The sequence below is a fragment of the Kosakonia sp. S57 genome, assembly GCF_016516575.1.
Lineage (GTDB): Bacteria > Pseudomonadota > Gammaproteobacteria > Enterobacterales > Enterobacteriaceae > Kosakonia > Kosakonia cowanii.
On the sequence record NZ_JACVUL010000019.1, the window covers coordinates 56,348 to 109,635 of the forward strand.

At 56.8% G+C, this 53,288-nt stretch carries 45 protein-coding genes and 7 tRNA genes (1 of these 52 cut by a window edge); 9 read left to right on the top strand and 43 right to left on the bottom strand.

Annotated features, from left to right (window positions below; translation table 11 throughout):
- The 11 genes from dacA to leuS all read right to left on the bottom strand — a co-directional run.
- Positions 1 to 548: the 5' end (the start) of a D-alanyl-D-alanine carboxypeptidase DacA gene (gene dacA, locus IAE48_RS17695; RefSeq protein ID WP_023479926.1), read on the bottom strand. Its footprint begins 664 nt before the window's first position; 548 of the gene's 1,212 nt are visible here — the first part of the coding sequence; its start codon is at positions 546 to 548; the stop codon falls past the left edge of the window.
- Positions 549 to 686: 138 nt separating this feature from the next.
- Positions 687 to 1,913 (bottom strand): endolytic peptidoglycan transglycosylase RlpA, encoded by a 1,227-nt coding sequence (gene rlpA / locus IAE48_RS17700; protein WP_200135149.1) that lies wholly within the window; start codon positions 1,911 to 1,913, stop codon positions 687 to 689.
- A gap of 10 nt (positions 1,914 to 1,923) precedes the next feature.
- The gene (gene mrdB / locus IAE48_RS17705; protein WP_023479966.1) at positions 1,924 to 3,036 is read right to left on the bottom strand and encodes a peptidoglycan glycosyltransferase MrdB; all 1,113 of its coding nucleotides are present in this window, start codon (positions 3,034 to 3,036) and stop codon (positions 1,924 to 1,926) included.
- Positions 3,037 to 3,038: 2 nt separating this feature from the next.
- The gene (mrdA, locus tag IAE48_RS17710; RefSeq protein WP_200135150.1) at positions 3,039 to 4,940 is read right to left on the bottom strand and encodes a peptidoglycan DD-transpeptidase MrdA; all 1,902 of its coding nucleotides are present in this window, start codon (positions 4,938 to 4,940) and stop codon (positions 3,039 to 3,041) included.
- Between the two features lie 26 nt (positions 4,941 to 4,966).
- Entirely contained in the window at positions 4,967 to 5,434 is a 468-nt protein-coding gene (gene rlmH / locus IAE48_RS17715; RefSeq protein WP_200135151.1) for a 23S rRNA (pseudouridine(1915)-N(3))-methyltransferase RlmH, read from the bottom strand.
- Positions 5,435 to 5,437: 3 nt separating this feature from the next.
- Positions 5,438 to 5,755, bottom strand: a complete 318-nt coding sequence (gene rsfS / locus IAE48_RS17720) for a ribosome silencing factor (RefSeq protein ID WP_023479923.1) — start codon at positions 5,753 to 5,755, stop codon at positions 5,438 to 5,440.
- Between the two features lie 244 nt (positions 5,756 to 5,999).
- Positions 6,000 to 6,617 (bottom strand): adenosylcobalamin/alpha-ribazole phosphatase, encoded by a 618-nt coding sequence (locus IAE48_RS17725; RefSeq protein ID WP_200135152.1) that lies wholly within the window; start codon positions 6,615 to 6,617, stop codon positions 6,000 to 6,002.
- Between the two features lie 25 nt (positions 6,618 to 6,642).
- The gene (nadD, locus tag IAE48_RS17730; RefSeq protein ID WP_200135153.1) at positions 6,643 to 7,293 is read right to left on the bottom strand and encodes a nicotinate-nucleotide adenylyltransferase; all 651 of its coding nucleotides are present in this window, start codon (positions 7,291 to 7,293) and stop codon (positions 6,643 to 6,645) included.
- Positions 7,286 to 8,317: a DNA polymerase III subunit delta gene (gene holA, locus IAE48_RS17735; RefSeq protein WP_094420483.1), complete on the bottom strand. Its 1,032-nt coding sequence runs from the start codon at positions 8,315 to 8,317 to the stop codon at positions 7,286 to 7,288. Before holA ends, nadD begins: the two co-directional genes overlap by 8 nt.
- Complete coding sequence (gene lptE / locus IAE48_RS17740) at positions 8,317 to 8,886, bottom strand: LPS assembly lipoprotein LptE (RefSeq protein WP_200135154.1); 570 nt, start codon at positions 8,884 to 8,886, stop codon at positions 8,317 to 8,319. Before lptE ends, holA begins: the two co-directional genes overlap by 1 nt.
- Before the next feature lie 14 nt (positions 8,887 to 8,900).
- On the bottom strand, positions 8,901 to 11,483 hold the full coding sequence (gene leuS / locus IAE48_RS17745; protein WP_200135155.1) for a leucine--tRNA ligase: 2,583 nt from the start codon (positions 11,481 to 11,483) through the stop codon (positions 8,901 to 8,903).
- 233 nt (positions 11,484 to 11,716) lie between these two features.
- Between leuS and IAE48_RS17750 the strand changes: the two genes are divergently transcribed.
- Positions 11,717 to 12,199, top strand: coding sequence for a zinc ribbon-containing protein (locus tag IAE48_RS17750; protein ID WP_054804213.1), 483 nt, complete (start codon positions 11,717 to 11,719; stop codon positions 12,197 to 12,199).
- A gap of 42 nt (positions 12,200 to 12,241) precedes the next feature.
- Here IAE48_RS17750 and IAE48_RS17755 read toward each other — a convergent pair whose 3' ends face one another.
- The 9 genes from IAE48_RS17755 to miaB form a co-directional block, all read right to left on the bottom strand.
- On the bottom strand, positions 12,242 to 12,967 hold the full coding sequence (locus tag IAE48_RS17755; RefSeq protein ID WP_023479949.1) for an amino acid ABC transporter ATP-binding protein: 726 nt from the start codon (positions 12,965 to 12,967) through the stop codon (positions 12,242 to 12,244).
- On the bottom strand, positions 12,967 to 13,641 hold the full coding sequence (gene gltK, locus IAE48_RS17760; protein WP_023479932.1) for a glutamate/aspartate ABC transporter permease GltK: 675 nt from the start codon (positions 13,639 to 13,641) through the stop codon (positions 12,967 to 12,969). The genes IAE48_RS17755 and gltK overlap by 1 nt, the downstream gene beginning before the upstream one ends.
- A 2-nt stretch (positions 13,642 to 13,643) precedes the next feature.
- Positions 13,644 to 14,384 carry a glutamate/aspartate ABC transporter permease GltJ gene (gene gltJ, locus IAE48_RS17765; RefSeq protein WP_023480005.1) on the bottom strand — a complete coding sequence of 247 codons (741 nt, stop codon included), beginning with the start codon at positions 14,382 to 14,384 and terminating at the stop codon, positions 13,644 to 13,646.
- Between the two features lie 158 nt (positions 14,385 to 14,542).
- Entirely contained in the window at positions 14,543 to 15,463 is a 921-nt protein-coding gene (locus IAE48_RS17770; protein WP_124969149.1) for an amino acid ABC transporter substrate-binding protein, read from the bottom strand.
- A gap of 588 nt (positions 15,464 to 16,051) precedes the next feature.
- Positions 16,052 to 17,590, bottom strand: coding sequence for an apolipoprotein N-acyltransferase (gene lnt / locus IAE48_RS17775; protein ID WP_200135156.1), 1,539 nt, complete (start codon positions 17,588 to 17,590; stop codon positions 16,052 to 16,054).
- A 5-nt stretch (positions 17,591 to 17,595) separates the two neighbouring features.
- On the bottom strand, positions 17,596 to 18,474 hold the full coding sequence (gene corC / locus IAE48_RS17780) for a CNNM family magnesium/cobalt transport protein CorC (protein WP_124971495.1): 879 nt from the start codon (positions 18,472 to 18,474) through the stop codon (positions 17,596 to 17,598).
- Positions 18,475 to 18,577: 103 nt separating this feature from the next.
- Positions 18,578 to 19,045 carry an rRNA maturation RNase YbeY gene (gene ybeY, locus IAE48_RS17785; protein WP_094420479.1) on the bottom strand — a complete coding sequence of 156 codons (468 nt, stop codon included), beginning with the start codon at positions 19,043 to 19,045 and terminating at the stop codon, positions 18,578 to 18,580.
- Positions 19,042 to 20,088, bottom strand: a complete 1,047-nt coding sequence (locus IAE48_RS17790) for a PhoH family protein (protein WP_023479981.1) — start codon at positions 20,086 to 20,088, stop codon at positions 19,042 to 19,044. The genes ybeY and IAE48_RS17790 overlap by 4 nt, the downstream gene beginning before the upstream one ends.
- A 141-nt stretch (positions 20,089 to 20,229) precedes the next feature.
- Entirely contained in the window at positions 20,230 to 21,654 is a 1,425-nt protein-coding gene (miaB, locus tag IAE48_RS17795; RefSeq protein ID WP_023480007.1) for a tRNA (N6-isopentenyl adenosine(37)-C2)-methylthiotransferase MiaB, read from the bottom strand.
- 173 nt (positions 21,655 to 21,827) lie between these two features.
- Between miaB and ubiF the strand changes: the two genes are divergently transcribed.
- Complete coding sequence (gene ubiF / locus IAE48_RS17800; protein ID WP_200135157.1) at positions 21,828 to 23,000, top strand: 3-demethoxyubiquinol 3-hydroxylase; 1,173 nt, start codon at positions 21,828 to 21,830, stop codon at positions 22,998 to 23,000.
- 34 nt (positions 23,001 to 23,034) lie between these two features.
- Here the strand turns inward: ubiF and IAE48_RS17805 are convergent, their stop codons facing one another.
- From IAE48_RS17805 to nagB, 13 genes are all read right to left on the bottom strand, one after another.
- Positions 23,035 to 23,619, bottom strand: coding sequence for a hypothetical protein (locus IAE48_RS17805; protein ID WP_200135158.1), 585 nt, complete (start codon positions 23,617 to 23,619; stop codon positions 23,035 to 23,037).
- Positions 23,620 to 23,740: 121 nt separating this feature from the next.
- Positions 23,741 to 23,815: transfer RNA gene (locus tag IAE48_RS17810), tRNA-Gln, on the bottom strand.
- A 34-nt stretch (positions 23,816 to 23,849) separates the two neighbouring features.
- Positions 23,850 to 23,924 (bottom strand) — tRNA-Gln (locus IAE48_RS17815).
- A gap of 44 nt (positions 23,925 to 23,968) precedes the next feature.
- Positions 23,969 to 24,045: transfer RNA gene (locus tag IAE48_RS17820), tRNA-Met, on the bottom strand.
- 28 nt (positions 24,046 to 24,073) lie between these two features.
- Positions 24,074 to 24,148 (bottom strand) — tRNA-Gln (locus tag IAE48_RS17825).
- A 38-nt stretch (positions 24,149 to 24,186) separates the two neighbouring features.
- Positions 24,187 to 24,261 (bottom strand) — tRNA-Gln (locus tag IAE48_RS17830).
- A 23-nt stretch (positions 24,262 to 24,284) separates the two neighbouring features.
- Positions 24,285 to 24,369, bottom strand: a tRNA-Leu gene (locus IAE48_RS17835).
- A 9-nt stretch (positions 24,370 to 24,378) separates the two neighbouring features.
- Positions 24,379 to 24,455, bottom strand: a tRNA-Met gene (locus IAE48_RS17840).
- Positions 24,456 to 24,674: 219 nt separating this feature from the next.
- Complete coding sequence (gene asnB / locus IAE48_RS17845) at positions 24,675 to 26,339, bottom strand: asparagine synthase B (protein WP_200135159.1); 1,665 nt, start codon at positions 26,337 to 26,339, stop codon at positions 24,675 to 24,677.
- 257 nt (positions 26,340 to 26,596) lie between these two features.
- Complete coding sequence (locus IAE48_RS17850) at positions 26,597 to 27,349, bottom strand: HAD-IIA family hydrolase (RefSeq protein WP_023479994.1); 753 nt, start codon at positions 27,347 to 27,349, stop codon at positions 26,597 to 26,599.
- A 42-nt stretch (positions 27,350 to 27,391) separates the two neighbouring features.
- Complete coding sequence (locus IAE48_RS17855; protein ID WP_042713659.1) at positions 27,392 to 28,612, bottom strand: N-acetylglucosamine repressor; 1,221 nt, start codon at positions 28,610 to 28,612, stop codon at positions 27,392 to 27,394.
- A gap of 9 nt (positions 28,613 to 28,621) precedes the next feature.
- The gene (gene nagA, locus IAE48_RS17860; RefSeq protein WP_094420475.1) at positions 28,622 to 29,770 is read right to left on the bottom strand and encodes an N-acetylglucosamine-6-phosphate deacetylase; all 1,149 of its coding nucleotides are present in this window, start codon (positions 29,768 to 29,770) and stop codon (positions 28,622 to 28,624) included.
- Positions 29,771 to 29,829: 59 nt separating this feature from the next.
- Positions 29,830 to 30,630 (bottom strand): glucosamine-6-phosphate deaminase, encoded by an 801-nt coding sequence (gene nagB / locus IAE48_RS17865; protein WP_042713656.1) that lies wholly within the window; start codon positions 30,628 to 30,630, stop codon positions 29,830 to 29,832.
- Positions 30,631 to 30,957: 327 nt separating this feature from the next.
- On the opposite strand from nagB, the gene nagE reads away from it, so the two are divergent.
- The 5 genes from nagE (at position 30,958) to IAE48_RS17890 (ending at position 39,822) form a co-directional block, all read left to right on the top strand.
- Positions 30,958 to 32,985: an N-acetylglucosamine-specific PTS transporter subunit IIBC gene (gene nagE / locus IAE48_RS17870; protein ID WP_094420474.1), complete on the top strand. Its 2,028-nt coding sequence runs from the start codon at positions 30,958 to 30,960 to the stop codon at positions 32,983 to 32,985.
- A gap of 115 nt (positions 32,986 to 33,100) precedes the next feature.
- Positions 33,101 to 33,532, top strand: coding sequence for a membrane lipoprotein lipid attachment site-containing protein (locus IAE48_RS17875; RefSeq protein ID WP_200135160.1), 432 nt, complete (start codon positions 33,101 to 33,103; stop codon positions 33,530 to 33,532).
- A gap of 83 nt (positions 33,533 to 33,615) precedes the next feature.
- On the top strand, positions 33,616 to 35,283 hold the full coding sequence (gene glnS, locus IAE48_RS17880; protein ID WP_076769555.1) for a glutamine--tRNA ligase: 1,668 nt from the start codon (positions 33,616 to 33,618) through the stop codon (positions 35,281 to 35,283).
- Between the two features lie 442 nt (positions 35,284 to 35,725).
- Positions 35,726 to 37,123, top strand: a complete 1,398-nt coding sequence (locus IAE48_RS17885) for an OprD family outer membrane porin (RefSeq protein ID WP_200135161.1) — start codon at positions 35,726 to 35,728, stop codon at positions 37,121 to 37,123.
- Positions 37,124 to 37,164: 41 nt separating this feature from the next.
- Positions 37,165 to 39,822, top strand: a complete 2,658-nt coding sequence (locus IAE48_RS17890) for a beta-N-acetylhexosaminidase (protein ID WP_200135162.1) — start codon at positions 37,165 to 37,167, stop codon at positions 39,820 to 39,822.
- Positions 39,823 to 39,922: 100 nt separating this feature from the next.
- Here IAE48_RS17890 and fur read toward each other — a convergent pair whose 3' ends face one another.
- The 4 genes from fur to ybfF all read right to left on the bottom strand — a co-directional run bounded on the left by fur (position 39,923) and on the right by ybfF (position 42,537).
- A complete protein-coding gene (fur, locus tag IAE48_RS17895) occupies positions 39,923 to 40,369 on the bottom strand; it encodes a ferric iron uptake transcriptional regulator (RefSeq protein WP_023479956.1) in 447 nt (148 codons plus the stop codon).
- Between the two features lie 289 nt (positions 40,370 to 40,658).
- Positions 40,659 to 41,189, bottom strand: coding sequence for a flavodoxin FldA (gene fldA / locus IAE48_RS17900; RefSeq protein WP_023480004.1), 531 nt, complete (start codon positions 41,187 to 41,189; stop codon positions 40,659 to 40,661).
- Between the two features lie 163 nt (positions 41,190 to 41,352).
- A complete protein-coding gene (gene ybfE, locus IAE48_RS17905) occupies positions 41,353 to 41,634 on the bottom strand; it encodes a LexA regulated protein (protein ID WP_023479957.1) in 282 nt (93 codons plus the stop codon).
- Positions 41,635 to 41,772: 138 nt separating this feature from the next.
- Entirely contained in the window at positions 41,773 to 42,537 is a 765-nt protein-coding gene (ybfF, locus tag IAE48_RS17910) for an esterase (RefSeq protein WP_200135163.1), read from the bottom strand.
- 182 nt (positions 42,538 to 42,719) lie between these two features.
- Between ybfF and seqA the strand changes: the two genes are divergently transcribed.
- Both seqA and pgm read left to right on the top strand, forming a co-directional pair.
- Complete coding sequence (gene seqA / locus IAE48_RS17915; RefSeq protein WP_076769558.1) at positions 42,720 to 43,274, top strand: replication initiation negative regulator SeqA; 555 nt, start codon at positions 42,720 to 42,722, stop codon at positions 43,272 to 43,274.
- 24 nt (positions 43,275 to 43,298) lie between these two features.
- The gene (pgm, locus tag IAE48_RS17920) at positions 43,299 to 44,939 is read left to right on the top strand and encodes a phosphoglucomutase (alpha-D-glucose-1,6-bisphosphate-dependent) (protein ID WP_023479953.1); all 1,641 of its coding nucleotides are present in this window, start codon (positions 43,299 to 43,301) and stop codon (positions 44,937 to 44,939) included.
- Positions 44,940 to 45,081: 142 nt separating this feature from the next.
- On the opposite strand, the gene kdpE is transcribed toward pgm, so the two are convergent.
- The 6 genes from kdpE to kdpF are packed head-to-tail and all read right to left on the bottom strand — an operon-like array spanning position 45,082 to position 52,869.
- Entirely contained in the window at positions 45,082 to 45,759 is a 678-nt protein-coding gene (gene kdpE / locus IAE48_RS17925) for a two-component system response regulator KdpE (RefSeq protein ID WP_094420469.1), read from the bottom strand.
- Positions 45,756 to 48,443, bottom strand: a complete 2,688-nt coding sequence (gene kdpD, locus IAE48_RS17930; protein ID WP_200135164.1) for a two-component system sensor histidine kinase KdpD — start codon at positions 48,441 to 48,443, stop codon at positions 45,756 to 45,758. Before kdpD ends, kdpE begins: the two co-directional genes overlap by 4 nt.
- Before the next feature lie 3 nt (positions 48,444 to 48,446).
- On the bottom strand, positions 48,447 to 49,022 hold the full coding sequence (gene kdpC, locus IAE48_RS17935; protein WP_200135165.1) for a potassium-transporting ATPase subunit KdpC: 576 nt from the start codon (positions 49,020 to 49,022) through the stop codon (positions 48,447 to 48,449).
- Positions 49,023 to 49,034: 12 nt separating this feature from the next.
- Positions 49,035 to 51,083 (bottom strand): potassium-transporting ATPase subunit KdpB, encoded by a 2,049-nt coding sequence (kdpB, locus tag IAE48_RS17940; RefSeq protein WP_200135166.1) that lies wholly within the window; start codon positions 51,081 to 51,083, stop codon positions 49,035 to 49,037.
- Between the two features lie 20 nt (positions 51,084 to 51,103).
- The gene (kdpA, locus tag IAE48_RS17945) at positions 51,104 to 52,780 is read right to left on the bottom strand and encodes a potassium-transporting ATPase subunit KdpA (protein WP_200135167.1); all 1,677 of its coding nucleotides are present in this window, start codon (positions 52,778 to 52,780) and stop codon (positions 51,104 to 51,106) included.
- Entirely contained in the window at positions 52,780 to 52,869 is a 90-nt protein-coding gene (gene kdpF, locus IAE48_RS17950; RefSeq protein ID WP_042713160.1) for a K(+)-transporting ATPase subunit F, read from the bottom strand. Before kdpF ends, kdpA begins: the two co-directional genes overlap by 1 nt.
- Between the last annotated feature and the right edge of the window lie 419 nt (positions 52,870 to 53,288).

A 53,288-nucleotide genomic window follows, 5' to 3' on the forward strand; every position in this document is an offset into this window, starting at 1 on the left:
TCCAGGCCGTGCACGGTCTGGAAGTGGCTGTTTTTCAGGCCCAGCGCGTTAACGTAGCTGTTCATCAGGCCAACGAATGCGTCCTGGCTGCCGGCGACGTAGTCGGCCATTGCCACGCAGGCGTCATTACCCGATTGCAGGTTGATACCACGGATAAGCTGGGAAACCGGCACCTGCATGCCAGGTTTCAGGAACATCAGCGAGGAGCCGCGGAACACCGGGTTGCCGGTTGCCCAGGCGTCATTACCGATGGTCACCACATCGCTCTCTTTGAACTTACCCGCTTTCATTGCCTGACCGATAACGTAGCTGGTCATCATTTTGGTCAGGCTTGCCGGATCGCGACGCGCATCGGCGTTCTGTTCCGCCAGCACTTTGCCGGAGTTGTAATCGATCAGGATATAGGACTCCGCATCGATCTGCGGAACGCCTGGGATCATGGTTTTAATGTTCAGGTCATCGGCATGCGCAGCGGAGAGGGCAGCTGCGGTCAGCGCCGTGGTGAGCGCCAGGCGCTGCACGAAACGAGCGGAAAAAGTGGTCTTCATGGTCGAACAACGACATCCGTGATGGAGTTAAAAAAAGTGCCTTACTATAGCAAAAGCTATACCGGCAGGCATCTGACTTTGCGCGTGAGAGTGTGAATCATACTTACACAAATTGACAAACTCAGACACCTTTCCTGACTACTGGGCGCGGGTTACAAAAGATTGTAACTGCGCTTCGCTCTGCAGACGCTGCTGCAGTGCGCTGGCCTCAGACTTATTGCTGAACGGCCCTAACTGGATACGCCACACCGCACCATTCTGCGTCACGCGGCCCGGCACGGAGAACTGCTGCGCCAGGCGCTGCTGATACTGCTGCGCGCGGGTCTGATCGCTTACTGCGCCAACCTGCACCACATAGCTTCCGCTGGCCGCTGCGGCGGCGGCAGGCGCACTGGCAGCCGGTGCCGCGCTGTGAACGGTGCCCTGCACCGAACCAGGTGCCGTCACCGGGGAGTTACGCGTTGCAGGCGCAGCCGTCTGTGTAACCGGCTCTGTCTGGTTCACCGGCGTAGCGGCAGCAGGCTGGGTGGTGGTGTTCATTGCGGGCTGCGCGGCCTCGCTGCTCTCCAGCACGCCAGAGGCGAGCGGCGTTTGCGCGCCGAGGAAACCGCCGCTGCGCACCGGGGCACCGGTCGCATCATCGCTTTTCAGCGTATCGTTACTGATCGGCTGCACGTTAGCCTGCGTTTCCGCTGGCTGTGCGGCAATCGGCTGCATCGGCTGGGCTTCGTTCGGCTGCGGCGCAGCGCTCATGCCGCCCCCGCTCAAATCCGGGCGCGCGGGCAGGGCGTAGGTCTGCTGCGCCACTTTGGTACAGGCCATCCCCGGGCCAGAGAGCGAGCCATCCTGCGCGACAATAATCGGATCGATGCGCACTTTGGTGTTATTCGAGGTGTTCAGGCGATCGGCAGAGGCGCGCGACAGCGAGATAACGCGATCGCTGCCGTAAGGACCACGGTCGTTGATGCGCACCACAATCATGCGGCCGTTCGCCAGGTTGGTGATACGCGCATAGCTCGGAATTGGCAGCGTCGGGTGCGCGGCAGTAAGCTGCATCGGATCGAACGCTTCACCGGAGGCGGTCAGGTTGCTGCCCGGCTCGGCGTCATAGATGGCGGCAAAGCCCGCCTGGCTGAAGCGGGAGGGATCCTGCACGATGGTGTAGCGTTTACCGTCGCGCTCATAATCCTGATTCGCCGTGGCGTTAGGTGTTTCATAGCGCGGCTCAGCGCCGCTGATCTCCACCACCGGGCCGTTGCAGACCGCAGGCTGTGGCGCAACCATCGTCTGCTGCTGATTATCATTACTCGTACAGGCCGCCAGTAATCCTGCTGCTATACAGATCCCAGGCCAAAGCTTATGCATTGCGCACCTCTTAAACGTTCTTGGACAACATTTTTCTGTGGGTATGGATCGACATCACGATACCAAACCCGGCCATGAGTACGATGAGGGCGGAACCCCCGTAACTGATCAGCGGCAGCGGAACGCCTACCACCGGCAAGATACCGCTTACCATACCAATATTTACGAACACATATACGAACAGAATCAGCATCAAACCGCCAGCCATCACCCGGCCGAAGGTGGTTTGCGCCCGCGCGGCGATCCACAGCCCGCGCATAATCAACAGCAGGTAGAGCGCCAGCAGGATCAATATTCCTACCAGGCCCAGCTCCTCCGCCAGTACGGCGAAGATAAAGTCCGTGTGGCGCTCCGGCAGAAACTCCAGCTGTGACTGGGTGCCGTGCAGCCAACCTTTGCCGCTGAGGCCGCCGGAACCAATGGCGATTTTCGACTGAATAATATGGTAGCCCGCGCCGAGCGGATCGGTTTCCGGATCGAGCAGCATCATCACGCGCTGGCGCTGATAATCATGCATCAGGAAGAACCACATTATCGGAATAAAGGCGGCGACAAGCAGCGCGGCAATGCCGATTAGCCGCCAGCTCAGGCCGGAGAGGAACAGCACAAACAGCCCGGAGAGCACCACCAGAATCGAGGTGCCGAGATCCGGCTGCGCCGCCACCAGCAGGGTAGGGACGAAGATCAGCACCAGCGCAATGCCGGTATTTTTCAGCGATGGCGGGCAGACATCGCGGTTGATAAAGCGCGCCACCATCAGCGGTACGGCGATTTTGGCAATCTCCGAGGGCTGAAAACGCACCACGCCGAGATCGAGCCAGCGCTGCGCGCCTTTGGAGATAGCGCCGAAGGCGTCAACCGCAATCAGCAGGATAACGCAGAAGACATAGAGATATGGTGCCCAGCCTTCATAGACGCGCGGCGGCACCTGCGCCAGCACGACCATGACCACCAGCCCCATAGCGATTTGGCCGATTTTACGTTCGGTCATGCCGATATCCTGGCCGCTGGCGCTCCAGATAACGATCGCGCTGTAAAACAGCAGCGCGAGAATGATCAGCAGCAGCGCTGGGTCGAGATGGATCTTATCCCAGAACGATTTTTTGTTCGGATTATCCGTCATGATTATTGGTCCTCTGCCGCGGCCGTGGAGGGGTTTTCCGCCGGCAATTCGGTGTTGTTGTCGCCAAGCATAATGTGGTCGAGGATCTGCCGCATGATGGTACCCACGGCCGGACCTGCGCCGCCGTTTTCCAGAATCATGGCGACGGCGACCTGCGGATTGTCGTACGGGGCGAAAGCGGTCATCAATTTATGGTCACGCAGACGCTCGGCAATACGGTGGGCGTTATAGGTTTCGTTCGCCTTCAGGCCGAAGACCTGCGCGGTACCCGATTTCGCCGCCGCTTTGTAAGGCGCGTTGGCAAAATATTTGTGACCGGTGCCGTTAGGGCGGTTCGCGACGCCATACATGCCATCTTTGGCAATCTCCCAGTAGCCGGAGTGAATATCACCCACCGGTGGCTGTGTGGGCTGCTTCCACGGCACTTTTTTGCCATCCTCGACGGTGCTCATTAGCAGGTGCGGCACTTTTACGATGCCGTCATTAATCAGCGTCATCATCGCTTTGTTCATCTGGATCGGCGTCGCGGTCCAGTACCCCTGGCCGATGCCGACCGGGATGGTATCGCCCTGATACCAGGGTTTCTTGAAGCGCTTCAGTTTCCATTCGCGGGTTGGCATGTTGCCGGAGCGCTCTTCCGAAAGGTCGATGCCGGTGTAGTGGCCGTAACCGAACTTGCTCATCCACTCGGAGAGCCGATCGATGCCCATGTCGTAAGCAACCTGGTAGAAGAAGGTATCGGCGGACTCTTCCAGGGATTTGGTGACATTCAGATGCCCGTGTCCCCATTTTTTCCAGTCGCGATACCGTTTTTCGGAACCCGGAAGCTGCCACCAGCCGGGATCGAACAGGCTGGTATTGCGGGTGATCACCCCGGCGCTGAGCGCGGAGACCGCGACATAAGGCTTAACCGTTGACGCTGGCGGGTAGACGCCCTGGGTGGCGCGGTTAATCAGCGGCGTGTTCGGGTCATTGAGCAGCCCGGAGTAATCCTTGCTGGAGATACCATCCACAAACAGGTTCGGGTCGTAACTCGGCGTTGAGACCAGCGCCAGGATACTGCCGGTGCGCGGATCGGTCACCACGACCGCCGCACGGCTGCCGGCGAGCAGGGTTTCAATATACTGCTGCAGCTTAAGATCGAGCGTCAGGTAGATATCGTGTCCCGCCTGTGGCGGCACCTCTTTCAGCTGGCGGATCACGCGGCCCCGGTTGTTCACTTCCACTTCTTCATAACCGGTCTGGCCGTGCAGCACATCTTCGTAGTAGCGCTCGATGCCAAGCTTGCCGATATCGTGGGTTGCGGCATAGTTGGCAAGCTTGCCATCTTTATCCAGCCGCTCGACGTCTTTATCGTTGATTTTCGACACGTAGCCGATAACGTGGGTTAACGCAGAACCATAGGGGTAGTAGCGGCGTTTATAGCCTTTTACTTCCACGCCGGGAAAACGGTACTGGTTGACGGCGAAGCGCGCCACCTGCACTTCCGTGAGGTTGGTTTTCACCGGAATCGAGGTAAAGCGGTGCGAGCGCGCGCGCTCCTTTTTGAAGTTGGCGATATCGTCATCGTTCAGATCGACCACATCGCGCAGCGCGTCGAGGGTTTGCTGCACGTTATCGACCTTCTCCGGCATCATCTCCACCTGGTAGATGGTGCGGTTCAGCGCCAGCGGCGTGCCGTTGCGATCGTAAATAATGCCGCGACTGGGCGCGATGGGCACCAGTTTGATGCGGTTTTCGTTGGAGCGGGTTTGATAGTCCGCAAAGCGGACGATTTGCAGGTTATAAAGGTTGGCGATCAGCACGCCGGAAAGCAGCAATATCCCCGTAAAAGCGACTACTGCCCGGCGCACAAACAGCGCGGACTCAGCCGTATAGTCGCGAAAAGAGTTCTGTAATTTCATCCGCTGCTAAATCCGCCTAAGACTCGTTACTCACGGTGATAAGGATGGTTGGTCGTGATACTCCATGCGCGATACAGGCTTTCGGCAACCAGCACACGCACCAGCGGGTGAGGAAGTGTCAACGCAGAGAGCGACCAACTTTGTTCAGCTGCCGCTTTGCAGGCGGGAGACAACCCTTCCGGGCCGCCGATCAGCAGGCTGACATCGCGTCCGTCCTGCTTCCAGCGCTCCAGCTCATATGCCAGCTGCGGCGTATCCCACGGTTTGCCGGGGATATCAAGGGTGACGATGCGGTTTTTGCCGGCGGCGGCCAGCATCAGTTCACCCTCTTTATCGAGGATGCGCTTGATATCCGCGTTCTTGCCGCGCTTGCCGGCGGGAATTTCCACCAGCTCAAACGGCATATCTTTCGGAAAACGGCGCAGATACTCGGTAAAACCTGTCTGTACCCAGTCCGGCATTTTTGTGCCGACGGCGACGAGTTGCAGCTTCACGCATTAACCCCAGAGTTTTTCCAGCTCGTACAGACGACGGCTCTCTTCCTGCATGACATGGACCATGACGTCGCCCAGATCAACGACCACCCAATCGGCGGCGCTTTCACCCTCTACGCCCAGTGGCAGCATGCCCGCGGCGCGGGACTCCTGAACCACGTGATCCGCGATAGAAGCAACATGGCGGCTTGAAGTGCCGGTACAGACGATCATGCAATCGGTGATGCTCGATTTGCCCTGAACGTCAATGGCGACGATGTCCTGACCTTTCAGGTCGTCAATTTTGTCGATAACAAAATCCTGGAGTGCTTTACCCTGCAAGTGTTCCCCCTGGGTGAGTAAAAAATGTACTGGTCATAAACAGCCTGACATTATACCTGAAAGACGGCGAATGTCGGGACAAAAGTCCAGGCTTCGCGACATGAAAAGTGGGCTATCATCCCATCCTGGCCGCGCGATTGCATCGCCAATTTTGTAAAACAATTTCTGCGCGCGGAGAATAGCAGCCTGCGGGGTCCTGTCAATCACCGAATCACTACAGCTTAAAAGATGGATGAAAAAGCGGCTACTTATCGTCAGGATGCCAGACCGCACGGCTGTTTAGCACCCGCAGCGTGGCAAAATCGTCGCGCAGATCCACCCGGCTCCAGCAGCCCTGATCGATATGGAAATGCCACAGCGACGAGGCGGGCATACTCAATAAACGGGCAATCAGCAGGCTGATAACCCCCTGATGGCTGGCGATGAGCACATTTTTCTGCGTCTGTTTCAGATCCTGCAACAGCGTCACCACGCGCTCGACCCTGGCCGAAAAATCCTGAAAACCTTCACCATTAGTCGGAACCGCATGCTGCCAGTCGGTACACCATGCGGCGTAGCGCTCGGGATCGTCGTGCGTTAAATCGCGGTGGTGGCGCATCTCCCAGTCGCCAAAAAACATCTCATTGAGCAGGGGCGTGGTGTGAGTTTCGATATCGCGCGATGCCAGCACGCGCGCAGCTGTCTGCCGGGCGCGATCCAGTTCGCTGCAGAGCACATAATCGAAGGGCACGGCGTGGAGCAGGTCGTGAAGGGTTTGCGCCTGGGCTAATCCTTTTGGCGTTAAGGGCGTCGGGGCATGTCCGCTGTAGAGCCCGGCCACGTTCGCTTCAGTCTCGCCGTGGCGTATTAACCAGAGTCGCATACACTTCTCCTGTTGATCGCGCGGTTTAGCGGTAGAGGCCCTGCTGATGGATGTACTCAAGCACGGCAGCAGGCAGCAGATCGTCGCACGGCTCATCGTGCGCCAGCCGCTGGCGAATACGCGTGGCGGAGATATCAAACCACGGCGTTTCGGCAAGATAGATTTTACCGGCGGGCAGAGTGTGCAGATCCTCTACGCGGGTTGTAAGGTGTGCGTCCAGCCAGCGCTGGTGTGCCTCTTCGCGCATCGTGAGGGCATAACCCGGGCGGCGGCAGACAATCAGGTGGCAGTTATCAAGAATGGTGTCGTAGCGATGCCAGCTATGGAAAGTGAGCAGCGAGTCCTGGCCAATAATAAATGCCAGCGGAGCCTGCTCGCCAGACTCCTGCCGCCACGCCTGCAGCGTATCCGCGCTGTAGGAGGGCTCATCGCGCATCAGTTCACGCTCATCAAGGGTGAAGAGCGGTTTATCAGCGATTGCCAGCTCGACCATGGTTTTGCGCTGCTGGCTGTTCGCCTCCGGCTGCGGGCGATGGGGCGGCACATTATTGGGCATGATCGTCACTTTTGACAGGCTAATAAGATTTGCCAGCGCTTCCACCGGTTTCAGGTGACCGTAATGGACAGGATCGAAGGTGCCGCCAAACAGCGCTTGTAACTGTTTCATATCAACCATCAATAAAGATGTCAGCGAGGGCTTTGTGACAGAGTAGCAGAGAGAGCCCCTCCAGCTCCGCCCAGACCGACTGACCGTAATCCTGCTTGACGATCAGCTCAATACGGCTCAGCAGATGCACTGCCTGGCGAAGCTGATCGGCACTCAGCCGGTTCAGCGCCTCCGTGGTGGTGCCGCGGCGGTTTTGCCACACCCGGTGCTTATCAAACAGCGCGCGCAGCGGCATCTGCGTCATCTGGCGTTTCAGCGTGACCAGCAGCAGCAGCTCGCGTTGCACGGTACGCAGCAGGATCACCGGCTCGCACGCCTCCAGCCGCAGCTGGGTCAGAATATGCAACGCGCGCTTGCTCTTACCGGCCAGCAGGGCATCGACCCAGTGAAACGGTGTGAAGTGCGCGGCATCATTAACCGCCTGCTCGACGCGGGGCAGGGTGAGCTTGCCATCGGGCCACAGCAGCGCCAGGCGTTCGAGCGCCTGCGCCAGCGCCAGCAAATTCCCCTCGTAGCAGTAGCAGAGGAGTTGATTGGCGGCGTCGTCCAGTTCCAGTTTGTTCTGTTTTGCCCGTGCTGCCACCCAGCGTGGCAGGTTCGCCTGTTCGGGCGTCTGGCAACTGACCTGCACCACCTGCGTATTAAGCTGGCTAAGCCAGGCAGCGTTCTCCTGCGCTTTGGTAAGCTTATTGCCGCGCACAATCAGGATCAGATCCTCATGCAGCAGGCCAACCAGCTTTGCCAGCTGTTCGTTCATCGCGGCGTTCGGGCCGTTATCCGGCAGCTGTAACAGCAGGGTTTGTCGGCTGGCGAACAGGCTCAGCGCCTGGCAAATAGAGAAGATGGCATCCCAGTCGGTGCTGGCATCAAGCGAAAAGGTGTGGTGTTCCGTGAAGCCTTGCGTAGCGGCAACCTGCCGCACTGCATCCTGGCTCTCTTGCAGCAGTAACGGGTCGTTACCGAGCAGCAGATAGGCCGCGCGCAGCCCTTCATTGAGCTGCGCGCGGAGTTGTTCCGGATAAAGCCTGAGCATTAGCTACCTGGCGTTGCCGGGGCGGGCTTCACGCGTGAGGATGAAGATATCTCATTTTGCGTGTTTTTTTCGTCCGCCGTGCGCACGCTCGGCAACTGGCGAATCAGCTGCTCTGCGGCTTTGTTGTACATCTCCTGAACGATAATTTCCTGCTCGGCCGCTTTTGCCAGCGCCTTCTGCGGGTTATCGAAGAATGACCGGTACACTTTGGTGCTGATCGGATAGATATCGTGACCCGGGATCAGCACCGATGCGGTAACAGTCAGCACCATCTGATACTCTGCAGCCTGACCATTCTGGAACACGGATGCAGTATCATTCCCCATAAACACCGAGCCCAGACGCAGCGACGGCACATCCTGTCGCGTTGTGCTCTCATCCAGCAGCGTGACGCCATTGAGGCGCAGCTGGCTACGGATAGCGCGGCTCAGCGGTCCATTTGGATCGCCGGAGTTAAAGATCATCGTTTTCATTTCCGGCGGCACCTGAGTTGTGTTGCGCAGATGCCAGCCACATCCAGCGGTGACCAGCACCGCCAGGGTTACGAACAGTGTTGCCAGATATCGCACGCTTCCTCCCGCGCTTAACCAACGACCAGATTGAGCAGTTTGCCCGGTACATAAATCACTTTACGTACGGTAACGCCCTCAAGATATTTCGCCACCAGGTGCTCCTGGCCTGCGCGTTCACGAACCTGTTCTTCTGTCGCATCGACGGCGACGGTAATTTTACCGCGCACTTTGCCGTTGACCTGAACTACCACCAGCGTGGTGTTCTCAACCATCGCTTTCTCGTCGGCAACCGGCCACGGCGCGTTATCGATGTCGCCTTCGCCGCCCAGCTCCTGCCACAGCGTGAAGCTGGCGTGCGGGGTGAACGGGTTGAGCATACACACCACGGCCAGCAGCGCTTCCTGCATCAGAGCGCGATCCTGCTCGCTCTCCTGCGGCGCTTTCGCCAGCTTGTTCATCAACTCCATGATCGCCGCGATGGCGGTGTTGAAGGTCTGACGACGGCCGATATCATCGGAGACTTTGGCGATGGTTTTATGCACATCGCGGCGCAGCGCCTGCTGATCGTCATTCAGCGCAGCCAGATCCAGCGGCGCAACGGCACCCAGGGCAGTGTGTTCGTAGACCAGTTTCCAGACGCGTTTCAGGAAGCGGTTTGCCCCTTCCACGCCGGACTCCTGCCACTCCAGCGTCATATCTGCCGGGGAGGCGAACATCATAAACAGGCGCACGGTATCCGCGCCGTAACGCTCTACCATCTCCTGCGGGTCGATGCCGTTGTTTTTCGACTTCGACATCTTGCTCATACCGGTGTAGACCAGCTCATGGCCCGCGGCATCGGTCGCTTTCACGATACGGCCTTTCTCGTCACGCTCGACGATAGCTTCTTTCGGTGACACCCAGTTACGCTCGCCGCTTTCGCCGAGGTAGTAGAAGGCATCTGCCAGCACCATACCCTGACACAGCAGCTGTTTGGCTGGTTCGTCAGAGTTGACCATGCCCGCATCGCGCATCAGCTTGTGGAAGAAGCGGAAGTAGAGCAGGTGCATGATGGCGTGTTCGATACCGCCGATATAGATATCAACCGGCAGCCAGTAGTTCGCCGCGTTCGGATCCAGCATCCCTTCGTTGTACTGCGGGCAGGTGTAGCGCGCGTAGTACCAGGAGGACTCCATAAAGGTGTCGAAAGTATCTGTTTCGCGCAGCGCAGGCTGGCCGTTCACGGTGGTTTTCGCCCACTCCGGATCGGCTTTGATCGGGCTGGTAATGCCGTCCATCACCACATCTTCCGGCAGGATCACTGGCAGTTGGTCTTCTGGCGTCGGCATCACGGTGCCATCTTCAAGGGTCACCATCGGGATGGGGGCGCCCCAATAACGCTGACGGGAAACGCCCCAGTCGCGCAGACGGAAGTTCACCTTACGCTCACCGACGCCTTTCTCTGCCAGCTTGTCAGCAATGGCGTTAAAAGCGGCGTTGAAGTCGAGACCGTCAAACTCGCCGGAGTTAAACAGCACGCCTTTTTCGGTCAGCGCCTGGGCGCTGAGATCCGGCTCGCTGCCGTCGGCGTTCAGGATGACCGGTTTGATATTCAGCTGATATTTGCTGGCAAATTCGTAGTCGCGCTGGTCGTGACCCGGTACGGCCATCACCGCGCCGGTGCCGTACTCCATCAGCACAAAGTTCGCCGTCCAGACCGGAATCGCTTCGCCGGTCAGCGGATGAATCGCTTTCAGGCCGGTATCGACGCCTTTTTTCTCCATCGTCGCCATTTCGGCTTCCGCGACTTTGGTGTTGCGGCATTCATCGATAAAGCTCGCCAGCTCCGGGTTGCTCTGGGCAGCCTGCTGCGCCAGCGGGTGACCAGCGGCAACGGCCAGATAGGTCACACCCATAAAGGTGTCCGGGCGGGTGGTGTAAACGGTCAGCTTCTCATCGCTGTTCTGCACATCAAAGGTGATCTCCACCCCTTCAGAACGGCCGATCCAGTTACGCTGCATCGTTTTCACGGTATCCGGCCAGTGATCCAGTTTATCCAGATCGTTCAGCAGCTCGTCGGCATAGGCGGTGATTTTGATAAACCACTGCGGGATCTCTTTACGCTCAACTTTGGTATCACAGCGCCAGCAGCAGCCGTCGATAACCTGTTCGTTAGCGAGTACGGTCTGGTCATTCGGGCACCAGTTCACCGCAGAGGTTTTTTTGTAGACCAGCCCTTTTTTATAGAGCTCGGTGAAGAATTTTTGTTCCCAGCGGTAATATTCCGGGGTGCAGGTCGCCACTTCACGGCTCCAGTCGTAGCCGAAGCCCAGCATTTTGAGCTGGTTTTTCATGTAGGCGATATTGTCGTAGGTCCACGGTGCAGGGGCGGTTTTGTTTTTCACCGCGGCGCCTTCAGCCGGCAGGCCAAACGCATCCCAGCCAATCGGCTGCAGCACGTTTTTACCCAGCATGCGCTGGTAGCGGGCGATCACATCGCCAATGGTGTAGTTACGGACGTGGCCCATGTGTAGTCGGCCAGAAGGATAGGGAAGCATCGACAGGCAATAGTATTTCTCTTTGCTCTCGTCTTCGGTGACCTCGAATGTGCGCTTTTCTTCCCAGTGACGCTGTACGGTGGATTCTATCTCTTCCGGGCGGTATTGCTCTTGCATGGCAGCCAGTAGTCCTGTTTTTGCTACAGCTACAAATGTAGCGTTAATAGGTGGTTTTTAGTCGGCATAGCATAGCCCAAACGCCAGCCTCAAAACAGCCTTTCCGAAAAGCGCTGGTGAAATAGCCCTTCTCTGCGCCACATCACTTTTTCATCACGCAACAGACGGCTCGGCAGAGGCGGGGGAAATTAACGTCTATCATTAAAATGAATCACTTAACCGGAGGCGAAACGATGAACAAGGTTGCGCAATTTTACCGTGAACTGGTCGCTTCACTGACCGAGCGCCTGCGTAATGGCGATCGCGATATTGACGCATTGGTTGAACAGGCTCGCCTGAGGGTCACACAGACCGGTGAGTTAACGCGAACCGAGACGGATGAGTTAATGCGCGCCATTCGTCGCGATTTGGAAGAGTTCGCCCGCAGCTACAACGAAAGCCAGAGTGAGGTCACCGACGGCGTCTTTATGCGGGTGATTAAAGAGAGCATCTGGCAGGAGCTGGCGGATATTACCGATAAAACCCAGCTGGAGTGGCGCGAGGTATTTCAGGATCTGAACCACCACGGAGTCTATCACAGCGGAGAGGTAGTCGGGCTGGGGAACCTGGTTTGCGAGAAGTGCCATTTCCATCTGGCGGTCTACACGCCGGATGTGCTGCCGTTATGCCCGAAATGCGGCCACGATCAGTTCCAGCGCCGTCCGTTCGAACCTTAACAGCCAGCGCCTGCCCACATCGCGCGGGCAGGCGTAAGGGGATTAATGCAGGATCTTGGCGAGGAAGTCTTTTGCGCGATCCGATTTCGGATCGTTAAAGAAGGCATCCTTCTCCGAGTCTTCGACGATTTTCCCTTCATCCATAAAGATCACGCGGTTCGCCACTTTACGGGCGAAGCCCATTTCGTGGGTTACCACCATCATCGTCATCCCTTCGTTAGCCAGTTCGACCATCACGTCCAGCACTTCGTTGATCATCTCCGGGTCGAGCGCCGATGTCGGTTCATCAAACAGCATCGCTACCGGATCCATGCAGAGCGCACGGGCAATCGCCACGCGCTGCTGCTGACCGCCGGAGAGCTGTGCCGGAAACTTATTGGCGTGTGCCGTCAGCCCAACGCGCTCCAGCAGCTTCAGCCCTTTGTCGCGCGCCGCCGCTTTATCGCGTTTCAGCACTTTCACCTGCGCCAGCGTCAGGTTTTCGATAATCGACAGGTGCGGGAAGAGCTCAAAGTGCTGGAAGACCATCCCGACGTGGGAGCGCAGCTCTGCGAGGTTGGTCTTCTTGTCATTCACTTTGGTGCCATTTACCAGGATCTCGCCTTTCTGTACTGGCTCAAGGCCATTGACGGTTTTGATCAGCGTCGATTTACCGGAACCCGACGGGCCGCAAACTACCACCACCTCGCCCTTTTTCACTTCGGTGGAGCAGTCGGTCAACACCTGAAAGTGGCCATACCATTTCGAAACATTTTTCAGGGAAATCATTAGACGGTCCTTTTCTTCAGCCAGCTGACCAACAGCGAAGCACTCAAACTAATAACAAAATAGACAGCGCCAGCAAACAGGATCATTTCGACCTGCGTACCGTCACGCTCGCCAATCGTGGAGGCCGTGCGGAAGAAATCCGCCAGGCTCAGGACATACACTAACGAGGTGTCCTGGAATAAGACGATGCCCTGGGTAAGCAGCAGCGGTACCATGGCGCGAAACGCCTGCGGCAGAATAATCAGCTTCATCGACTGCCAGTGCGTCATGCCGAGCGCCAGCGCCGCGCTCGACTGCCCGCGGGAGATACTCTGGATCCCGGCGCGGATAATCTCCGAGTAGTACGCCGCCTCAAACATCGAGAAGGCGACCATCGCGGAGATAAGCCGGATATCGGTTTTCGGCGACAGGCCCAGCACGTTTTGCAGGAAACCCGGCACGATCAGATAGAACCACAGCAGCACCATCACCAGTGGAATCGAGCGGAAGACGTTAACGTAGCTTTTCGCGAACCAGCGCAGCGGCGCGAAGGTCGACAGACGCATCACTGCCAGCAGCGTGCCCCAGACGATACCGAACACAATGGCGATGGCGGTGATTTTCAGCGTCACCAGCAATCCCGCCCACAGATAGGGGAGGGAAGGGACGATTGAACTCCAGTCAAACTCATACATCGTTATTTGCCTCCCATATTGCCCGGCAGGCGGATTTTGCGTTCAACCAGGTTCATCACCAGCATAATCACGGCGTTAATCACCACGTAAGCGAGGGTAATGGCGGTAAAAGATTCCCATGCGTGGGCGGAGTAATCGAGCAGCTTGCCCGCCTGCGCCGCCATATCCACCAGACCAATGGTCGAAGCGATGGCCGAGTTTTTCACCAGATTCATCATCTCGGAGGTCATCGGCGGAACGATCACGCGGTAGGCATTCGGCAGCAGCACGTAGCGGTAGGTTTGCGGCAGCGTCAGGCCCATCGCCAGCCCGGCGTTCTTCTGCCCGCGCGGCAGCGACTGGATCGCGGCGCGCACCTGCTCGCAGACGCGAGCGGCAGTAAACAGCCCAAGGCAGACCATTGACGAGAGGAAGAACTGGATGTTGGGATCCAGCTCCGCTTTAAACCACATGCCGATATCTTCCGGCAGCAGCTCCGGCACCACGAGATACCAGGTAAAGAACTGCACAATCAGCGGCACGTTACGGAACAGTTCCACATATAAGGTGCCGATCCCGGAGAGGAAGCGGTTGGGAACGGTGCGCAGGATGCCAAACAGAGAGCCGACCAGGAAGGCGATAATCCAGGCCGTCACCGACAGGGCGATGGTGACCTGAAAACCGCTCCATAACCAGCCAAGATAGGTGGTGTTGCCGAACGGGGCCTGTTGCAGGAATATTCCCCAGTTCCAGTCTATGGACATAAATCTACTCCAGAAAAAAAAGGGTAGCAGCGCTACCCTCGAAGATTGTGTGAAGTGCGAATGTTCACGCTGAGTGGGGAACGGCCACTCAACGCATAGTCTGTCCGTGCAGCTTCGACAATCGAGAGGGCAGGTAAACCCGCCCCTAATGGTTGTAATTAGTTCAGAGCTTTGTCATTCGGTTCTTTGAACAGCGCTTTCATGTCGTCAGAAAGATCGAAGTTCAGGTTCATGTTTTTCGGTGGAATCGGGTTTTTAAACCACTTGGTGAACGATTTTTCCGCCGCACCGGAGGTCTGGTACTGCGCGATGGTCTCATCCATCAGCTTTTTAAATTCCGGATCGTTTTTACGCAGCATACAGCCATAAGCCTCTTTCGACTGCGGCGTGCCGACGATCTCCCAGTTATCCGGTTTCTTCGCCTTCGCTCGCTCGCCGGCCAGCAGGGCATCATCCATCATAAAGGCCACCGCGCGACCGCTCTCCAGCGTACGGAAGGAGTCGCCGTGATCTTTCGCGCTGATGATGCGCATATCCATCTTCTTCTCGTCGTTCAGCTTGTTAAGCAGGATCTCGGAGGTGGTGCCGGAGGTAACAACCACGGCTTTACCTTTCAGGTCGGCGAAATCTTTGATCGGGCCGCCTTTTTTGGTCAGCAGTCGGGTGCCAACCACGAAAATGGTGTCAGAGAAGGCTGCCTGTTTCTGGCGCTCGACGTTGTTAGTGGTGGAGCCGCACTCAAAGTCGAAGGTGCCATTTTGCAGCAGCGGAATGCGGTTCTGCGAGGTGACCGGGATCAGCTTAACGGCCAGATCCGGCTTGTTGAGCTTCTTCTTCACCGCTTCAACGATAGCGTTGGAGTAGTCTTGTGAATAACCGACAACTTTCTGTGTGTTGTCGTAATAGGAGAACGGTACGGAAGATTCACGGTGACCGACGACGATAACGCCGTTTTTGGCAATTTTATCCAGCGTCGATTGCTGAGCCGCTGCGTCGGCAGGCTTCGCCTCTTCGGCGTGTGCCAGACCGGCGGACAGTCCCATCACCAGCATGGCGGCGGCCAGTTTACGTAATTGCATATCCAGACTCCTTTATCGTCAGTGCGTAAAGCACAGTGATACCCGTTGTGTTGTTGTTATGTGCTGCTACATATTCGTGCAGTGTCGTGTGTGTTTGTTACATTTAGTCTGGCTTAATGTAAAGAATTTGCTGCGGTATTGTTTATTTTTGCGAGGCGCGCCGCACCGTTTAGAGGCAAAAATCTCACATTGCACCAGAATAGTGCTGCGACCGATCCCTGCCGGTGCGACCCGTTTACGCACGGGCAGATTTGGTCGTCACGGGGTAGATATAAGCAAGCGGCATGCCAGTTTGGTGGATGCAGAAGAAATTGCCGGATGGCGGCTTACGCCTTATCCGGCCTACGGGGAAGTGCGAAATTTGTAGGCCGGATAAGCGCAGCGCCATCCGGCAAAGGTATGAGTTCACTGCCGGATGGCGGCGTACGGGGAAGTGCGAAATTTTGTAGGCCGGATAAGCGCAGCGCCATCCGGCAAAGATATGAGGCCACTGCCGGATGGCGGCGTACGCCTTATCCGGCCTACGGGGAAGTGCGGAATTTTGTAGGCCGGATAAGCACAGCGCCATCCGGCAATCTAAGGCAGAAATTAACGACGGCGTTGACGCAGGCCCAACACCAGCGCGGCAAAGCCCAGCAGAACCGTGATAATCCACACCGGCCAGTTACCCATTCGCGCATACGGCGTTAACCCGCTGGTGGGCGTTACTTTCGCCGTCAGCACCTCGCGGGTGAACTGCGGCAGCATCGCCTGGATCTCCCCCCGCGGCCCAATCACGGCGGTAATGCCGTTATTGGTGCTGCGCAGCAGCGGGCGCGCCAGCTCCAGCGAACGCATACGCGCCATCTGGAAGTGCTGCCATGGCCCAATCGACTTACCAAACCAGGCATCGTTGGAGATGGTCAGCAGGAAATCGGTGTCCGGACGGAAGTTATCCCGCACCTGCTCGCCGAGAATAATCTCGTAGCAGATCGCCGCCGTCAGTTTTAAACCATGAGCCGACAGCGGTGCCTGCACATAAGAGCCGCGGCTAAAGGATGACATTGGCAGATCGAAGAAGGGCGCGAGTGGTCGCAGAATCGACTCCAGCGGCACAAACTCGCCAAACGGCACGAGGTGATTTTTATTGTAGCGATCCGTTGAGCGATAGCTGTACGGGCTGCCGGTCCCCAGCGTAATTGCCGCGTTGTAAGTGTCGTAGCGATTCTGTTGATTGAGACGCGCATCAACAATACCGCTGATCAGCGTGGCATTGTTCGCCCGCAGGGTTTTATCCATCTGGTTGAGAAAACCCTGCTGATTAATCTCCAGATCCGGGATTGCCGACTCCGGCCAGATAATCAGCTGCGACTTGCCCAGCACCTGCTCAGTCGCTCCGGCATAAATCTTCAGCGTATTGAGCAACTCACCCGCGTCCCACTTCATCGACTGCGGAATATTGCCCTGCACCATCGTCACCTGGGTGGTGCGATCCGGCAGCAGCTGATACCACTGAATAAAACGCAGCGGGAAGGGGAGGGCGAAGAGCACAACCGCCGCCGCCAGCGGACGCCAGTTACGGGTTGCCAGCGCCAGCACCAGCAGGCCGCTCACCACCATCAGCAGGATATTAATCGACTCGACGCCGAGCACCGGTGCCAGGCCTTTCAGCGGGCCGTCAATCTGGCTGTAGCCAAACTGCAGCCACGGGAAGCCGGTCAGCACCCAGCCGCGCAGGAACTCGGTGATCTGCCACACCACCGGCGCGGCAACTGCCACGCGCAGCCAGCTGGTTTTTGGCCACAGGCGCGCGAGCAATCCGGCAAACAGGCCGGTATAGAGCGAGAGATAAGCCGCCAGCAGCGCGACGATAAAGACGTTGATGGGGCCAGGCATGCCGCCAAATTGCGCGATGCTGACATAGACCCAGTGCACGCCGCTGCCAAACAGGCCAAGCCCCCAGGCGTAGCCAATCCAGGCGGCCTGTAACGGACGGCGGTTAAGGGTTAAGCCCTGCAGGCCCATCAGGGAGAGAAGCGCGGCGGGCCAGAGGTCATAAGGTGAAAAAGCCAGCGTTCCGCTGGCTCCGAACAGTAACGCCAGCAGCAGACGGACGCGCTGGCGCTCAAACAAGGCGGCAAATACCATTTACATTACTCATCCAGTTTCGGTTGCGGAGAATCATCCGGCATTCTGACATGGACCTGAATAATACGTCGACTGTCTGCCATAGCGACTTTGAATTGGTAACCATCAATGTCGATAGATTCGCCGCGCGCGGGGAGGTGACCAAACGCCTGCATCACCAGACCGCCAATGGTATCGACCTCTTCATCGCTGAAGTGGGTACCGAAGGTGTCGTTAAAGTCTTCAATCGGCGCCAGCGCGCGCACCGTCCAGGTGTGACGGCTCAGCTGGCGGAAATCGATATCCTCTTCTTCGTCATACTCATCTTCGATTTCGCCGACGATCAGCTCAAGAATATCTTCGATAGTGACCAGACCGGAGACACCACCAAACTCATCAATAACGATAGCCATGTGGTAGCGCTGGGAACGGAACTCTTTGAGCATGCGGTCAACGCGCTTGCTCTCCGGTACCACCACTGCCGGGCGTAACACTTTTTCCATGCTGAATGCTTCGGCATCGCTGCGCATAAACGGCAGCAGATCCTTGGCCATCAGAATCCCTTCGATATGATCTTTGTCTTCGCTAATGACCGGGAAACGCGAGTGGGCAGACTCGATAATGACATCGAGACACTCGTCCAGCGTCTGGTTGCGTTTCAGGGTGATCATTTGTGAACGGGGGATCATGATGTCGCGTACGCGCTGGTCCGCAATATCCATCACCCCTTCGAGCATGTCGCGCGTATCTTCATCGATAAGCTCGTTCTGCCCGGAGTCTCGGATCAGAGCCAGTAATTCATCACGGTTTTTCGGTTCGCCGTGAAAGAGCTGGCTGAGTAAAAGGGAGAAGAATCCCTTTTTGCTGGTGGTGTTGTCGCTACTGTGTGAGTTATCGTCGCTCATGGCGTCGTGTGGGTTCTCATGTTGGTTGAATTGTCGCTCGTCACGCGTAAACTCAGCGCCGGACGGCATTTTGTGCCAATGCGCCAGCGAACTGGCGCACAGACTACTCCTTCTCGGAAATGTACGGATCCTCATAGCCCAGAGCAAGCATTATCTCTGTCTCGATCCCTTCCATCTCTTCCGCTTCCTCATCCTCGATATGGTCATACCCCAGCAGGTGTAAGCTGCCGTGGATCACCATATGCGCCCAGTGGGCTTCGAGGGGTTTAACCTGTTCGAGCGCCTCCTGCTCAACCACCTGGCGGCAGATGATCAGGTCGCCCAGCAGCGGCATTTCGATGCCGGGCGGCGCTTCGAACGGGAAAGAGAGCACGTTGGTCGGCTTATCTTTACCGCGATAGGTCAGGTTCAGCTCGTGACTCTCTGCGCTGTCGACCAGACGGATGGTCACTTCCGCTTCCGGCTGAAACTGCGGGATCACCGCATCCAGCCACGCCTGAAACTGCGCTTCATCCGGCAGGCCGTTGTTATCTTCGCAGGCCAGCTGTAAATCGAGGATCACCTGACTCATTTCTGCTCCTGATCCTGGGCTTCGCGCTTACGCTCGGCGGCCAGTTCTGCTTTCCGTTTCTGCTCCGCTTCTTCCCATGCTTCATAAGCGATAACAATGCGTGCTACCACCGGGTGGCGCACCACGTCTTCGCTGTGGAAGAAGTTGAAGCTGATCTCATCGACATTCGCCAGCACTTCGATAGCGTGGCGCAGGCCCGATTTGGTGCTGCGCGGCAGGTCAATCTGTGTGACGTCGCCGGTGATCACCGCTTTCGAGTTGAAGCCAATACGCGTCAGGAACATCTTCATCTGTTCGATGGTGGTGTTCTGGCTCTCATCGAGAATGATAAAGGCATCATTCAGGGTGCGACCGCGCATATAGGCGAGCGGGGCGACCTCAATGACGTTGCGCTCCATCAGCTTCTCAACGCGCTCAAAGCCGAGCATCTCGAACAGCGCGTCATAGAGCGGGCGCAGGTAAGGGTCGACCTTCTGGCTGAGATCGCCGGGCAGGAAGCCGAGTTTTTCACCCGCTTCCACCGCCGGGCGGGTCAGCAGAATGCGACGCACTTCCTGGCGCTCAAGCGCATCCACGGCGGCTGCGACTGCGAGGTAGGTTTTACCCGTACCCGCCGGGCCAACGCCGAAGGTGATGTCATGATCGAGCACGTTAGCGATGTACTGCGCCTGGTTCGGCGTGCGTGGCTTAATTACGCCGCGCTTGGTCTTGATGTTGACCGCTTTACCGTACTCCGGCACGCTCTCGGCGCTCTGCTCCAGCACGCGCGCTTCTTTGATCGCGAGATGGATCTGGTTCGGCTCGATGTCCTGGGTCTGACCGCGCATCGGCGCAGTATCGACATACAGCGTGTGCAGAATATCGGCAGCCGCATTGACGCAAATTTCGCGTCCGGTGAGTTTGAAGTGATTATCGCGGCGGTTGATTTCGATGCCCAGTCGCCGCTCCAGTTGTTTGATGTTGTCGTCAAACGGGCCGCACAGACTTAGCAGACGTGCGTTGTCCGCTGGCTCAAGGGTGATTTCACGCGTATCTATGTTCAAACTGTTCCTCTTTGATATGTGTCGCCATAGCGTCTCTCTGGCAAGTATTTACGGCATAGCCAGAAGTCGCAAGCATCAGACAGCATGTTGGGGTGATCGCGGGGAAAAGCAAGGCCTGCCAGAAATGGCAGGCCTGAGGTTTTACGGCTGATAAGTACCTACGCCAAGCTCGTTCTCTTTACGGGTACGGGCGATCACCGAAGCCGGAGATTCCGCAACGCGCAGCCCCATCTCCTCTTCGGTACGCACCAGCACGCCGCGCAGGGAGTTGGTATAAACATCCACGATCTCGACGTCGACAAACTTGCCGATCATCTCCGGCGTGCCTTCGAAGTTCACCACGCGGTTGTTCTCGGTACGACCGGACAACTCCATGATGCTCTTACGCGAAGTACCCTCCACCAGAATACGCTGCGTGGTGCCCAGCATGCGGCGGCTCCAGGCCATCGCCTGCTGGTTAATACGGTCTTGCAGGATATAGAGACGCTGCTTCTTCTCTTCATCCGGCACGTCGTCAACCATATCGGCAGCCGGGGTGCCCGGACGCGCAGAGAAGATAAAGCTGTAGCTCATGTCAAAATTGACGTCGGCAATCAGCTTCATGGTCTTCTCAAAGTCGTCGGTGGTTTCGCCCGGGAAGCCGACGATAAAGTCGGAGCTGATCTGAATATCGGGACGCGCCTCGCGCAGCTTACGAATGATCGCTTTATACTCCAGCGCGGTATGGGTACGTCCCATCAGGTTCAGTACGCGGTCGGAACCGCTCTGCACCGGCAGATGCAGGAAGCTCACCAGCTCCGGCGTATCGCGATAGACATCAACGATATCGTCGGTGAACTCAATCGGGTGGCTGGTGGTAAAGCGAATACGGTCAATACCGTCAATCGCGGCGACCAGACGCAGCAGATCGGCAAAAGTGCCGGTTGTGCCATCATAATTTTCACCGCGCCAGGCGTTAACGTTCTGGCCAAGCAGGTTCACTTCACGCACACCCTGCGCCGCCAGTTGGGCGATCTCAAACAGGATGTCGTCGGAAGGACGGCTCACCTCTTCGCCGCGGGTGTAAGGCACCACGCAGTAGGTGCAATATTTGTTGCACCCTTCCATGATCGAGACAAAGGCGGTCGGGCCTTCGGCGCGAGGCTCCGGCAGGCGGTCGAATTTTTCAATTTCCGGGAAGCTGATATCGACGACCGGGCTGCGGTTGCCGCGCACGGAGTTGATCATCTCCGGCAGACGGTGCAGGGTCTGCGGCCCGAAAATGATGTCGACATAGTGGGCGCGCTGGCGAATGTGATCGCCCTCCTGCGAGGCCACGCAGCCGCCGACGCCAATAATCAGCTCCGGGTTTTTCTCTTTCAGCAGCTTCCAGCGGCCCAACTGATGGAAAACTTTCTCCTGGGCTTTTTCGCGGATTGAGCAGGTATTGAGCAGCAGCACATCCGCTTCTTCCGCAACCTCGGTCAGTTGATAGCCGTGGGTGGCATCCAGCAGATCGGCCATCTTTGATGAATCATATTCGTTCATCTGACAGCCCCAGGTTTTAATATGGAGTTTTTTTGTCATCGACTTGCTCTTGCGTAAGTTCGTATACCCGGAGTATGACGGGTATAAGCCAGGATTGCAGGCCGCGTATTGTAATGCTTTGGTTGCGCCCTGACCAGTATGACGGTTGGCGGGGCGGCAAGAGCGCAAAAATCCGGTAGACTTAGGCCATTCATCTAAAAGGACACTTCGCCATGACAAATCACTCCACAGAGGTCGCTATTGTTGGCGGCGGTATGGTCGGCGGGGCGCTGGCGTTAGGGCTGGCGCAACAGGGTTTTGCCGTCACGGTAATTGATAAACAGATTCCTGCGCCCTTTGATGCCAGCGCGCCGCCGGATGTGCGCATCTCGGCGATCAGCGCCGCTTCGGTCGAGCTGCTGCGCGGATTGGGCGTCTGGGAGAGCATCGAGGCGATGCGTTGCCACCCCTACCGACAGCTGGAGACGTGGGAGTGGGAAAACGCGCATGTGCTGTTTGACGCCAGCGAGCTGAAGCTGCCGCTGCTCGGCTATATGGTGGAAAACAGCGTTCTGCAGTACGCCCTATGGAAAGCGTTGCAGGCGCATCCGCAGGTGACGCTGAGCACAGAGACGCTGAGCGGGCGTGAAGCCAGTGAGGGCAGCCAAACCCTAAGTTTTGAAAATGGCGATACGTTAACGGCACAACTACTGATTGGTGCGGATGGCGCCAACTCCTGGGTGCGTCAGTCGGCCGGGATCGGGATTCACGCCTGGCAATATGATCAATCCTGCATGCTGATAAGCGTCGAGTGTGAGCAGGAGGCGGGCGAGTCGACCTGGCAGCACTTTACGCCGAACGGGCCGCACGCCTTTTTACCGCTTTATGATCGCTGGGCGTCGCTGGTGTGGTACGACACGCCTGCGCGCATTCGCCAGTTACAGACCCTCTCCATGACGCAGCTGGAGCAGGAGATCGCCCGCAACTTTCCGCCGCGGCTGGGGCGCGTTAAAGCGGTCTCTGCGGCGTCGTTCCCGCTGGTGCGTCGCCATGCGCTGAAATATGTGCAGCCGGGGCTGGCGCTGGTGGGCGATGCGGCGCACACCATTCATCCGCTGGCAGGGCAGGGTGTCAATCTTGGTTATCGCGACGTTGATGCGCTGCTGGATGTGCTGTCGCGCGCCCGCAGCCACGGTGAAGCCTGGGCCAGCCGCGAGGTACTGCAACGCTACCAGACGCGGCGCAGGGCGGATAACTTCATTATGCAGAGCGGGATGGATCTCTTTTATGCCGGGTTCAGTAACGATCTTGGCCCGCTGCGCGTGTTACGCAATATTGGCCTGATGGCGGCAGAGCGCGCCGGAGGGTTGAAACGCCAGGCGCTGAAATACGCCTTAGGCCTGTAAGAAAGCGCGAGCGACAGGCCGCTCGCGCACACTGTTACGGCACCGAGAGCATCCTGTCGAGTGCCGTCTTCACCTGTTTGTTGTCAACGAAATAGGCCTGATAGCCTGTTGTCGCATCAATCTCCTGTAACGCCCATTTCCCTGCGTGCACGTCGCTGATGGCGCGCGCTGTGCGGTAGAGCGGTATCAGCAGCAGAACCAGCATGGTGCCCGCCGCCAGCCCTTCATAACTCACCAGCGGATTGGCGCGTGCCTGGTCGATCAACATCGCGATGGCCGCGAGTTGGATCAGCGCTCTTGCGATAAAACCGCGTATAAAAAACTGGCGCAGCCGCTCAGGCGTGGCGAAACAGGGGTTTTTCAGCGAGGCGCGCTTCTCATGCACCGGAATCCCCTGCACGTAGACCATCCAATCCTCGCGCTCTTTTATCAACGTTGCTTTGCCGTTCTCGCTCAGGATATGCAGGCGCATGGAGACCAGCACCGGAAACAGCAGCCCGATAACCAGAAAATAGAGGATTGGCGCGGTCAGGCCGAGAAATGTTGCAGCAATAACCGCGAACACCAGCAGCAGGTGATAGGGAGAGTAAAACCACAGAGCCGTAGTTTGGTAATTCATGGTGCGCACCGACGGGGGAAAGATGGCTCAAATTAGCATGCCGTTCAGGCGCTTAACAGCTACTGATTGTCAGGAGGCAGAAAACAAAAAAGCCCGCCGAAGCGAGCTTTTTTGTTTTGATTGGCTGGGGTACGAGGATTCGAACCTCGGAATGGTGGAATCAGAATCCACTGCCTTACCGCTTGGCGATACCCCAAAAGTGCGCTTGCCGGAACAAACGTCTTTGAAGTTGGCTGGGGTACGAGGATTCGAACCTCGGAATGGTGGAATCAGAATCCACTGCCTTACCGCTTGGCGATACCCCAACAAATCTTTTTCGGTTTAATGCCTGAGCATTACGCCTTGAATATGGTGGCTACGACGGGAATCGAACCTGTGACCCCAGCATTATGAGTGCTGTGCTCTAACCAGCTGAGCTACGTAGCCAAATTTTACTGCTTACCCAGTCATCGACTGGCTGGGGTACCTGGATTCGAACCAGGGAATGCCGGTATCAAAAACCGGTGCCTTACCGCTTGGCGATACCCCAACGACTAACGCGTTAACACGCAGGAGTCGAAGAAGAGATGGCTGGGGTACCTGGATTCGAACCAGGGAATGCCGGTATCAAAAACCGGTGCCTTACCGCTTGGCGATACCCCATCCGTGCAACGCTTCTTTGGGAATGGTGCGGGAGGCGAGACTTGAACTCGCACACCTTGCGGCGCCAGAACCTAAATCTGGTGCGTCTACCAATTTCGCCACTCCCGCAAAAAAAGATGGTGGCTACGACGGGAATCGAACCTGTGACCCCAGCATTATGAGTGCTGTGCTCTAACCAGCTGAGCTACGTAGCCATCTTTTTTTCGCGTTACCTTATCGGCGTTGCGGGGCGCATTATGCGTATTGAGCCTGAGAGCGTCAACACCTTTTTCATCGAAAATTGCCGGAATGTGACTGTTTGGTTAGGTTGCGAACAGCATGTCGCTTTATTCAGCAAAAAACGATTTTCTGCGTGAAATCAGCGACACAAAAACAACAGGCCCCGCAGGGCCTGTATGCATAACCATCGCTCATCAGTAGGCTGACTGGTGAACACCAATAGCGCGGCCCGATGGATCGTTCATGGTTTTGAACGCTTCGTCCCATTCGAATGCTTTAGCCGATGAACAGGCTACGGACGGACCGCCCGGCACACACTCGGCGGCACTGGCGACCGGGAACAGCTCTTCAAAGATTTCACGGTACAGATAAGCCTCTTTCGACGAAGGGGTGTTATACGGGAAGCGGTAGCTGGCGGTCGCCAGTTGCTGATCCGTCACCTGCTGCGCCGCCACCTCTTTCAGGGTGTCGATCCAGCTGTAGCCCACGCCGTCGGAGAACTGCTCTTTCTGACGCCACGCCACGCTTGCCGGCAGGTAGGATTCAAAACATTCGCGAAGGATATGTTTTTCCATCTTACCGTTGCTGCCGCACATCTTATCCTGCGGGTTGATGCGCATCGCCACGTCGAGGAAGTTTTTATCGAGGAACGGCACGCGCGCTTCCACGCCCCAGGCGGACATTGCTTTGTTGGCGCGGGCGCAGTCAAACATATGCAGCGCCTGCAGTTTACGTACCGTCTCTTCGTGCAGCTCTTTGGCATCCGGCGCTTTATGGAAATAGAGATAGCCGCCAAACACTTCGTCAGAGCCCTCGCCGGAGAGCACCATTTTGATGCCCATCGCTTTGATTTTGCGCGACATCAGATACATCGGCGTCGAGGCGCGAATGGTGGTTACGTCATAGGTTTCAATGTGATAGATCACATCGCGGATCGCATCCAGACCCTCCTGCACGGTGAAGTGAATTTCATGGTGCACGGTGCCGAGATGGTTCGCCACTTCCTGCGCCGCTTTCAGATCCGGCGCGCCCTTCAGGCCGACGGCGAAAGAGTGCAGCTGCGGCCACCAGGCTTCTGATTTCTCCTGGTCTTCCACGCGGCGGGCGGCGAATTTTTTGGTGATCGCAGAGATAACCGAGGAGTCCAGCCCGCCGGAGAGCAGCACGCCATAGGGCACGTCGGACATCAGGTGGCTCTTCACCGCATCTTCCAGCGCCTGGCGCAGCACCTCTTTGTCGGTAACGTTATCTTTTACGGCGTCATAAGAGAACCAGTCGCGCTGATAGTAGGAGCGGATTTCGCCCTCTTTGCTCCACAGATAGCTGCCCGCGGGGAACTCTTTAATGGTGCGGCAAACCGGCACCAGCGCCTTCATTTCAGAAGCAACATAGAGGTTGCCGTGTTCGTCATGGCCCATATAGAGCGGGATGATGCCGATATGGTCGCGGCCAATCAGGTAAGCATCCTGTTCACTGTCGTAAAGCACGAAGGCAAACATGCCCTGCAATTCGTCAAGGAATGCTGGCCCTTTTTCCTGATAGAGCGCGAGGATCACTTCGCAGTCGGATCCGGTCTGGAAGGCGTAGCGGTCGCCGTACTCTGCGCGCAGCGCCTGGTGGTTATAAATTTCACCGTTAACGGCCAGCGCATGTGTTTTTTGTTGGTTATAGAGCGGCTGTGCACCGGCGTTGACGTCGACAATCGACAGACGCTCGTGGGAGAGAATCGCTTTGTCACTGGCATAAACGCCGGACCAGTCCGGGCCGCGGTGGCGCATCAGACGGGATAATTCGAGCGCTTTTTTACGTAATTCGCCTGCGTCGGTTTTGATATCCAGTACGCCAAAAATTGAACACATAGACTTCTCCGTTAACCTTGAGGGCATTGCTGTAATGTTGTGTGCTTGTAGCCAAAATGCCGCAAAAGACGGGCAGGGCGCAAGCCTTTTAGCGGCAGGAAATGAAAAAGTGCAACGGTGATTAATGAATGCTGAAAATTGCGTATGTATTGCGCTGGTTTATTGATGATTCTTCAAAATTAAGCGGTGTTTATTAAACGAAGCGGTTTTTTTGTGGCGGCAAAAATAAAAAACCACGCCCAAAGGCGTGGTTACGTTCAGATAACATCAATTTCGGCGACCGAGGGGTAAATCCACGATGGCCTGAACGGCATGCTGTCGATATCGTCGAGCCGCGAGACGCCGGAGAGCACCAGGATGGTCTCCAGGCCGGCCTGGAAGCCAGCCAGAATGTCTGTGCGCAGGTTATCGCCAACAATCACCGTCTGCTCCGAGTGCGCCTGCATGGTGTTCAGCGCGGCGCGAATGATCCACGGGCTCGGTTTGCCAACGTAGAAGGGCTTGCGGCCAGAGATCTTCTCAATACCCGCGCAGAGCGCGCCGCAGGCGGGGTAGAAGCCGCGGCCGTGCGTGTCCGGGTTGGTCGCGATAAAGCGTGCGCCGTTGGCGACGAAGAAGGCCGCGCGGTGCATCATCTCCCAGTTATAGGAGCGGGTTTCGCCGACGATGACAAAATCCGGGTTGATGTCGGTAATGGTAAAGCCAGCTTTATAAAGCTCATGAATCAGTGCGCCTTCGCCGACGACATAGGCTTTTTTCCCCTCCTGGCGCTTGAGGAAGTCTGCCGTTGCCATCGCCGAGGTGTAAAAGACGCTGGCGGGCACATCAATTCCCGCCGAGGCAAAGCGGTTAGCCAGATCCTGACCGGTCTGAGAAGGGTAGTTAGTCAGCAATACCAGCGGCATCTCTTTCTCAAGGATGCGGGTAACAAACTCGGCAGCGCCGGGAACGGCAACGTTATCGTGCATCAGCACGCCATCAATATCGCAGATTACATTCTGAATGGTCATGGAGTGTCCGGATAAAAAAATAAGTGTTAACTATAAACCCTGTCAGTTTTCCAGCAACCGCTGGAGCAGCAGACCGTTCAGCATCGCCCGTTTCACCAGCGCGAAGGCGCCAATCGCAGAGCGGTGATCGAGGGTGGAGGGCACAACCGGCAGATTTTTGCGAAACGCCTTCAGTGACTGCGTGTTAATACAGGCTTCAATGGCGGGCAGCAGGATCTTTTCCGCTTCAACGATCTCGCCGGCAATCACCACTTTTTGCGGGTTGAAGAGGTTAATGGCGATAGCGATAGTTTTACCGAGATGACGCCCGACGTACTCAATCACTTCGCAGGCCAGCGCATCGCCTTTGTTAGCGGCTTTGCAGATAGCCTTGATTGAGCAATCCTCCTCTTTCAGGCGGCTCTGATAACCCTGCTGTAACAGATGGCGGACTCGCTGCTCAATGGCGGCATTGGCGGCAATCGTCTCCAGGCAACCGAAGTTACCGCAGTGGCATCGTTCGCCGAGGGGTTCTACCTGCACGTGACCAATTTCGCCGACGTTACCGTTGCGACCGATAAAGATGCGGCCGCTGGAGATGATCCCGGCACCGGTGCCGCGGTGCACGCGCACCAGAATGGAGTCTTCACAATCCTGGCTTGCGCCAAAATAGTGCTCGGCCAGCGCCAGGCTGCGAATATCGTGCCCAACGAAACAGGTCAATTTGAAGCGTTTTTCCAGCGCCTCAACCAGCGCCCAGTTCTCCACCTGAATATGCGGCATATAGCGGATTACGCCGCTCTCCGGATCGACCAGCCCCGGCAGGATCACCGAAATGGCGATCAGCTCGCGGATTTTACGCTGGCTGGCGTCGATAAACTGGCTGATGGTGTTGAGCAGCGCGTGCTCCAGCGTCTCCTGGGTGCGCTCCGGCAACGGGTAGTGCTCTTCGGCCAGCACCTTGCTGCTCAGATCGTAGAGCGTGAGGGTGGTGTCGTTGCGCCCGAGGCGCACGCCGATGGCCTGAAAATTGCGGGTTTCGGTAATAATGGAGATGGCGCGGCGGCCCCCGGTGGAGGCCTGCTGATCGACTTCTTTGATCAGCCCGCGTTCAATCAGCTGACGCGTGATTTTTGTCACGCTGGCGGGTGCAAGCTGGCTCTGCTCGGCAATCTGTATGCGTGAGATGGGGCCGTGTTGGTCAATCAGGCGGTAAACCGCCGCACTGTTAAGCTGTTTTACGAGGTCAACGTTACCAATTTGAGCTTGTCCGCCTGATGTCATACCGTCTCTTTATGCAGTGGCGACCTCGTTACCATTAACGATGGTCTTGATAATTTCATAATCACGCGTAAATGCGGTCAGGTTCGCCACCTTGCCTGCGGCGAGAGTGCCCAGCTTTTTGTCAACGCCAATGGCGCGAGCCGGGTAGAGCGTGGCCATACGCAGCGCTTCGTCGAGCGCAATACCGACATGCTCGACCAGGTTACGCACCCCTTCGATCATCGTCAGGGCCGACCCACTCAGCGTTCCGTTTTCATCTACGCACAATCCATTCCGGTAGTATATTGTTTTGCCAGCAAAAATGAACTGATCAATATGTGCACCTGCGGGCGCGGTTGCATCGGTAACCAGACAGAGCTTGTCCCCCTTCAGCCGCTTCGCATTGCGAATATTAACGTAGTCGACATGCAACCCATCGGCAATCACGCCACAGTAAACATCTGTGTCATCAAGCACGGCGCCCGCCAGCCCCGGCTCGCGTCCGGTGATGTACGGCATGGCATTATAAAGATGGGTGGCGAAGGTGATACCGGCGCGGAAACCGGCTTTCGCCTCGTTCAGCGTGGCGTTGGAGTGACCGGCGGAAACCACAATCCCCGCGTCGGCAAGCTTGCGGATCACCTCACATCCTGCCACTTCGGGGGCTAAGGTGATTTTTGTGATCACATCCGCGTTTTGACATAAGAAATCGACCAGCGCCGCATCCGGTTTGCGCACGAAGTCGGGATTGTGGGTCCCTTTCTTGATGATGTTGAGCCACGGCCCTTCCAGGTGCAGGCCCAGCGCCTGGTTCGGGTATTTTGCCAGGTAGTCGCGCATCACCTGCACACCCTGCTTCATCAGGTCATCGCTGGTGGTAATCAGCGTCGGCAGGTAGCTGGTGCAGCCGGACTTCTCGTTAGCGCGCTGCATGATCTCCAGCGTCTCAACGCTGACAGCTTCGGCGGTATCGTTAAACTGCACGCCGCCGCAGCCGTTGAGCTGCACATCAATAAAACCAGGGGCGAGGAGGGCACCATTCAGCGAACGTTGTTCAATATCCGCTGGTAGCTCAGCCTGTGGGCAAAGGCGTTCAATCAGGCCATCGGCTACAACGAGCGCATGGTCATCCAAAATTTCATGGCCGGTGAAGATTCGGCAATGAGTTAAAGCATACATAACAACCCCCGGTTAACGATGAGTGCCGCTCCGCAGTGGCCTGCGAAGCGGAAACAGACTTACAGACCTTTAATATTTTCCGCTTCTAACTCGTTGAAGTATTTCAGCGTTTTGACTTTCAGCTCCATCGTGGACGGCTCGTCGCAGACGATGACCGCTTTCGGATGCAGCTGCAGGCAGCTGATGGTCCACATATGGTTGACGTTACCCTCAACGGCCGCCTGCAGTGCCTGCGCCTTAACGTTGCCCAGCACCAGAATCATCACCTCTTCGGCATCGAGCAGCGTGCCAACGCCTACGGTCAGGGCATATTTTGGCACCTGATTAACATCGCCGTCGAAGAAGCGCGAGTTCGCTATACGGGTATCGTGGGTTAACGTTTTAATACGCGTACGCGATGCCAGCGACGACGCCGGTTCGTTAAAAGCGATATGACCATCGTTGCCCACACCGCCCATAAACAGGTGAATTTTGCCGTAAGCGCGAATTTTTTCTTCGTAACGACGGCATTCTGCGTCAATATCGGGCGCGTTTCCATCGAGCAGGTTAATGTTTTCAGCAGGAATATCAACGTGATCGAAGAAATTACGGTGCATAAAGCTGTGGTAACTCTCCGGATGATCCTTCGGCAGGCCTACATATTCGTCCATGTTAAAGGTGACGACATGCTTAAAGCTGACCTGGCCCGCTTTGTGCATTTCAACTAATGCTTTGTAGGCCGTAAGCGGTGTGCCGCCCGTTGGCAGGCCAAGTACAAAAGGGCGATCGGCGGTGGGGTTGAATGCGTTAATGCGGTTGACGATATGGCGGGCGGCCCATTTACCGACCTGTTCAGCTGTCGCCAGGGGAATCAGTCTCATTGTTCACCTCAAAGTTTAATGAAAAGCATTGGCGGTGCGCCTTCTGGCTCAGCGTTAAGCGTAACCTGGTTTCGTCATAAAAAGGGAGCGATCCGCTTTGATATTTTTGATCTTAAAATAAGTTTTTGTTGTTTGCCAGTATTGAGGAGTGGTGATAACGATAGTTAGTGATTTTAATCACAGAAAATGCGTGTTTAATTTGCGAGGCGAATTAATTTTGCAGACACTTCGTCAGGTAGTGGAAAAACAGGCATCAGTTCAGGGTTCGTTACACAATAAAAAACAACTGTTTCAGTGGGCTCACGTTGAGCTCATAGGGGGAATAAAGTGAGTATTTTAGGCTATTTACAGAAGGTTGGCCGCGCGCTGATGGTGCCGGTCGCCACGCTGCCTGCGGCAGCGATTTTGATGGGGGTCGGCTACTGGATCGACCCTGTTGGTTGGGGGAGCCAAAACGCCCTGGCCGCGCTGTTTATCAAATCCGGTTCGGCGATCATCGATCACATGGGCGTGTTGTTCGCGGTCGGCGTCGCTTATGGGATGTCCAAAGATAAAGATGGCGCTGCGGCGCTGGCCGGTTTCGTCGGCTTCCTGGTGTTAACGACCCTCTGCTCGCCTGCCGCGGTGTCGATGATTCAAAAAATTCCGCTGGATCAGGTCCCTGCGGCCTTCGGCAAAATTGAAAACCAGTTTGTCGGTATTCTGGTCGGGATCATCGCCGCTGAGCTTTACAACCGCTTCAGCACCGTCGAACTGCCGAAAGCGCTCTCCTTCTTTAGCGGCCGCCGTCTGGTGCCGATCATCACCTCGTTTGTGATGATTGCTGTGGCCTTTATCATGATGTTTATCTGGCCGGTGGTCTTTAGTGGCCTGGTTAGCTTCGGTGAACATATTCAGAAACTCGGCTCTGTCGGCGCGGGTGTTTACGCCTTCTTCAACCGTCTGCTGATCCCTGTCGGTCTGCATCACGCCCTGAACTCGGTCTTCTGGTTCGACGTGGCGGGCATTAACGATATCCCTAACTTCCTCGGCGGCGCGCAGTCTATCGAAGCCGGTAAAGCGACGGTGGGGATCACCGGGCGTTATCAGGCGGGCTTCTTCCCGATCATGATGTTCGGCTTGCCGGGTGCGGCGCTGGCGATCTATCAGTGCGCGCGTCCTGAGAACAAAGCCAAAGTGCTGGGGATTATGATGGCTGGCGCCTTCGCCGCCTTCTTTACCGGCATCACCGAGCCGCTGGAATTCTCCTTTATGTTCGTGGCGCCGGTGCTGTATGTCATTCACGCCATTCTGACCGGTATCTCCGTCTATATCGCAGCCAGCATGCACTGGATTGCCGGTTTCGGTTTCAGCGCCGGGCTGGTGGATATGGTGCTCTCCTCGCGTAACCCGCTGGCGACCCAGTGGTGGATGCTGATCCCGCAGGGTCTGGTGTTCTTTGTTATCTACTACGTGGTATTCCGCTTCACCATTAAGCGATTCAACATGCTGACCCCGGGTCGTGAACTGGCTGTCGCCGGGGATGAAACCGATGGGCAGGATGTCAATATCAGCGCTAATAGTGAGCAGGATGTCAGCGGCCTGGCGCGTCAATACATTGCTGCCGTCGGCGGCTCGGCGAACCTGACCGGTATTGATGCCTGTATTACCCGTCTGCGCCTTAACGTGAATGACTCTTCTCTGGTCAACGAAACGATGGCGAAACGCCTTGGCGCAACTGGTGTGATTCGTCTTAATAAAACCAGCGTGCAGATTATCGTCGGCTTTGTGGCTGAGAAAATTGCCAACGCGATGAAAACGGCAGGGGATGTCCCGGCAGCGGCAAGCAGCAGCGCAGCGCCGGCTCAGGCCGCGCCAGTAGCCGCCGCAAAACCGCAGGCGGTGCCGAATTCAGTCGTGATTGCTGAGCTCTTATCGCCGGTTACTGGTGAAGTGGTGGCGCTGGAGCAGGTGCCGGACGAAGCCTTTGCCAGCAAAGCGGTAGGCGATGGCGTAGCGGTAAAACCGACCGACAAAACCGTGGTATCTCCGGCAGCTGGCACAATTGTGAAAATCTTCAACACCAACCATGCGTTCTGCCTGGAGACCGAAAAAGGCGCCGAGATCGTTGTCCATATGGGCATTGATACGGTTGCGCTGGGCGGCCAGGGCTTTACCCGTCTGGTGGAAGAGGGCGCAGAAGTGGTTGCTGGTCAACCGATCCTAGAAATGGATCTGGCATACCTCAATGCCAATGCCCGCTCAATGATTAGCCCGGTTGTCGTCAGCAATATTGATGATTTCAGTGGTCTTGTCATTAAGGCGCAAGGCCATGTCGTTGCGGGTCAGACGCCGTTATACGAAATTAAAGGCTGATTGCTCCTGAGTCGGCACATTAGCCTTAAGCGGCGGGGGATCTCCTCCGCCGCTTTTTTTTACCCGCCGTTTAATGAATGCCATACTGGTGGCCGCTATTTTACAGAGGTGAATAATGAAAAGGATTTTATACGCGCTGGTGATAACGACGGCGCTTAGCGGCTGTATCCCGCGTTACGCAACCATACGTCCGCATTATGAAGTGGATGTGCGCAATCCGGCCGGAGAGCCGCTGCCAACAGCGATGATGTGGGTCAGCACCGGGCGTTCCTCACCGGGATACTATCCCGCACCGGAGGAGTTCCGCGCCGACAGGCAGGGCCATATTGATGTTGAGAAAAAATCCCAGTGGGAAAATATGATCTTCTTTCTTCACGGCACCAATTTCTACTCGTGGGGCTGGTGTATTGAAGCGCCCGGTTATCTCCCTCGCAGTGGAAGAGGTGATGAGATCGTCAGCCCTGTGATCCTCACGCCGACCACGCAGGATCTCCGCTGTCGGCAGGCACACTATGCGGAAGAATACCTTTCCCCTGAGCATCAGTGATTTGTATAAGTAAAGGTTGTTTCCTGCGTCCTCTTATTAGATCATATGCCGTTATACGTTGTTTACGCCTTGAGGAACCTGTGATGAGTGAGGCTGAAGCCCGCCCGACTAACTTTATCCGCCAGATCATTGATGAAGATCTGGCCAGTGGTAAACACACCACCGTCCATACCCGTTTTCCGCCGGAGCCGAATGGCTACCTGCACATCGGCCACGCGAAATCCATCTGCCTGAACTTCGGTATCGCACAGGACTATAACGGCCAGTGCAACCTGCGTTTCGATGATACCAACCCGGCAAAAGAAGATATCGAATACGTTGAATCAATTAAAAACGACGTGCAGTGGTTGGGCTTTCACTGGTCTGGCGACATCTGCTACTCCTCAGACTACTTCGATAAGCTGTATAGCTACGCAGTTGAGCTGATCAACAAAGGCCTGGCCTACGTTGACGAGTTGACCGGCGACGAAATTCGCGAATACCGCGGCACGCTGACGCAGCCGGGTAAAAACAGCCCGTACCGCGATCGCAGCGTAGAAGAGAACCTGGCACTGTTTGAAAAGATGCGTGCGGGTGGTTTTGAAGAGGGTAAAGCCTGTCTGCGTGCAAAAATCGATATGGCTTCGCCATTTATCGTGATGCGCGACCCGGTTATCTACCGTATTAAATTTGCTGAACACCATCAGACCGGCAACAAGTGGTGCATCTACCCGATGTACGACTTCACCCACTGCATCAGCGATGCGCTGGAAGGGATCACCCATTCGCTCTGCACGCTGGAGTTCCAGGACAACCGCCGTCTGTATGACTGGGTGCTGGATAACATCACCATTCCGGTTCATCCGCGCCAGTACGAATTCTCGCGCCTGAATCTCGAATACACCGTGATGTCCAAGCGTAAGCTCAACCTGCTGGTGACCGACAAGCACGTCGAGGGCTGGGACGATCCGCGTATGCCGACCATCTCTGGCCTGCGCCGTCGTGGCTACACCGCGGCTTCTATCCGTGAGTTCTGCAAGCGCATTGGCGTGACCAAGCAGGACAACACCATTGAAATGGCGTCGCTGGAATCCTGCATCCGTGAAGATCTCAACGAAAACGCGCCGCGCGCGATGGCGGTTATCGACCCGGTGAAACTGGTTATCGAAAACTACCCGCAGGGCAGCAGCGAAATCGTCACCATGCCGAACCATCCGAACAAGCCGGAAATGGGCACTCGTGAAGTGCCGTTTAGCGGTGAGATCTGGATCGATCGCGCTGATTTCCGCGAAGAAGCCAACAAGCAGTACAAACGTCTGGTGCTGGGCAAAGAGGTACGTCTGCGCAATGCGTATGTGATCAAAGCGGAACGCGTTGAGAAAGACGCCGAAGGCAACATCACCACCATTTTCTGCTCTTACGACGCCGAGACGCTGAGTAAGGATCCTGCCGATGGCCGCAAGGTTAAAGGCGTGATCCACTGGGTTAGCGCGCAGCATGCGCAGCCGGTTGAAATTCGTCTTTACGATCGTCTGTTCAGCGTGCCAAACCCGGGCGCCGCCGAGGATTTCCTCGCCACTATCAACCCGGAATCGCTGGTCATTAAGCAGGGTTTTGCCGAGCCATCGCTGAAAGAGGCGCAGGCGGGCAAAGCGTATCAGTTCGAGCGCGAAGGCTACTTCTGCCTCGACAGCCGCTATGCCACCGCGGACAAACTCGTGTTTAACCGCACGGTAGGCCTGCGTGATACCTGGGCAAAAATCGGCGACTGATTACCTCAATCAGCGATCGCTATTTAAAAACGCCGCTTCCCGCGGCGTTTTTTATTTATTAACCACCGAATTACAATTAATACATATTCGTGCTGAAAATTAATTCCGCCCCCTGTTGGTGTGCTGTTTTTTTATTCCTGAAACTTTGCAAATGCAGGAATCAGAATAGTAGTAAATCGCTCTTTCCGATAAAGAATTAAATATCGAGTGAATATGGTTTGGTTATTTATTTGCGTGATTTATGAAACGAACTATCATCCTCATTTAATTCTGTGCACTTCGTCATACTCCGTTATTTTTGCTTAAAAACACATTGATAATTCGCAAGGCGAAAAATAGGCTTTGTGCTGTTGTTTATTTAGGGAATATCCGTAACGGCTTCCTGATGTTAATTTTTATCGCCGCCGTGGCGGGGTTTTTTACATTTAAAAGGAATCAATGTATGCGTGCGTTTGCAGGTAAACGGAGTACGCTTTCGCTGGCTATTGCCGCAGTAACCGCCATGTCAGGCCTGGCGCTTCCCGCGCAGGCGCAGGCAAGCGGTTTTATTGATGACTCCACGCTGGCCGGTGGGGTCTATTACTGGCAGCGTGAGCGCGACCGTAAGGATATTCTCAATAATAAATATAAAACGAATCTCTCTCACGCCACGTGGAATGCGAATCTGGATTTCCAGTCAGGCTTTGCGGCAGATATGTTTGGCCTGGATATCGCTGCTTTCACGGCAATCGAAATGGCGGAAAATGGCGATAGCGCTCACCCAAATGAAATTGCTTTCTCCGCCAGCAATAAAGCTTATAAAGAGCGCTGGTCCGGCGATAAGAGCGGAGTCAGCCTCTATAAAGCCGCAGCAAAATTCAAATATGGCGCTCTTTGGGCGCGAGCAGGTTATATTCAGCCCACCGGGCAGACGCTATTAGCGCCGCACTGGAGTTTTATGCCGGGCACCTACCAGGGCGCGGAAGCGGGCATTAATAATGATTATGGCGATGCCGGTGCGCTGAGCGTCTCCTATATGTGGGCCAATGGATATAAAGCGCCGTGGCATATCGAGATGGATAATTTCTGGCAAAACGACAGAGAGCAAAGGGTCGATTATCTCCATTCGCTCGGCGCAAAATACGACTTCAAAAACAATCTGGTGCTGGAAGCTGCATTTGGCCAGGCGCAGGGCTATGTCGATCAGTACTTTGCAAAAGCCAGCTACCAGCTGGATGTAGCACATCAACCGCTCAGCACCAGCTATCAGTTTTATGGTGCCCGCGACAAAGTTCGCGATCGCGGCATCAACGATCTTTACGACGGCACCGCCTGGCTACAGGCACTAACCTTCGGTTACACGGTCGGGCCACTCGCGCTGCGCCTCGAAGGAACATGGGTAAAAGCAGAAGGCCAGCAGGGCTACTTTTTGCAACGCATGACGCCAACCTACGCTTCTTCCAATGGTCGTCTCGATATCTGGTGGGATAACCGCTCCGACTTCAATGCCAACGGCGAAAAAGCGCTCTTCCTGGGGGCGATGTACGATCTGGAGAGTTACAACTTGCCCGGCTGGCAAATCGGGGCCTCTTACGCCTACGCGTGGGGCGCAAAACCGGCCGAAATGGCCGTGCCGGATGCGTGGTACAACGCCGACTATCGTCTGAAAGAGTCCGCTTACAGCCTCGATGCCATCTATACCCTGCAAGAGGGGCGCGCCAAAGGGACGATGTTTAAGCTGCACTTTACCCAGTATGACAACCACTCTGCTATCCCGAGCTATGCCGGTGGTTACGGCAACATTTTCCAGGATGAGCGAGACGTGAAATTGATGGTCATCGCGCCGTTTACCCTTTTCTAAGTCATTTGTTGCCGGGCATTGGCAACCTTAAGGAACAGAGCATGCATACAGCACGTTTAAGCCTGCTGGCGGGCGCCATCACAGCGCTGCTCAGCAGCGGCGCGGCACTGGCAAGCCAGAGCACGGTTGACGCCATCAGCCAGTTCAATCTGAACTACGCCGTAAAAGATAACTTTGCCGCCCAGCATGGCGTTGATTGCGCGAAGCTCGGCGCTGACTGGGCTTCCTGCAACAAAGCAGTGATCACGCTGACCAACAAAGGCGAGGCGGTGACCGATAACGCATGGGCGATCTACTTCCACAGCATTCGTCCCATTCTGCAAGTCGCGAACCCGCAGTTCAAAGTGACCCATATTATGGGCGACCTGCATAAGCTTGAGCCTACCGGGCAATTTACTGGTTTTCCGGCGAAGCACTCCGTTGAGATCCCGATTATTAATGAGTACTGGCAACTCTTTATTACCGACGTGCTGCCGCGCTGGTATGTCACAGGAGAGGAAGCGACGCCAAAAACCATCGCCAATACCAATACGGAAGATCTTGCCCAGTTCGTCACGCCGCTGGGCGAGCACTGGAAGCGAACGCCGGACGATAAAAATATCCTGATGACCGCTGAAGCGCGCTTTGCGCAAAACAGCGATATCAAAACAATAAACCTCGCCTCGCTGCGCGGGCAGATTGTGCCGACGCCGCGCGAGGTAAAAATCTACGGTCGGGATATCGATCTCAGCCAGGGAGTGAAGTTTGACCTCTCGGCACTGATGCCCGATGCGCAAAACGCCATCAAAGGGCGCTTCGCCATGCTCGGTGTGGAAGAGGGGAGTTATCCGCTACGTACCGAGATTGCCCGTAAAGCGTTCAGGGGTGACGAGGCGATCAACGGTGCCTATCAGTTGCGTATCAGCGAGAAAGAGGCGGTAGTGACCGGTTTTGATCAGAGCGGCGTATTTTATGGCCTGCAATCTCTGCTTTCGCTTCTCCCCGCCCAGGGGTCGATGACGCTCCCCACGCTGATGGCGAAAGATGCGCCGCGCTTCGACTACCGCGGTATTCATCTGGATGTCGGGCGTAATTTCCACAGCAAAGCGGCGGTGCTGCGCCTGCTGGATCAGATGGCGGCTTACAAGCTGAATAAATTCCACTTCCATCTGACGGACGATGAAGGGTGGCGTATTGAGATTCCAGGGCTGCCGGAGCTGACTGCGATTGGCAGCCAGCGCTGCCACGATCTGAGCGAGAAGCAGTGCCTGCTGCCGCAGCTGGGATCCGGGCCGGATCGTGATAACAACGGCAGCGGATACTTTACCCGCGCCGACTACATCGAGATCCTCAAATACGCCAAAGCGAGACATATTGAGGTGATCCCGGAGATCGACATGCCTGCCCATGCGCGCGCTGCCGTAATCTCAATGGAAGCACGTTACGATCGCCTGATAAAAGAGGGTAAGGATGAGAGCGAGGCGAGCCGCTACCGCCTGCTCGATCCGACGGATACCTCTGTTACCGCTGGCGTGCAGTTCTACGATCGCACCGGCTACCTCAATCCGTGCCTGGACTCCTCGCGCAACTTCGTCGATAAGGTGATGGGCGAAATCCTGCAGATGCACAGAGAAGCAGGTCTGCCGCTGCGCACCTGGCACTTTGGCGGCGATGAAGCAAGAAATATCTACCTCGGTGCCGGATATACGGATGTGAATAATCCGCAGCCGGGTAAAGGCATCATCGATCAGAGCAAGCAGGATAAGCCGTGGGCGAAATCCGGGGCCTGCCAGGCGATGATTAAAGCCGGGAAAGTGAGCGATGTTGAACACCTCTCCAGCTACTTTGGCGCAGAGGTAAGCAAGCTGGTTAAGGCGCACGGCATCAATGTGATGCAGGCGTGGCAGGATGGGCTAAAAGATGCCAAAGACGCTTCTGTGTTTGCCACCCAACATGTGAATGTCAACTTCTGGGATGCGCTCTACTGGGGCGGTTTCGATTCCGTCAACGACTGGGCGAATAAGGGCTTCCGCGTGGTGGTCTCCAACCCGGACTACGTCTATCTCGACTTCCCGAGTGAAGTTCACCCGGATGAGAGCGGCTACTACTGGGGGACGCGTTTCAGCGATGAGCGCAAAATCTTCAGCTTCGCGCCGGACAACATGCCGCAGAATGCGGAAACCTCGGTCGATCGGGATGGCAATGCATTCAGCGCTAAATCAGACAAGCCGTGGCCGGGTGCTTATGGGCTTTCCGCCGAGTTGTGGAGCGAAGTGGTGCGCACGGATGAGCAGATGGAGTATATGATCTATCCGCGTCTGGTCGCCGTGGCAGAGCGGGCATGGCATCGCGCAAGCTGGGAGCTGGATTATCAGGCAGGCCGCGAATACAAAGGCGGCGAGACGCAGTGGGTCGATCAGAAGGCGCTTACGGCTGACTGGCAGCGTTTTGCCAATCTGCTGGGACATCGCGAGCTGGCGAAGCTGGATAACGCCGGCATCCATTATCGCCTGCCGGTGCCAGGGGCGCGAATTGTTGACGGTGTGCTGGAGGTCAACATCCGCTTCCCGGGGCTGGTGGTGGAGTACTCCCTCGATCGCGGCAAAACATGGCAGCGCTACGAAGCGAAATCCCGTCCACAGGTTAAAGGCGAAATTCAGGTGCGCACCGTAAGCCCGGACGGCACACGCGTCAGCCGTGTCGACACGCTGAAAGCCTGATCGCTTTCCACCCTGAGCGGCGTAACCTTTTAACGCGCCGCTCAGCCGACAGGCATAAAAAAAGCCAACCTGACGGTTGGCTTTTAACGTTCAGAAGAACTTATTTTGCGTCGTGCGCGTGTTCATCTTCGCGACAGTCGCCTTCGGCACAGTGGCCGTAAAGGTAGAGACTGTGGTTCGTCAGGCGGATACCGTGTTTAGCGGCAATTTCGCGCTGGCGCAATTCGATGGAATCATCACTGAATTCGATGACTTTACCGCAGTCGAGGCAGATAAGGTGATCGTGGTGATGCTGCTGCGTCAGTTCAAAAACGGACTTGCCGCCTTCGAAGTTGTGACGGGTGACAATCCCGGCGTCATCAAACTGGTTCAGCACGCGGTACACCGTTGCCAGACCAATCTCTTCACCCATGTCGATCAGACGCTTATAAAGATCTTCCGCACTGACATGATGGTTATCCGGCTCCTGAAGCACTTCCAGAATTTTTAACCGTGGAAGCGTGACTTTCAGGCCGGCCTTCTTTAATGCGGTATTGTTGTCAGTCATGCGGAATCTGTCCTGTTGCTATACGATTCACTTCCTTCTCGGAAGTTATAAGGAATGCACCCGGGCGAATGCGTATCATTATAGAACTGCCATGTATAAATGAAAACTGCAAGCCCTCAAGTAAAGTAAGCTTTTAAAACGTGGTATCGCCGACAACTCCCGGTCGAGCGTAACGCGTTAAGCAGGGCTTATTGTACAGGGATGAATAGGAAAGTTAAAAAAATGTAGCAATTATTTCGATTGCTTTTACCTATTGATACGGCGCAACCAGCAGATTGCGCCATAAAAATCAGGCATTCAGGATTTCATCCAGATGGAGCTCTTCAGAAACCTGCTTCACCCACTTCTGCACGCGCTCGGCGGTCAGTTCTGGCTGGCGGTCTTCATCAATCGCCAGACCCACAAAGTGATCGTCATCAGCCAGGCCTTTTGAAGCTTCGAAATGGTAACCGGCAGTCGGCCAGTGACCCACAATCGTCGCGCCGCGCGGTTCAATAATGTCGCGAATAGTGCCCAGCGCATCACAGAAGTACTCAGCGTAATCTTCCTGGTCGCCGCAGCCGAACAGCGCTACTAACTTACCATTAAAATCAATCTCTTCCAGCGTCGGGAAAAAGTCATCCCAGTCGCACTGCGCTTCACCGTAATACCAGGTCGGAATGCCGAGCAACAGGATGTCATACCCTTCGATATCTTCCTTACTGCTCTTGGCAATGTCATGAACATCGGCGACGTCTTTACCAAGCTGGCTCTGGATCATTTTGGCGATGTTTTCGGTGTTGCCGGTGTCGCTGCCGAAGAAAATGCCTGTAATTGCCATGAGTAAAATAACCTCTTGAATCTTAATGAGTATAGGGGGAGCGCTAAGCCCACAGATAAGGGCAATCATAGCAGAACAGAGAAGAACGCGGAAACAGCTATTGCCGCGGACTGCACTGTATGCCACATGAAAAGGGGAATTTGATGATGATTCAGAAGAATCGCTATCCGCGCAGGGCTTTAAGCTGCGCCAGCAGCATCTCTTCGATAAGTTCGCTGCGGCTTATCTCGCGCGCTTCGGCCAGCTCATTTAGGGCTTCCACCGCTTCCGCATTCAGTTTCAGTTCGACGCGCTTAAGCCCGCGAACCTTATCGCGTTTGAGCTGGTTGCGTTTATTAATGCGCAACTGTTCATCGCGCGAGAGCGGGTTGGTCTTCGGCCGTCCCGGGCGACGCTCATTCGCGAAGAGATCTAGTGTCGTACGGTCCGTTTGTTCTTTAGCCATGATATGAATACTACGGGAAAACACGCAATCGGGCCGCTGCCCGGGCTGAATAGCGCGCCATCATACATCACCAACATCGGCACGCCAACGACCGGGCGCGTTGAAACGACCGGTCGCCGCCTTTTTAATCAGTTGGCCTTATTCTGCCAGGTAACGGCGGATGGCACGCAGCACCGCGTCAGGTTTTTCTGCATGCACCCAGTGCCCGGCACCGGCAATGACATACGCCCGCGCCTGGGGAAACTGCGCCAGCAGCGCATCGCGGTAGGCATCGGTGACATAAGAGGAGTTACCGCCGCAGACGAAGAGGGCAGGCTTATCCCACGCCGGGATTTTCTCCCAGCCAACAATATTGGCATATTGATCCCACAGCACTGGCACGTTGAAGCGCCACTCACCGTCGACGAAGGATTTCAGTAAAAACTGAACCACGCCCTCTTCATCAAGCTGCTCGCGCATCAGCGCCGCCGCCTGCTGGCGCGACGAAACATTTGCCTCGCTAACGGCGTTGATGGCGGCAAAGATCTCGTCGTGACGGCGCACCTTATAATCCACCGGCGCCATATCAATCGCCACCAGGCGATCGATGCGATCGGGTGCCAGTGAAGTTAGCGCCATCACCGCTTTGCCGCCCATGGAGTGGCCGATAAAGGTCGCTTTTTCAATCTGATGAGCATCCAGCGTATCAAGCAGGTCCTGCGCCATCGCCGGGTAGTTCATCTCCGGTGAGCGGGGGGAGAGGCCGTGATTACGCATATCCACTTGCAGTACATCATGATCCTGCACCAGGTCACGGGCGAGCACGCCGAGGTTATCGAGGCTGCCGAAAAGGCCGTGAACCAGCACAATCGGGGAATTGTTGTGCGGATGTTGTGCAGTTTGCGCGCGCGTGTTCAATTTCATGGCAAAGTTCTTTTTTTCACTCCAACGGGTTAGGTTATTATGGTGAACATTCTGCCGCCCGGCTGCAAGGCTAAGCATTACTCTGAGTTTTGCCGCCATCCTGGGGTGTACCTATCCGCTGTTGGGATTTCACTTTATAATCCCAATACTTGTATTCAGATTTTATATAGCACTGGATTAAGATGAAAACGATTGAAGTTGATGATGAGCTCTACAGTTACATTGCCAGCCATACTAAGCACATTGGCGAGAGCGCATCCGAGATTTTACGGCGTATGCTCAAGTTCTCCGCCGCATCATCGTCTCCCTCTGCAGCGCCCGCCGCGCCGGTGAAAGAGACACGCGCTGCCAGCGTTGTCGAAGAGGTGAAACCGGCCAACACCACCCGGGATAAAGTCCGCGCGGTTCGCGAGCTTCTGCTCTCCGACGAATACGCCGAGCAGAAAAAAGCGGTTAATCGCTTTCTGCTAATCCTGTCTACACTCTATTCACTCGATGACAAAGGGTTTACGGAATCCACTGAATCTCTGCACGGTCGCACGCGCGTATACTTTGCCGCTGATGAGCGCACCCTGCTGCAGAACGGCAACCAGACCAAGCCGAAGCAAGTGCCGAACACCCCTTACTGGGTCATCACCAATACGAATACGGGCCGTAAATGCAGCATGATTGAACACATCATGCAGTCAATGCAGTTCCCGGCGGAGCTGATTGAGAAAGTTTGCGGCACAATTTAATCCTTGCATTAAAAGGACGAAGCAATGGCAAACCATCCGCGTGCCGGGCAACCTGCACAACAGGGCGATTTGATTAACGTCGCGCAGCTGACTGCGCAGTACTATGTGTTGAAACCGGAAGTTGGCAATGCTGACCATGCGGTGAAATTTGGTACCTCAGGTCACCGTGGTAGCGCATGGCGTCACAGCTTTAACGAGCCGCACATTCTTGCTATCGCCCAGGCGATTGCCGAAGAGCGTGCGAAAAACGGCATCACCGGGCCGTGCTATGTCGGTAAAGACACCCACGCCCTCTCTGAGCCGGCGTTTATCTCCGTGCTGGAAGTGTTGGCTGCCAACGGCGTTGATATCATCGTGCAGGAAAATAACGGCTTTACGCCGACGCCTGCCATCTCTAACGCCATTCTTGTGCACAACAAAAACGGTGGCGCGCAGGCGGATGGTATCGTGATCACGCCGTCCCATAACCCGCCGGAAGATGGCGGCATCAAATACAACCCGCCAAACGGCGGCCCGGCCGACACCAACGTCACCAAAGTGGTAGAAGATCGCGCTAACGCGCTGCTGGCCGACGGTCTGAAAGGCGTGAAACGCATTTCGCTGGATGCAGCGATGGCCTCCGGTCACGTCACTGAAAAAGATCTGGTGCAGCCGTTTATTGAAGGGCTGGCGGAGATCGTCGATATGGCGGCGATCCAGAAAGCGGGCCTGAAACTGGGCGTCGATCCGCTGGGCGGCTCCGGTATTGAGTACTGGAAACGTATCGCCGAGCACTACAAGCTCGACCTCACCATCGTGAATGATGAAGTCGACCAGACTTTCCGCTTTATGCATCTCGACAAAGATGGCGCGATCCGTATGGACTGCTCCTCCGAGTGTGCAATGGCCGGTCTGCTGGCGCTGCGCGATAAGTTTGACCTCGCCTTCGCCAACGACCCGGATTACGACCGCCACGGCATCGTAACCCCGGCTGGCCTGATGAACCCGAACCACTACCTGGCGGTAGCGATCAACTATCTGTTCCAGCATCGTCCGCAGTGGGGCAAAGATGTTGCAGTCGGTAAGACACTGGTCTCCTCTGCAATGATCGACCGCGTGGTTAACGACCTTGGCCGTAAGCTGGTGGAAGTGCCGGTAGGCTTTAAGTGGTTTGTGGATGGTCTGCACGACGGCAGCTTCGGTTTCGGCGGCGAAGAGAGCGCGGGCGCATCGTTCCTGCGCTTCGACGGTACGCCGTGGTCCACGGACAAAGACGGCATCATCATGTGCCTACTGGCAGCGGAGATCACTGCGGTGACCGGCAAAAACCCGCAGCAGCACTATGACGAACTGGCTGCCCGCTTTGGCGCGCCAAGCTACAACCGTCTGCAGGCTGCGGCCTCCTCCGCACAGAAAGCGGCGCTCTCTAAGCTCTCGCCTGAAATGGTAAGTGCCAGCACGCTGGCGGGGGATGCGATCACCGCTCGCCTGACCGCAGCACCGGGCAACGGCGCGTCGATTGGCGGCCTGAAAGTGATGACCGACAACGGCTGGTTTGCCGCGCGTCCGTCCGGCACCGAAGACGCCTACAAAATCTACTGCGAAAGCTTCCTCGGCGACGAACACCGTAAGCTGATTGAGAAAGAAGCGGTAGAAATTGTCAGCGAAGTGCTGAAAAACGCGTAAATCGCGGCACAGTAAAAAGGTTCCCTCGGGAGCCTTTTTTGTGTCGGATGGCGGCTGACGCCTTATCCGACCTACAACTGCATCAAACACGTTACCCGGATAAGCGTAGCGCCATCCGGCAATCAGCCTTGTAAATCAGGCCTCACAACATAAACCGATATCCGATCCCGGTCTCGGTCAACAGATGACGCGGGCGCGCCGGATCGCTCTCCAGCTTCTGGCGCAAATGCCCCATATAAATTCGCAGATAGTGGCTATGCTCAACGGCATTTGGCCCCCATACCTGGCTTAACAATTGCCGCTGAGTCAGCACCTTGCCGTGGTTGTTGAGCAGCACCGCCAGCAGACGAAACTCAATCGGCGTCAGGTGGATCTCCTCGTCGCCACGCTGGATGCGGCGGCTGGCGAGATCAACGCGGATATCGCCAAAGGTAATCACCGGTTCGCCCGGCGTGCTGGCGGCATGGCGGCGCAGCGCGACACGCAACCGTGCCTGCAACTCACCAATGCCGAAAGGTTTACTGAGGTAATCATCCGCGCCGGCATCCAGCGCGGCGATCTTGTCGCTCTCTTCGATGCGTGCCGACAGAACAATAATCGGCATCTGGCTCCACTGGCGCACATCGCGAATAAAATCGAGACCGTCACCGTCCGGCAAACCGAGGTCGAGGATCGCCAGATCCGGCTTGCGCGTTGCCGCTTCAATTAACCCGCGCTGCAGCGTCTCCGCTTCGTGCACGCGCAGCCCCTCAGCCTCCAGCGCGGTGCGCAGAAAGCGGCGGATGGCCTGTTCATCTTCGACAATCAGAACGTTAATCACAGATCCTCGGGTAATTCATCCAGTTGCGGGGGCGTTTCCCGCGCGAGTGTAACATAAAAGCGCGCGCCTCCCTGCGGACGGTTTTGCGCGTCGATGGTGCCGCCATGCACCTCGACGATCGCCTGGCAAATCGCCAGCCCCAGGCCAACGCCGGGGATGGCCGACTCTTTGGTGCCGCGCGCAAATTTTTCAAAAATGGCGTGCTCCTGGCCCGGCGGGATCCCCGGCCCGTTATCCCACACCTCCAGCGTCCAGTCGGTCGGTGTGCTGTGCGATTCAATACCAATCTGTGCACCGGATCCGGCATATTTCACCGCGTTTTCCAGCAGATTGATCAACACGCGCTCAAACAGCGGGCCATCAACATGTACCAGCATCAGCGGGTCGGGTAGCGACAGCGCAATCTGCCGCCCGCCCATCACTGGCTCAAGGGTACGCAGCGCACTGCCGACCACCTCTTCCAGCGTCAGCCACTCACGTTTTAAATTAAAGCCGCCGGACTGGATGCGCGCCATATCCAGCAGATTATTCACCAGCCGGGTGGTGTTAAGCACATGCTGGCGGATCTCGTTGGCCTGCGGGGCATGTTTCGACCCTTCGCTGGCGAGATCCAGCGTCAGGATCTCCGCCTGACCAAACAGCACCGTCAGTGGGGTGCGCAGATCGTGGGAGAGGGCGGCCAGCAGTGAGTTACGCAGGCTCTCGCGCTCGCTGGCAAGCCGCGCCTGCTCTTCGCGCGTCGCCAGCGCCTGGCGCTCAAGCGCATTCGCCACCAGCAGGGTGAAGGTCTCCAGCAGACGCTGCTGCTCGGGGATCATCAGCTGGCGCAGATTCGCTGGCTCGACAATCAGCAAGCCATACACCGTATCGTCATTTTTCAGCGGCAAAATTTGATACGGCACGCCGGGCAGCGTATCAGTACCCGCGCCCGCAGGCTGTCCCTTATCAAAACTCCAGCGGGCGATGGCATCATCCCACGGCGTCATGCCCTGGTTTTCCGTTACCGCCGCCAGTTTACCTTCGCTATTCGGCAGCAGCAGTTTGCTGCGCGCCTCAAAGGTGGAGTGAATAAACGTTTCGCTGGTAGCGGCGATATCCTGATTATTGCGCCCCGCCGCCAGCGCTTTCGACATCTCATAGAGATGACGCGTGCGCCGCTCACGGTAACGCGCCACTCTCGCCTGGTAACGCACCCCGGCGGTGAGGTTACCAATCACCAGCCCGACGGTCAGCATCACGCCGAAGGTGAGCAGATACTGCACATCCGACACCGCCAGCGTGCCGCGCGGCGAGATAAAAAAGAGATCGAAGCTGATGACGTTAATCACCGTGGCGAAAGCCGATGGCCAGCGGCCATAGAACAGCGCCACCAGCACCACGCCCAGCAGATAGATCATCACCAGGTTGGTGGCCTCAAAGGCCGTCAGCCACTGCAAAGCGATGAAGGTGATCGCCGCGCACAGCGCCAGTGCAACTGCGCAGCCGGTAAGCTGCACGCGCCAGCGGTCGAAAAAGGGACGCGAATCGCCGCTGCGCGATGGCAGCGGCTGGGTGCTCTCCTGCAGGGCGATAATCACCAGATCGAGATCCGGCGCGCGGCGCGCCAGGCGGTCGGCAAAAGATTCGCGGTGCCACCAGCGGCGGTTATCGCGCCGGCCAATCAGGATTTTACCGAGGTTATGTTCCCGGGCGTAGCGCAGTATCGCGCGATCTTCCGCCGGGTCGGCGAGGGTTGCGGTCTCGGCGCCCAACTCCTGGGCCAGCCGCAGGGCGCTTAGGATCGCCCGCCGTTGGGTCTCCGGTAATTTGTGCAGGGTAGGGGTTTCAACATAGACCGCATGCCAGGCGCTGCCGAGTTTGGCTGCCAGCCTCGCTGCGGTGCGGATCAGCTTCTCATTGCCCGCGCCGTGACCGACGCAGAGCAGAATGGCGTCGCGCGTATGCCATACCTTCTCTTCGCCGAGGCGATCGCGCCAGGCACGCATCTGATCATCGACCCGGTCGGCGGTGCGCCGCAGCGCCAGCTCGCGCAGCGCAATCAGGTTGCCTTTGCGAAAGAAGTGCTCAATGGCGCGCTCCGCCTGGCCGCCAATATAGACTTTGCCTTCATGCAGCCGCTGGCGCAGATCGTCCGGCGGCAGGTCGACCAGCACAATCTCATCGGCGCTATCAAAAAAGGGATCGGGCACCGTTTCGCGCACCTGAATGCCGGTGACGCCGCTGACTACATCATTCAGGCTCTCCAGATGCTGAACATTGACGGTGGTAAAAACGTCGATGCCGGCTTCCAGCAGCTCCTCCACATCCTGCCAGCGTTTTGGGTGACGCGAGCCGGGAGCGTTACTGTGCGCCAGCTCATCCATCAGAATCAGCGCCGGACGCCGCGCGAGGGCGGCGTCCAGATCAAACTCATGTACCACGCGCCCTCGATGGGCGATGCGCCGCACGGGTTGCAGGGGCAGGCCCGCCATCAGCGCGGCGGTCTCTTTGCGCCCGTGCGTCTCTACCACGCCTGGCAGCACGTCCAGCCCCTGCGCCCGCAGCCGCTGCGCTTCCTGCAACATGGCAAAGGTTTTACCCACCCCGGCGCAGGCACCGAAAAAGATCTTCAGTTTGCCCCGATGTGCCGTAGCGGCATGCTCCAGCAGGCGGTCGGGATCGGGGCGCAACGGCTCATCACTCATGCGTTATTTATCCTTCAGCGCATCCAGCGCCAGATTAAGTTCAACCACATTCACTACCGGCTGACCGAGGAAGTTAACCAGCGGTGTTTCGGTGTATTTATTAACCAAATCATTGACCGTCTGCACCGACAAGCCGCGCGCTTGCGCCACGCGCGGGATCTGCCAGCTGGCCGCCTGCGGTGAGATCTGACCATCCAGCCCGCTGGCGGAGGTGGTTAACAGCTCCACCGGAATCGCTTTGGGTGAGTGCGGGTTTGCCGCGCGCAGCTGCGCCACGCGTTCGGCCACCTGCTTATCCAGCTCCGGGTTGCTGCCCGCCAGATTGCTGCCGCCCGAGGCCATCGGATTATAGGGCGCATCGGCAGTCGCGGAAGGGCGACCGTGAAAATAGCCCGGCGCGGTAAAATCCTGGCCCAGCAGACGGGAGCCGCGCACCGTGTCGCCTTGCTCGATCAGCGAGCCGTTCGCCTGGTCGTGAAACAACCACTGCCCAAGGGCGGTGGTCAGCAGCGGGTAAAGCCCGCCGGTAATAAACGTCAGCAGTATTAAAAGCAGAAAGGCGGGACGTAATAAAGCCATCTTTTTCACTCCTTAAACCAGACCGAACAGCGTGAGCAGCAGATCGATTGCTTTGATACCGATAAACGGCACCAGCAGACCGCCCAGCCCGTAAATCCACAAGTTGCGGCGCAGCATCGCCGAGGCGGTCAGCGGCTTGTAGCTCACCCCTTTCAGCGCCAGCGGGATGAGGAACACAATCACCAGCGCGTTAAAGATCACCGCACTTAGAATCGCCGAAGAGGGGGAGTGCAGATGCATCACGTTCAGCGCGTTGAGCTGCGGATAGGTAGCCGCAAACGCCGCAGGGATGATGGCAAAATACTTCGCCACATCATTGGCGATACTGAAGGTGGTGAGCGATCCGCGCGTCATCAGCATCTGTTTGCCGATATGCACCACCTCAATCAGCTTGGTCGGGTTCGAGTCGAGATCGACCATGTTCCCCGCCTCTTTCGCCGCCTGGGTACCGGAGTTCATTGCCACCGCGACATCCGCCTGCGCCAGCGCTGGCGCATCGTTGGTGCCGTCACCGGTCATCGCCACCAGCCGACCTTCGGCCTGGTATTGACGAATCAGTGCCAGCTTCGCTTCCGGCGTCGCTTCGGCAAGGAAGTCATCCACGCCCGCTTCGGCGGCAATTGCCGCGGCGGTTAAGCGGTTATCGCCGGTGATCATCACCGTTTTGATGCCCATCTTACGCAACTGGGCGAAGCGCTCTTTAATACCGCCTTTGACGATATCTTTCAGCGCAATCACGCCCAGTACATTAGCCCCTTCCGCCACCACCAGCGGCGTCGCGCCCTGGCGGGCCACATTTTCCACCACCATCTCAACATCCGCCGGGAAGGTGCCGCCATTGGCCTCGATATGGCGACGAATCGCATCCACTGAGCCTTTGCGGATCATGCGATCCTGCACATTAATCCCGCTCATGCGCGTTTGCGCGGTAAAGGGGACGAAGGTGGCTTGCAGGCTCTGCATATCCCGCTCGCGCAGGTTAAAGCGCTGCTTGGCGAGGATCACAATGCTGCGTCCTTCCGGGGTTTCATCGGCTAACGAAGAGAGCTGGGCAGCATCGGCCAGCGTCTTCTCATCGACGCCGCGCGCGGGCAGAAAGTCCGACGCCTGGCGGTTGCCGAGGGTGATAGTGCCGGTTTTATCCAGCAGCAGCACATCGACATCACCTGCCGCTTCGACGGCGCGACCGCTGGTGGCGATCACATTCGCACCCAGCATGCGGCTCATCCCGGCCACGCCAATTGCCGACAGCAGGCCGCCGATGGTGGTCGGGATCAGGCAGACCAGCAGCGCAACCAGCACCGTGACGCTGACTGCCGTGCCGCCGTAAAGGGAGAAGGGCCACAGCGTGGCGGTCGCCAGCAGAAAGACAATGGTCAGCGCCACCAGCAGAATGGTCAACGCGATCTCGTTAGGCGTTTTGCGGCGCTGGGCACCCTCAACCATGGCGATCATGCGATCGAGAAAGGTTTCGCCTGGGTTAACGCTGTACTGGATCACCAGCCAGTCAGAGAGGATGCGCGTGCCGCCAGTCACGGAGGCGAAATCACCGCCGGACTCGCGGATCACCGGCGCGGATTCACCGGTAATGGCACTCTCATCCACCGACGCGCCGCCCTCGATCACTTCGCCGTCGCAGGGAATAATATCCCCCGCTTCAACCAGCACCACGTCGCCTTTGCGTAACTCATCTGCCGGAACATGATCCATCGGCGCATCGTGCTGCGGCGCGCGCAGTTTGCGGGCAAAGACCGTCTTTTTCACCCCTTTCAGGCTGTTGGCCTGCGCTTTACTGCGCCCCTCCGCCAGCGCTTCGGCGAAGTTGGCAAACAGCACCGTCACCCACAGCCAGAGGCTGATCGCACCGGTAAACCACGCGTTACCGACCAGATGGCCGGTTGCCATAGCGATTGCCAGCAAGGTGGTGAGCAGGCTGCCGATCCAGACGATAAACATCACCGGGTTACGCCACTGCACCTGCGGGCTTAATTTGGTTAAGGAACCCATCAGCGCCTGGCGAACAAGGTTCGCGTCAAACAGGGCCAGTTGTTTGCGACTCATAATAGTGGTCTCCGCCAGACTCAAAACTGAAGGTATTCCGCCACCGGGCCGAGGGCCAGGGCAGGAATAAAGGTCAATGCGCCAACCAGCAGCACGGTGCCGATCAGCAGGCCGATAAAGAGCGGGCCGTGGGTCGGCAGGGTGCCGGAGCTGGTGGGCTGGATCTTTTTACTCACCAGCGAGCCAGCAATCGCCAGCACCGGCACAATCACGCCGAAGCGGCCGACAAACATGCAGAAGGCGAGCAGACAGTTCCAGAAAGGCGTGTTGGCGCTCAGGCCACCAAAGGCGCTGCCGTTGTTATTGGCGGCGGAGGAGACGGCGTACAGCACTTCACTGAAGCCATGAATGCCGGGGTTGAACATGCCGCTGCGTCCGGCATCGGTCATCATCGCCAGCGCCGTGCCAATCAGCACCAGCGCCGGGGTGACGAGGATTGCCAGCGCGGTCATCTTCATTTCGCGGACATCAATTTTTTTACCGAGGAACTCCGGCGTGCGGCCAATCATCAGCCCGGCGATAAACACCGCCAGCAGGACAAACAGCAGCATGCCGTAGAGGCCTGAGCCGACGCCGCCAAACACCACTTCGCCAATCTGCATTAACCACATCGGGATCATGCCGCCGAGTGCGGTAAAGGAGTCATGCATGGCGTTGACTGCACCGCAGGATGCGGCGGTAGTCACCACGGCATAAAGGCTACTGGCGAGAATGCCGAAGCGGCTCTCTTTACCTTCCATGTTGATGGTGCTGTCGCCGCCGAGCGTCAGGAAGTGCGGGTTACCTAGCCACTCGGCCCGCATCACAATTGCCACACAAACGACAAAGATTATCGACATCGCCCACAGCAGCATCTGCCCCTGACGGCGGTCGCTCACCGCTTCACCAAAGGCGAAACAGAGCGCGGCAGGGATCAGGAAGATCGCCAGCATCTGCACAAAGTTGGTCAGCGCGGTAGGGTTTTCGAACGGATGGGAGGAGTTGGCGTTAAAGAAGCCGCCGCCGTTAGTGCCCAGCATTTTAATCGCTTCCTGCGAGGCGACCGGACCCATTGGCATCAGGTGCTGAACCCCTTCGAGAGAGGTGTAGGACTGGTAGGGGAGCAGGTTTTGCAGCGTCCCTTGCTGGATGAAAAAGAGGGCGATCAGCAGCGCCAGCGGCAGCAATACCCAGATCGTAATGCGCGTCAGATCGACCCACGCGTTGCCCAGCGTCTCCATACTGCGGCGGGCAAAGGCGCGGATCAGCGCAAACACCACCGCGATGCCGGTGGCGGCAGAGAGGAAGTTCTGCACCGTCAGGCCGACCATCTGGCTTAAGTAACTCAGCGTGCTTTCACCGGCGTAGGATTGCCAGTTGGTATTGCTGACAAAACTGACCGCAGTGTTGAGTGCCAGGTGCCAGGAGAGGCCAGGCAGGTTCTGCGGGTTCAGCGGCAGGATGCCTTGCAGCATCAGCAGGGCAAACAGCAGGGCGAGGCCCAGCAGGTTAAGCCACAGGATCGCCAGCAGGTAGTGCCGCCAGCTCATTTCACGGGTGTCGATACCCAACCCGCGCCAGAGCAGGTTTTCCACCACGCCAACGCCCGGCAAGGGCTGCCCTGCAATCAGCTTCGCCAGCAGCGAACCAAGCGGGCGCGCCAGCAGGAACAGCACCAGCAAAAAGCCGGCAACCAGAAGAAACGCTTGAGCGGCCATTAAAATGCCTCCGCGTTTATCAGGGCGTAAATCAGGTAGCCCAATAACAGGAAAACCAGCACGATGCCGATTAGCACGCCTGCACTCACAGTTCACCTCCGGGGTGATTTAAGGATGTGCAGAGAGGCTAATTTTTCAGGCGCAAAGATTTCGCAAAAATCCCCGGGCGAGGTGTAAAAAAAGTATAAAAATGCCGAACAAATAAGCAGTTTTTGCCGTTGTAGGCCTGATAAGCGCAGCGCCATCAGGCATTTTCTCCGCGGCACCGATTGCCGGATGACGGCTGCGCCTTATCCGGCCTACATGAACGACGCCGCTGAAACGGCGTAGGCCGGATAAGCGTGAGCGCCATCCGGCATATTCCGCGGCACCGATTGCCGGATGGCGGCTACGCCTTATCCGGCCTACTAAAACGCGCCTACAGCGATACCGGTTTTGCTTTTGTCTGCAATATGAAAGCGAGGGGTTGTGTCCCCGCTGAAATCGGCGAACCGAAGCGTGAATGACA

Bases quoted from the DNA above. Each gene is read 5' to 3' on its own strand.
- nadD (WP_200135153.1), bottom strand. From the start codon at position 7,293: ATGGTTGATATGAAACAGTTACAAGCGCTGTTTGGCGGCACCTTCGAT.
- IAE48_RS17850 (WP_023479994.1), bottom strand. From the start codon at position 27,349: ATGACCATTCAGAATGTAATCTGCGATATTGATGGCGTGCTGATGCAC.
- pgm (WP_023479953.1), top strand. From the start codon at position 43,299: ATGGCAAACCATCCGCGTGCCGGGCAACCTGCACAACAGGGCGATTTG.
- nagB (WP_042713656.1), bottom strand. From the start codon at position 30,630: ATGAGACTGATTCCCCTGGCGACAGCTGAACAGGTCGGTAAATGGGCC.
- fur (WP_023479956.1), bottom strand. From the start codon at position 40,369: ATGACTGACAACAATACCGCATTAAAGAAGGCCGGCCTGAAAGTCACG.
- nagA (WP_094420475.1), bottom strand. From the start codon at position 29,770: ATGTATGCTTTAACTCATTGCCGAATCTTCACCGGCCATGAAATTTTG.
- ybfE (WP_023479957.1), bottom strand. From the start codon at position 41,634: ATGGCTAAAGAACAAACGGACCGTACGACACTAGATCTCTTCGCGAAT.
- IAE48_RS17725 (WP_200135152.1), bottom strand. From the start codon at position 6,617: ATGCGACTCTGGTTAATACGCCACGGCGAGACTGAAGCGAACGTGGCC.
- gltJ (WP_023480005.1), bottom strand. From the start codon at position 14,384: ATGTCCATAGACTGGAACTGGGGAATATTCCTGCAACAGGCCCCGTTC.
- mrdB (WP_023479966.1), bottom strand. From the start codon at position 3,036: ATGACGGATAATCCGAACAAAAAATCGTTCTGGGATAAGATCCATCTC.
- asnB (WP_200135159.1), bottom strand. From the start codon at position 26,339: ATGTGTTCAATTTTTGGCGTACTGGATATCAAAACCGACGCAGGCGAA.
- kdpC (WP_200135165.1), bottom strand. From the start codon at position 49,022: ATGGCTTTATTACGTCCCGCCTTTCTGCTTTTAATACTGCTGACGTTT.
- leuS (WP_200135155.1), bottom strand. From the start codon at position 11,483: ATGCAAGAGCAATACCGCCCGGAAGAGATAGAATCCACCGTACAGCGT.
- glnS (WP_076769555.1), top strand. From the start codon at position 33,616: ATGAGTGAGGCTGAAGCCCGCCCGACTAACTTTATCCGCCAGATCATT.
- IAE48_RS17755 (WP_023479949.1), bottom strand. From the start codon at position 12,967: ATGATTTCCCTGAAAAATGTTTCGAAATGGTATGGCCACTTTCAGGTG.
- IAE48_RS17890 (WP_200135162.1), top strand. From the start codon at position 37,165: ATGCATACAGCACGTTTAAGCCTGCTGGCGGGCGCCATCACAGCGCTG.
- ybfF (WP_200135163.1), bottom strand. From the start codon at position 42,537: ATGAAATTGAACACGCGCGCGCAAACTGCACAACATCCGCACAACAAT.
- IAE48_RS17805 (WP_200135158.1), bottom strand. From the start codon at position 23,619: ATGAATTACCAAACTACGGCTCTGTGGTTTTACTCTCCCTATCACCTG.
- gltK (WP_023479932.1), bottom strand. From the start codon at position 13,641: ATGTATGAGTTTGACTGGAGTTCAATCGTCCCTTCCCTCCCCTATCTG.
- fldA (WP_023480004.1), bottom strand. From the start codon at position 41,189: ATGGCAATTACAGGCATTTTCTTCGGCAGCGACACCGGCAACACCGAA.
- kdpD (WP_200135164.1), bottom strand. From the start codon at position 48,443: ATGAGTGATGAGCCGTTGCGCCCCGATCCCGACCGCCTGCTGGAGCAT.
- kdpB (WP_200135166.1), bottom strand. From the start codon at position 51,083: ATGAGTCGCAAACAACTGGCCCTGTTTGACGCGAACCTTGTTCGCCAG.
- ybeY (WP_094420479.1), bottom strand. From the start codon at position 19,045: ATGAGTCAGGTGATCCTCGATTTACAGCTGGCCTGCGAAGATAACAAC.
- kdpA (WP_200135167.1), bottom strand. From the start codon at position 52,780: ATGGCCGCTCAAGCGTTTCTTCTGGTTGCCGGCTTTTTGCTGGTGCTG.
- holA (WP_094420483.1), bottom strand. From the start codon at position 8,317: ATGCTCAGGCTTTATCCGGAACAACTCCGCGCGCAGCTCAATGAAGGG.
- corC (WP_124971495.1), bottom strand. From the start codon at position 18,474: ATGAGCGACGATAACTCACACAGTAGCGACAACACCACCAGCAAAAAG.
- IAE48_RS17875 (WP_200135160.1), top strand. From the start codon at position 33,101: ATGAAAAGGATTTTATACGCGCTGGTGATAACGACGGCGCTTAGCGGC.
- rlpA (WP_200135149.1), bottom strand. From the start codon at position 1,913: ATGCATAAGCTTTGGCCTGGGATCTGTATAGCAGCAGGATTACTGGCG.
- seqA (WP_076769558.1), top strand. From the start codon at position 42,720: ATGAAAACGATTGAAGTTGATGATGAGCTCTACAGTTACATTGCCAGC.
- IAE48_RS17770 (WP_124969149.1), bottom strand. From the start codon at position 15,463: ATGCAATTACGTAAACTGGCCGCCGCCATGCTGGTGATGGGACTGTCC.
- lnt (WP_200135156.1), bottom strand. From the start codon at position 17,590: ATGGTATTTGCCGCCTTGTTTGAGCGCCAGCGCGTCCGTCTGCTGCTG.
- IAE48_RS17885 (WP_200135161.1), top strand. From the start codon at position 35,726: ATGCGTGCGTTTGCAGGTAAACGGAGTACGCTTTCGCTGGCTATTGCC.
- miaB (WP_023480007.1), bottom strand. From the start codon at position 21,654: ATGACAAAAAAACTCCATATTAAAACCTGGGGCTGTCAGATGAACGAA.
- IAE48_RS17855 (WP_042713659.1), bottom strand. From the start codon at position 28,612: ATGACATCAGGCGGACAAGCTCAAATTGGTAACGTTGACCTCGTAAAA.
- ubiF (WP_200135157.1), top strand. From the start codon at position 21,828: ATGACAAATCACTCCACAGAGGTCGCTATTGTTGGCGGCGGTATGGTC.
- IAE48_RS17750 (WP_054804213.1), top strand. From the start codon at position 11,717: ATGAACAAGGTTGCGCAATTTTACCGTGAACTGGTCGCTTCACTGACC.
- mrdA (WP_200135150.1), bottom strand. From the start codon at position 4,940: ATGAAATTACAGAACTCTTTTCGCGACTATACGGCTGAGTCCGCGCTG.